Genomic DNA, 57,473 nt, shown 5'->3' with positions numbered 1-57,473 from the left:
ACCCCAACCCTCTCCCACAGGGAGAGGGAGCAAACCCTAAAAAAGTGCAATCATCAGGGATTGCCCGGCGGCGCTGCGCTTGCGCGGGCCTACAGATAACCGCATGACGGTTTGATCTTGCAGTCTTTTGTAGGCCGGGTAAGGCGAAAGCCGCCACCCGGCAGACATGCGAGCACAATTTTGCGTTTACCTTGTCCTCATCCCAGATACTCAATCACCGACAGCCCGCCGTTGTAATCGGTGCTGTAGATAATGCCCTGCGCATCGACAAACACATCGCAGGACTGGATCACCTGCGGGCGGCCGGGACGGGTATCCATCATCGTCTTCGGCGCCGCCGGCACCAGCGCCCCGGTCTCCAGCGGACGATACGGGTTGGAAATGTCGTAAGCCCGCACGCCGGCATTCTGATACGTGGCGAAGATAAGCGTGGAGCTGACAAAGCTGCCGGGACGATTCTCATGCAGGTTGTGCGGACCGAAATGCGCCCCTTTCGCCACATAATCCGCTTCGTCCGGCGGCGGGAACGTGGCGATGCTCACCGGATTTGACGGCTCGCGGATATCAAACAGCCAGATCAGCTTCTCGCCGTCCTCCTGATTGTCGAGCACCGCTTCGTCAAGCACCACCAGCAGGTCACGATCCGGCAGCGGCAGCGCGGTATGCGTCCCGCCGCCGAACGGCGGGCTCCAGTTGCGATGGCTAATCAGCGTCGGCTGGGTACGGTCTTTGACATCCAGCAGCGTCAGGCCGCCGTCGCGCCAGCTGCCGTAGGCGGTATCCCCGGCAATAATGGCGTGATGCAGCGCATAGCGTTTGCCCTGCGGCCAGTCCGGTGTTTCACCGCCCGCCTGGTGCATCCCCGGCAGCCACCAGCGCCCGGCCACTTCGGGCTTACGCGGATCGGCCAGATCGATGGTCAGGAAGATGTAGTCAGTAAAACCGTCGATCAACGCGGACACATACGCCCAGCGGCCGCCGACGTACCAGATGCGGTGAATACCGATGCCGTTAAGCGACAGGAAACTGATTTCCCGCGGCTGCGCGGGAGTGGAAATATCAAAGATGCGCAGCCCGGCGCTCCAGCCCTTGTCCTGCACATCGCTGACCGTGTCGCCCACCGAGCGGGTGTAGTAGACCTTCTCATCAGCAAAACGGGCGTCGGCAAACAGATCCCGGGCGTTGATCACCAGCAGCAGATCGTCATGCGCCTGCAGATGCACGTTCCAGGTGCCCGGCGGCGCGGCAATATAGTTGACGGTGGTGGGCCGGGTCGGATCGCGAACATCGACCACGGAAAAGCCCTGCGACACCATATGGCCGATATAGGCGAATCCGCGGTGCACCATCAGCTGCACGCCGTCCGGACGACCGCCCTGATCGCTATGGCCAATCAGCCGCATATTGCGGCTGTATTCGGGGGAAGGTAATGCTGACATAGGGGATCCCTCTCGCCCGGTGGCATGGTTTTTCCCCCTCTCCCTGCGGAAGAGGGCCGGGGTGAGGGCACCAGGCCGCCGCCCACCGCCACCCGGCTTGATTTTATTTGTTTTTCGCTTCCAGCGTCGCGAACCACGGCGCGATAAAGTCTTCGGTCTGGCCCCAGCCAGGGATAATTTTCCCCAGCGACGCCACGTTCACCGCCCCCGGCTGGGCCGCCAGCAGCGCCTGCGGGATCGCCGCCGCCTTGAAGTCGTAGGTGGCTGGCGTCGGCTCGCCGGCGATCTTATTGGCGATCAGCCGCACGTTGGTCGCGCCGATAAGCTTCGGATCCACCGCCACACTCACTTTCCATGGGCTGCCGGCTTCGCGCATCAGCTGCAGATCCTGGTTGGAAATATCAATGCTGTAGAGTTTGATCTCAGTGCGGCCATTCTCTTTCAGCGCTTTATAGGCCCCCTGGCTAAAGGCATCCCAGGTGCCCCAGATCGCGTCGATTTTCCCTTTCGGATACTTGGCGAGGATCGCCCCCACCTTGTTGGCAGTGTCGCCCTGCACATCGGATGACACGGCGCCGATCGACTCCAGCTCTTTAATCCCCGGATTTTGCTTCAGCAGCGTCTGGTAAGCCGCCTGACGGCGCTCCATCGGCGGGAAGCCCGCCACCCACAACTTGACGATGTTGGCCTTGCCGTTGAAGTCTTTCACCAGCTGGCCAAAAGAGAGCTCGGTCAGCGACGCGTCATCCTGCTGACTGACCGTCACCCCGGGGATCTCACCGCTCACCGCGGTATCGAACACCGCCACTTTGATCCCGGCATCCACCGCCTTCTTCACCAGGGCGGTGGAATACGGGTCACGCCCCTGGGAGAGAATAATGCCATCGTATTTCTGGCTGATGGCCTGGTTGACGAAGTCCTGGAATTTGGCGTCATCGCCGTTGCTCAGGAAGGTGCTGATTTTGAAACCGAGCTTTTTGCCTTCCTGCAGCGCCCCGGAGACAAACTGGGTGGTGTTATCGTCAGACCCCAGGTTGCGGATCACCGCAATACGGATCGGGCCGCTGTGCTCGGCAATCGCCGCCGGCACCGGCGTCGGGGCAGTGGCCAGCGCCGCCGTCGACTGCAGCAGACCCAGCGTCATCAGAGAGAGTGCGATCTTTTTCATGCTGTTTACCCTGTAAAATGTTAAGTACGGCGCTGAAAATAGGTCAGTGCCAGCGCGCCAGCCAGGACCAACCCTTTAATAATGTCCATCGCGTAATACGGCACCGAGAGCATCACCAGCCCGTTGGAGAGCACGCCGAGGATCACCGCCCCCACCAGCGTCCCCAGGGCGTTCGGTTTACCGGAGCCCGCCAGCGAAAAGCCGATCCAGGCCGCCGCCACCGCGTCCATCAGATAGCCGCCGCCGGCGTTGACCTGCGAGGATCCGATACGCGAGGCCAGCAGAATGCCGCCCAGCCCGGCCAGCAGCGAGGCAATCACGTATGCTGCGACTTTGTAACGCGTGATCCGCAGGCCGGAGAGCCGCGCGGCCTCCGGGTTGCCACCGATGGCGTACATCCGCCGTCCGTGGGTGGTGAACGACAGTGCCAGCTGGGCGACCAGCGTCACCACCAGCATGATGATGACGATGGTCGGCACCTGCCCCAGCGCGCCAAAGGCCGCCGGGATAGTGCCTTCCGCCATCTCGCCGCTCGGCAGCACCATGTTTTCAGTAATCGAACCGCCGTAGCTGTAGGTCATCGCCACGCCCTGAATCACAAACAGGCTGGCCAGGGTGGCGAGCATGTCAGGAATGCGCAGCACCACGATCAGAAAGGCGTTAAACAGCCCCACCAGGGTGCAGAGCGCGAGGGTGATCAGAATCGCTTCGGTGGTCCCCAGGCCATGCCAGACAAACAGGGAAATCACCAGCGCGTTAGCCAGCGATGCCGTCGATCCCACTGACAGATCAAAGCCGCCAATGGTGAGAGAAATCGACACCCCGATGGCAATCACCGTGACAATCGCGATCGAGCGCAGAATGTTGATGATGTTGAACGGATCAAGGAAGTTGTCCGAGGCGAGGCCAAAGACCGCCACCAGCAGCACCACGGTCAGCAACATGCCCCACTTATAGAGAAAATCAAAAAATCGCTGACGGCCCGATACCGTCGCGTTTACTGCCAGGGCCTTGCTCACGCTGCCGCTCCTCCGGTTGAATAATAAAGCAACGTCTCTTCCCGGGCTTCCGCGCCGGGGATCTCCGCCACAATCCGTCCGTCCCATAGCACGCAGATGCGGTCGCATAAACCGACCAGCTCGGCGAATTCACCCGAGGCATAAATCACCCCTTTGCCTTCCCGCGCCAGACCATCGATCAGCATGAACAGATCGGTTTTCGCTTTCACATCGACCCCTTTGGTCGGTTCGTCAAAAATCAAAACATTGGCATGACTGCGCAGCCATTTGCCAATGGCCACCTTCTGCTGGTTGCCGCCGGAAAGACGGCGCAGCATCTGCCCCGGGCCAGTGGCGCGCACGCCGAGGCGGGCAATCACCTCCTCCGCCCAGCGCCAGGCCTGCCGATGGCCAAACAGGCTCCAGCGCGAAAAGCTGTTATCGGCGCTGACCGCCAGGTTCATCGCGATCGGCTCTTCGATGAAAATGCCCTCTTTGCGCCGCTCCTCCGGGACCAGCGCCAGGCCGCGCCCCACCGAGTCGGCAGGATCGCGCGGTCGCCACGGCTGGCCGTTCAGCTCGCCACGCTGCACCCGGCTTTTGCTGGCGCCGAACAGCGCTTTGCACAGCTCGGTTTTGCCCGCGCCGGCCAGCCCGGCGATACCAAGAATTTCCCCCTTCCGCAGGCGCAGCGAAATATCCTGTAGCAACGCCTCATCATGCAGACCGTCAATCTGCAGCAGCACCTCTTCGCCGTGCGGCGGGCGCGGCGGTGGGAAGATATCGCTCAGCTCGTGGCCCAGCATCTTTTCGACGATCTGTTCGCCGCTCAGCGGCGCCATCGGGCCGCTCTCAATCAGCCGCCCGTCGCGCAGCACCGTCAGGGTGTCGCAGATTGCCTTCAGTTCATGGATACGATGCGAAATAAACACCACCCCGATCCCCTGCTGCTGCAGACGGCGTACTACCGCAAACAGTCGCTCACTTTCATGCTGATCCAGCGGCGCGGTGGGCTCATCGAGGATCAAAAAGCGGCAATGGTGCGACAGAGCGCGAGCCAGCAGGATTTGCTGTTTTTCGGCGAGCGTGCAGCTGTCAATGGAGCGCCTGACGTCCAGCGCCACGTCCAGCTGCGCCAGCGCCTCGCGCGCCAGCTGCCGAACCCGCGACCAGCGAAACGCCATGCCCGGCTCTGCCAGCCTGTCCAGCATGATGTTTTCCGCAATGCTCAGGCCAGGTACCAGCGCCACATCCACCTCCTGCTGCACCAGGTGGATCCCCAACTGTTTAGCATCCCGCGGCGAACGAATGGTGACCGGCTGATCGTTGATCGTCACCTCGCCCTGATAGTGAGCATGCGTCCCGCACAGCACGGCCATCAGCGTCGACTTACCCGCGCCGTTGGCCCCGGTCAGGGCATGCACCGACCCGCCATGAAGGGTAAAGTCCACCTTGTTCAGTGCCTGAAAGCCGGAAAAGGCCAGGCTAATGTTATGCATCTCAAGGCGGTTCGCGCTCATCACTGTTCCCGTGCGGTAATTAATCTTCTGATTTAACGAATTTTTCATAGCCGCCGCTGGCTGACAACTGCGTAAAAAGCATAAGATACAACGAAATAATATTAGCCATCTGGATGTCCAGACATAACATCAGTTTAGCCCAACACCTATAAGGACAGCTTCCATGAGCAACAGCGATATCCGCGTCGTACCCGGCCCGGCCAACTATTTCTCCCACCCTGGCAGCCTTGAGCGGCTGAGCGATTTTTTCAGCGCCGACCAGCTCTCGCGGGCGGTGTGGGTCTATGGCGAGCGCGCCCTGGCCGGCGCCGAACCTTTTCTGCCGGCGGCCTTCCACCTGCCGGAGGCAAAAAAGATCCGCTTTACCGGCCACTGCAGCGAACGCGACGTGGCGGAGCTGGTGCAGGCCTCCGGTGACGATCGGGCGGTAGTGATTGGCGTGGGCGGCGGCGCGCTGCTCGACAGCGCGAAAGTGTTGGCCCGCCGCCTGGGGGTTCCGCTGGTGGCCATCCCGACCATCGCCGCCACCTGCGCGGCGTGGACGCCGCTGTCGGTGTGGTATAGCGACGCCGGACAGGCCCTGAATTTTGAGATCTTCGATGACGCCAACTTCCTGGTGCTGGTCGAGCCGCGCATCATTCTCAACGCCCCGGCGGAGTACCTGCTGGCGGGCATTGGCGACACCTTAGCCAAATGGTATGAGGCAGTGGTGCTGGCGCCGCAACCGGAGGCGCTGCCGCTCACCGTGCGGCTGGGGATTAACGGCGCGCTGGCGATCCGCGACGTGCTGCTGGCCAGCAGCGAAACGGCGCTGGCGGACCAGCGCCGCGGCGATCTGACCCAGGCGTTTCGCGATGTGGTGGAGGCGATTATCGCCGGCGGCGGGATGGTTGGCGGGCTGGGGGAACGTTACACCCGGGTCGCCGCCGCCCATGCGGTGCACAACGGACTGACGGTGCTGCCGCAGACGGATAAATTCCTCCACGGTACCAAAGTCGCCTACGGCATTCTGGTACAGAGCGCCCTGCTTGCTCAGGACGATGTGCTGGCGCAGTTAGTGCAGGCGTATCAGCGCTTTAACCTGCCGACCACCCTGGCGGCACTGGAGGTCGATATCAATAACCGCACAGAGCTGGACCGGGTCATTGCCCATACCCTGCGCCCGGGCGAGTCGATTCACTATTTACCAGTGACGTTAACCCCTGAGGTTCTGCGCGCGGCGTTTGAGAAGGTGGAATACTTCAGCCGTTAATCGCCCCGACCGTCTATACCTAATGATGATGCTCACCACTCTCGCAACGAGGTCATCATGCAGATCGATTTAACAGGTAAAAAGGCGCTGGTTACCGGCGCCAGCCGTGGGTTGGGTCGCGCAATCGCGCTGTCGCTGGCACGCGCCGGTGCCGATGTGGTTATTACGTATGAAAAATCGGCCGATAAAGCCCAGGCGGTCGCCGATGAAATAAAGGCCCTGGGTCGGCACGGCGAGGCGGTGCAGGCCGACAGCGCCAGCGCGCAGGCTATTCAGGAGGCGGTAACCCATGCGGCCCGGTCCCTCGGCGGGCTGGACATTCTGGTCAACAACGCCGGGATCGCCCGCGGCGGTCCACTGGAATCCATGACGCTGGCGGACATTGACGCGCTTATCAACGTCAATATTCGTGGGGTGGTCATCGCCACCCAGGAAGCGCTGGTGCATATGGCCGATGGCGGACGGATCATCAACATCGGCAGCTGTCTGGCTAATCGCGTGGCCATGCCGGGCATCGCGGTTTACGCCATGACCAAGTCCGCCCTCAACGCCCTGACCCGTGGCCTGGCGCGTGATTTAGGCCCTCGCGGGATCACCGTTAACCTTGTCCATCCAGGGCCGACCAACAGCGATATGAACCCGGAAGACGGAGAACAGGCGGAAGCCCAGCGCCAGATGATTGCGGTCGGTCACTACGGCCAGCCGGAAGACATCGCCGCGGCGGTCACCTTCCTCGCCAGCCCGGCAGCCGGGCAGATCTCCGGTACGGGGCTGGACGTGGATGGCGGATTGAACGCCTGATCGCACATTTTCTGCAAGCCTCTGTCGCCCGACAGAGGCCTTCCCGCGCCGCCTCGACGGGTTGCGTTTTGCCTCTTACCTGCGTTTTTTCTCCGCTCTACAGTACCCCATAAGAAATTCGGAATTTATCTAATAGTCTTATTATTTCCTTATATTTTGTGTGGGCGTACAGTGGAGGTACGGATGAAGATTGTCTGGTCAAAAACGGCAGATAAGCCATTTTCTAAAATCGATAATCGGTATAAGAGCCGCATTAAATCCAGGCTGGAAAAGATGGATGATAAAGCTTCATCTATCTCGGATATCAAAAAATTGTCCTCTCCCGAAAACCACTACCGGCTGCGATTAGGTGATTACAGAGTCATCTACACCTTTGGGGATCCGCCGGGCGATACCTGCTACGTCGTGGCGGTTAAACGCCGAACCACCACCACCTACCTTCATGAGGAAGATACCGAATATGACTATTCAGTACATCAAGGATGAAGAAGGAAAAGACCAGTATGTCGTCATTCCTTACAGCGATTACTTTCGTATGCGCCTGGCTCTGCTGGAGTACGACGACGAGGATGAAAGCGACTGGGAAGATATTCCTTATGAATCAGACATCTATGATAATGTCATGCTACCAGGCGAAGTATGCGACGTGATGCATAAAGAAAACGTCAGTCTGCAGGCCGCGTGGCGCATCCTGCGCGGGCTATCCCAGCAGGAGGTCGCGGCTAAACTCGGCATCAGCCAGTCCGCCGTGTCGCAGCTGGAAGCGCTGGACTCCCGTCCGCAGAAGCGCACCCGCGAGAAGCTGGCGGCGATTTACGGCTGTACCCAGGAGCAGATCAGCCTCTATCTGCCGAAAGAGGGTTAACAACACTTCGCCCCGCCCTTGCCGCCGTAGCGCGCGTCCTGGCGCTCGCGAAAGAATTCTTCATAGGTCATCGGCGTCTGATCCGGGTGGGTTATTCGCATGTGCTCGACGTAGTTATCGTAATCCGGCACGCCGATCATCATCTTCGCCGCCTGGCCTAAATATTTTCCCGCTTTGGAGAGGGTGTCGAACATAAGTCATTTCTCTTTTGTTTCCCTCTCCCAAAGGGAGAAGGAGGATCAGAAATGTGGGCCGGGTAAGGCGAAGCCGCCACCCGGCACACCGGTTAATGCGCGCGCTTCGCCTGCGCGGTTATAGTTTGCGCATCGGCGGGCATCGCCTGGTACGGCGTCTCTTTCGCCGTCGGTTTATCCTCTTTCAGCGCCGCCAGCGCGGTTTTAATCGAGAACAGCGCCAGCACCACCACCACAATCATAAAGAAGATGGTCAGCCCGGCATCGAGACGGTTGTTAAACACCAGCTGCGCCAGCTGTGATTCGGTATATTGCGGCGGAATGTTGCCGCTGTCGATCATCGCCTGGAATTTATTGGCGATGGCCAGGAAACCGACTTTGGTATCCGGGCTAAACGACTTCTGCCAGCCGGCGGTCAGGGTACAAATCAGCAGCCAGCTTGTCGGCAGCAGCGCCACCCACGCGTAGCGCTGGCGTTTCATCTTGAACAGGACCACCGCGCAGAGCATCAGCGCCATCCCCGCCAGCATCTGGTTGGCGATACCGAACAGCGGCCACAGGGTGTTAATCCCGCCCAGCGGATCCACTACCCCCTGATGCAGGAAGTAGCCCCACGCCAGGACGCACAGCGCGGTCGCCAGCAGGTTGGCCGGCAGCGAACTGGTTTTTTTCAGCCCCGGGCTAATCACGCCCAGCAGATCCTGCAGCATAAAGCGCGCCGCACGGGTGCCGGCATCAACCGCCGTCAGGATAAACAGCGCCTCAAACAGAATGGCGAAGTGGTACCAGAACGAGACATCCATCAGCCCGCCCAGCGAGCCGTGCAGGATGTAGGCCATCCCCACCGCCAGGGTTGGCGCGCCGCCGGCGCGGGAGATAATCGACTGTTCACCCACCTCGCTGGCGATTTGATGCAGCGTATCCGGGGTAATGCTAAAGCCCCAGCCGCTCACCACCTGCGCCGCCGAGGCGACCACATCGGTGGTTCCCGCCGGCGCCAGCACCGCCATCGGGCTGTTCATCGCGAAGTAGACGCCCGGGTCGATAATACAGGCCGCCACCAGCGCCATAATGGCGACGAAGGATTCCATCAACATACCACCGTAGCCGATAAAGCAGGCCTGGCCTTCGTTGGCCAACATTTTCGGCGTGGTGCCGGAGGAGATCAGCGCGTGGAAGCCGGAGACCGCGCCGCAGGCGATGGTGATAAACAGGAACGGGAACAGGTTGCCGCTCCACACCGGGCCGGTACCGTCGACGAATTTGGTCAGCGCCGGCATGGTCAGGGTCGGGCGCATAATCAGAATGCCAATCGCCAGCCCCACGATGGTGCCGATTTTCAGGAAGGTGGAGAGGTAGTCGCGCGGGGCCAGCAGCAGCCAGACCGGCAGTACCGCGGCGACAAAGCCGTAGCCCACCAGGATCCAGGTCAGCTGTACGCCGGTGTAATCAAACCACGGCGCCCAGGTCGGGCTTTCCGCCACCCAACCGCCGGAGATGATGGCGAACACCAGCATCACCAGGCCGATCACCGACACCTCGCCGATGCGCCCCGGGCGCAGGTAGCGAATATAGATACCCATAAAGATCGCCAGCGGGATGGTAAAGGCGACGGTGTATGTCCCCCACGGACTGTGGGTCAACGCTTTCACCACGATCATCGCCAGGACCGCGAGGATGATGACCATGATCATAAAGCAGGCCACCAGCGCCAGGACGCCAGCGGTTGGCCCCATCTCCTCTTTAACCAGTTCGCCAAGCGAGCGGCCATCGCGACGGGTCGAAACAAACAGCACCATAAAGTCCTGTACGGCGCCGGCCAGCACCACGCCGGCGAGGATCCAGATCATCCCCGGCAGGTAGCCCATCTGCGCGGCAAGCACCGGGCCCACCAGCGGCCCCGCGCCGGCAATGGCGGCAAAATGGTGACCGAACAGCACTTTTTTGTCGGTCGGAACATAATCGAGGCCGTCATTATGTCGTACCGCCGGCGTCATCCGCGTCGGGTCAACGCCGAGAACGGTTTTGGCGATATACAGACCGTAGAAACGATATGCGATCAGATAAACGCAGACCGCCGCGACGACAATCCACAGCGCATTTATCTGCTCACCCCGGTTTAAGGCGATATAGCCGAGGGCAAAGGCTCCGATCACGGAGAGCAGTGTCCAGATAAGGTATTTCCCTGAATTATTCATTGTTGTGGTCCACCGGTAGGGTAATCAGGATGTTACATTTTGTTTCTAGATCACAACGCAGAATTTAACAACATCGAAACAGCGCAGATGCCGTACACCCACAGAGATTTGTCTCACATTGCTAGCGAGATCACTTAAGGCAGGAAAATGAATGAAAGGATTACCGTGAACGGTGCCGTTTGTTTGTCGGGTGGCGGCTAACGCCTTACCCGACCTACAGATCCGTAGCCCGGCCAAGCGCAGCGCAAGCCGGGGAAATAGCGGCTCCTCAGCCCAGAAACCGTAGCCCTGCTAAGTACAGCGCGAGCAGGGAAATTCCCGGATGGCAGCGCGCTGCGCCTTATCCCGGCTACCCATTGCGCCGATACGTAGTCCGGCTAAGCGTAGCGCAAGCCGGGGAAACAGCGGCTTCCTGGCCCAGAAACCGTAGCCCTGCTAAGCGCAGCGCGAGCAGGGAAATTCCCGGATGGCGGCGCGCTGCGCCTTATCCCGGCTACCCATTGCGCCGATACGTAGCCCGGCTAAGCGTAGCGCAAGCCGGGGAAATAGCAGCTTCCTGGCCCAGAAACCGTAGCCCTGCTAAGTACAGCGCGAGCAGGGAAATTCCCGGATGGCGGCGCGCTGCGCCTTATCCCGGCTACCCATTGCGCCGATACGTAGCCCGGCTAAGCGTCGCGCAAGCCGGGGAAACAGCGGCTTCTTAGCCCAGCACCGCGGTGCCCAGACGACAGGTGCAGCAGCGCCGCCCCTTCTCGTCATACACCACTATCTCCCAGCTCTGGCTCTGGCGGCCAAGATGCAGCGGTCGGCATTCGCCGCGCACTTTCCCGCTGGAGACCGGACGATGGTGGGTAGCGTTAAGCTCGGTGCCCACCACGCACTGCCCTTCTTCGGTCATCAGCCAACCGGCCATCGAGCCCAGCGTCTCCGCCAGCGCCGCGGAGGCGCCGCCGTGCAGCAGACCAAACGGCTGATGGGTGCGCGCATCCACCGGCATCTCCGCCTCCAGCAGCCCCGCTTCCAGTCGGGTGTAGATGATGCCAAGATGCGCCACCATGGTGTTTTCGCTGCTGGCGTTCAGCGCCGCCAGCGTGAGCTCTCGCTTCCAGGCCATTTACGCCCCCAGCGTCGAGCCGCCATCGACCACAATATCCTGCAGCGTAATATGGCTGGCGTGAGAAGAGGCGAGGAACAGAATGGTATTGGCGATCTCCTGCGGGCGGGCGATTTTGCCCAGCGGGATGCCCAGCTTAAACTGCTCGCCGAAGCCGCGGATCCGCTGCTGCTCGGCATCGTCGCTGACCCACAGGGTGCGCTGCATATCGGTGTCGGTGGAGCCCGGCGACACGAGGTTGCAGCGCACGCCGCTGCCTGCCAGCTCAAGGCCAACGGTTAACGCCAGGCTTTTCAGCGCCGCTTTCGAGGCGCCATAGGCGCTCATGCCGATACGCGGCGTATGCGCGGCATCGGAGGCGACGGTGACGATCGCCCCGCCCCGCTGACGGCGGAACTGGGCCATCGTCTGCTGAAACAGATTAAACGCGCCGCCAACGTTGACCGCGAAGGTTTGCTGCCAGTCTTCCGCGCTCAGCTGGTCGGTGGCGCCCATGCGCAGGATCCCGGCGGCGTTCACCAGCACGTCCAGTCGTTCGATGTTGTTGAGCAGCCGCGCGCACACGTCGCGTACCTGACCGGCATCGGCGACGTCCAGCGTTTCGGTGGCAAACGGATAACCTTCGCCGTCAAAGGCAAGGTCGAAACCGGTGACGTTAGCCCCGGCCTCGACGAAAGCCAGCGCGGTGGCATAGCCAATCCCTTTACCTGCGCCGGTCACCCACACGGTCTGGCCGTGGAAATCCAGCGCCGCCATTATTTCACCTCACGGGAGAGCAGCGCCCACCAGGCGTCGATGGTCGGGTTCTTCGCCAGCATCACGAAGTCGATATCGCCGTGCACTTTGCGCCAGCGGGCGGCCAGGGCCATCATCCGCACCGAATCCAGACCGTAGTCGATCAGATTTTCATCATCCAGCGGTTCGTCGGATTCGTCGAGCAGCGGCAGGATCAGCGCGCGCAGCGCCGCTTTGGAGGCCGGCAGCGGCAGCAGCTCTTCGGTCATCACCACGCGGCCGGAGCGGCCGGCGACGTATTTCAGCGCCATCAGGTGCTCTTCACGGCTGAAGTCCGCCAGGGCGTCGGCGACAAAGAACGGTTTGATATCGCGCATGAAAGCATCGGTGGCGGTGGTCATGCAGCCGATATGAGCATAAACGCCGGTGATGATCAGCTGGTCGCGGCCGGCCTCTTTCAACATCTCCTCCAGCGGCGAGCGATGAAATGCGCTGTAACGCCATTTCACCAGCACGGTATCGTCTTCATCCGGCGCCAGCGCGGCAATCACCTGCTGCTGCTCCGGCGAGCGGGTCAGGCCCGGCCCCCACATATCATTCAGCAACGCCCGATCTTCATCACTCTGCTCTTTCGGCTGGGCGGTGTAGTACACCGGAATGCCGTTCTGTTTGCAGAAGTCGCGCAGGGCGGCGATATTGGCCACCACTTTCTCCATCATCGCGCTGTTTTCGCCCCAGAAGTTGAGGAAATACTCCTGCATATCGTGGATCAGCAGCGCGGCGCGCGACGGCTCAAAGGCCCAGTTGACTTTGTTCGCCGGGATATCGCTGGCTTCCGGCAGCGCATATGCCTGTAATTTAGGGATTGCCATTCTCTGTTCTCCTTCAGCCCAGCTTGCCTTCGGCCAGCCACTGACGTAATTGTTTTTTATCGACTTTGCCCACCGGCGTCAGCGGCAGCGCGGCAACGCACTCCACGCGATCCGGCAGTTTAAATTCAGCCACCCCCTGCTCGCGCAGGAAGCGGCGCACCGCGACGGCGCGCAGCGGCGAGGTCACCACCAGATAAGCGCAGCTTTTCTCGCCCAGCAGGTTGTCTTCGATGCTGACCAGCGCGGCGTGGATCACCGCCTCATGGCGCAGCAGCAGGTTTTCGATCTCTTCAGCGGCGATCTTCTCGCCGCCGCGGTTGATCTGATCTTTTTCCCGGCCCTGGACGGTGATATACCCGTCTTCGTCGATCGAAATCAGATCGCCGGAGCAGTAAAACCCGTCAGCGTCAAAGGCTTCCGCGTTATGCTGCGGGCTGTTGTAGTAGCCGCGGAAGGTATACGGCCCGCGGGTCATCAGGCGACCCACTTCGCCGCGCGGCAGCGGGTTGCCGTCGGCATCCGCTACCCACACTTCATCGTCCGGGCACATCGGGCAGCCCTGGGTATGGATGATCCGCTCCGGGCTGTCGTTAAGGCGGGTGTAATTCACCAGCCCTTCCGCCATGCCGAACACCTGCTGCAGCTGGCAGCCGATTTCCGCCGGAATGCGCGCGGCGAGGGTCGCCGACAGGCGCGCGCCGCCGACCTGCAGCAGCTCCAGCGATTGCAGTTGCGCATTGCTGCCCCATTCATGGATCGCCTGCAGCCACAGGCTGACCGCCGGCGGCACCAGCGAGGCAACGTTGATCTGATGTTGTTCAATCAGCGGGAAACAGAGGGTGGCGCTCGGGTCGGCGGCGAGGATCACCCGCCCGCCGGCGAGGAAGACGCCGAGCGAACCCGGGGAACTCATCGCATAGTTATGCGCCGCCGGCAGCGCGTTGAGGTAGCGCGTCTCCGCGTTGATCCCGCAGATCTCATTGCTGCGGCGGATGCTGTAGTCGTAATCGTTATGGGTGCGCGGGATCAGCTTCGGCGTCCCGGTGCTGCCGCCGGAGAGCTGGAAAAAGGCCACTTCGTCGGCAGGGGTTGGATTGGCGACAAAGTTATCCGCCGGGCGATTAATCTCCGTCGCCAGATCGCGCTCGCCGCCGTCGTTACGCAACAGTGCGACGCGCAGGGAAGGATGCTCAGCGATAAACGCATGGAGGAAGCTATCGTCAGCAAACAGCGCGTGCTCGCGATCGGCAATCAGCAGCGCCGGTTTAATCTGCGCGGCGTAGGCGTTAAGCTCGCTGCGCTGATGGCTGAACAGCGCGTTCACTGGCGCGACGCCGATGCGCAGCAGCGCAAAGAAGGTGATGTAAAACTCGGCGACGTTGCCCAACTGCACCAGCGCGGTTTCCCCGCGCTTCAGTCCCTGGCGCTGCAGCGAGCAGGCAAGGTTGTCCACCAGCTGATTAAACTGGCGGTAGCTAATCTGCCGTTCGCCATCGATAATCGCCACGGCGTCGTTTTCCGCGTGACGGGTGATCAGATTGGTTAACGGCAGATCCTGCCAGTAGCCTTTTTGACGATAGCGGGCCGCGAACGCATCCGGCCAACGGGTAAATGCAATCATCTTTGCCTCTTAATTCAAGCCAAATACGTTAAGCATGGTGGTCAGTTTGACGCCGGTTTCGCGCCATTCGCCCAGCGGCGAGGAGGCCGGAACGATTCCCGCGCCGGCAAACAGGCGCAGCGTACGCTGCTGCAGACGCGCGCAGCGGATGGTCACCACCCATTCGCCGTTGCCTTCATCGTCACACCAGCCGACGATGCCGCCGAACAGCTGACGGTCGAAGGGTTCCAGTTCGGCAATCAGGCGCTTCGCCGCCTGGTGTGGGAAGCCGCTCAGCGCCGGGGTCGGGTGCAGCAGACAGGCCAGCGACATGGCGTTTTCTTGCGCCAGCGCGGTGCCTTCGATTGGTGTTGCCAGGTGCCAGAGCGTTGGGGTGGTAATCAACTGCGGCGATGCCGGCAGCGACAGCTGGCTGCTGCGCGGGCCCAGCACGCTCTTCATCGCCTGGGTCACCAGCTCGTGCTCGTGGCGATCTTTGCCGGATGCCAGCAGCCTGTTGCCCGCTTCCCGGTCCAGCACATCGTCCGGTTGACGACGGGCGGAGCCAGCCAGCGGCAATGAGCTGAAGCGCGGCCCGTCTTTACGCAGCAGCAGCTCCGGGCTGGCGCCCAGCAGCACGCCGCCGTCGGAGAGCGGCACGTGGAAGTTAAAGCTCGCCGGGTTCTGGGCGATCAGTCGCTCCATCAGCGCGCCGCTATCGACGCGGTCGCGGGTGGTAATATCGATAAGCCTTGAGAGCACCACCTTGTCCACTTCCGGGGTGGCGGTCAGCGCGGCAGCGCGTTCCACCATGGCTAAAAACGCGTCCTGCTCCGGGATCTCCCGGCGCTCCACCACTTCCATTGTCTCCAGCGGCGCGGCGTAGCGGGCGGAACGCTGTTTTTCCGGGCGAGAGAACGCTTCCCAGCGCTCGGGGATATAGAGCTCGGAAGGCTGACAGGTGTCGAACGGGATAGCCCCCACCATCACCGGCTTGCGGATCCCCGCCGCGCGGGCCTCGGCAAAAGCGGCGGCCATCTGCTGCTGGAACTCGCCGTTCAGCGCATCGCCGCCGACAGCGGGCTGTGAGAAGCGGCGGAAGCAGCCGGAGGTGCTAAAACTGCGGTACGGCGACATAAAGAAGAAGCTGTCCGGAGACAGGGTCTGGGTGTGTTTCTGTACATCCTCAGCCAGTGACGTTTCCATATCATCCTCCAAAAACGATAAATATATTACGAATAATTATCATTTGTATTTTGGTCGGCTAACCTAAAAGGTATTGCCCGCCATGTCAACCGCGTTACGTCATTGCGCGCCACTTTGGCTTGCATCCTGCTGACGCAAAGTTGAAAATGAGACGCATTTATTACCTTTCGAATCAGGATGCGATGACGTGAACTTCTTTTCTTTCTGCCGCCGCGGTGCGCTGACCGGCATGCTGTTGCTTTTAGGAATTACCTCAGCCCAGGCGGCGGACTGGCCGCGCCAGGTCACAGACAGCTACGGGACACACACCCTGCCGAGCCAGCCGCTGCGCATTGTCTCCACCAGCGTAACGCTTACCGGTTCGCTGCTGGCGATTGACGCTCCGGTGGCCGCCAGCGGCGCCACCACGCCGAACAACCGCGTCGCCGATAGTCAGGGCTTTCTGCGCCAGTGGAGCGAGGTCGCCAAAGCCCGTAAGCTGGCGCGGCTGTACATCGGCGAACCAAGCGCGGAAGCGGTGGCCGCCCAGATGCCGGACCTGATCCTGGTGAGCGCCACCGGCGGCGACTCTGCCCTGCCGCTGTACGATCAGCTCAAAACGATCGCCCCGACGCTGGTCATCAACTATGACGATAAAAGCTGGCAAACCTTGCTCACCCAACTGGGGCAGATCACCGGCCATGAGCAGCAGGCCAGCGCGCGCATCGCCGACTTCAATAAACAGCTCGTTTCGTTAAAAGAAAAAATGAAGCTGCCGCCGCAGCCGGTGACCGCCCTGGTCTATACCGCCGCCGCGCACAGCGCCAATATCTGGACGCCGGCATCGGCCCAGGGGCAGATGCTCGAACAGCTGGGCTTTAGCCTGGCGACGCTGCCGGGCGGCCTGCCCGCCAGCCATAGCCAGGGTAAACGCCACGATATCGTGCAGCTGGGCGGGGAGAACCTCGCGGCCGGTCTGAACGGCCAGAGCCTGTTCCTGTTCGCCGGCGACCAGAAAGATGCGGATGCCATCTACGCCAACCCGCTGCTGGCGCATCTCCCGGCGGTCGCAGGCAAACGCGTCTACCCGCTGGGCACCGAGACCTTCCGTCTTGACTACTACAGCGCCCTGCTGGTGCTCCAGCGTCTCTCCAGCCTGTTCGGCTAACGCGGGCCGTGCCATCAGGACGAGTACGCGGCCTGAACTCTTTTGCCGGGCGGCGCTGCGCTTGCCCGGCCTACAATGCCAGAGTCCCCCAGGCCAGACCGTAGGCCCGGTAAGGCGCAGCCGCCACCGGGCATCAGGACGGGTACGTGGCCTGAACATCTTGCCGGGCGGCGCTCCGCTTGCCCGGCCTACAATGCCAGCGTCCCCCAGGCCAGACCGTAGGCCCGGTAAGGCGTAGCCGCCACCGGGCAAGTGCACCCTACTTAACTTTCGTTTACGATTTCCGGGCGCTGGAAACGGCGCAGCTCGCGTAGCAGCCCCACCAACAGCACGCCGACGAGCGCCAGCGCCCAGCCGCTGGCGCTGGCGGATGCCGCCGGGGTCATCACCGCCCCTAATCCGCCGAGCAGCGCCGCGCCGATGGCGTCGCCGGTGACGTTTTGCGCGGTCCACAGACCATTAATCCGCCCGAGCATATTTTCCGGCGTCTGGGTCTGGATCAGGGTGTACTGCAGCAGCGAGCTAATAGCGCTCAGCCAGCCAAACAGCGCCAGGCACAGCGCGCCCAACGCCCAGTGCGGCATCAGGCTGAACAGCGCAATGGCGACAAACGATCCCACCGTGGTCGCCAGCATCAGCGCACCCGGCCGCACCGTCTGGGCCAGTTGGCCGCTGGTCAACGCCCCCAGCGCCGCACCGAGCGGAATAGCGGCGTACAGCAGGCCAATCTGTCCGGCCGACATCTGCCAGCTCCCGGCCAGCGCCGGATAGAGCACCCGCACCGCGCTGGCCATGGTCAGCAGACCGCCAAGCAGCGCAATCCCGCCGATAAGCGGGCTCTGACAGAGGAAGGTCAGCCCCGCCAGCAGAGATCGCAGCGGATGCTCGCGCGGCTGCGGAGGCGGCGGCAGCTGCGGCAGACGCAGCAGGGTTAAGGTGGTGATAAAGGTCCCCGCCGCCGCCAGGCCGAAGTTCCAGGCCACGCCGCCGGTGGCCAGCAGCAGGCCACCGATCATCGGCGAAATCACCGAGCCAAGGCGCACCGTCAACATGGTGATGGCCCCGGCCTGCATCAGGTTTTCCCGCCCCACCAGCGCCGGGGTCGCCGCCAGCAGCGCGGTCACCCCCAACGAGGCGAAGAACCCGTCCCAGATCCCCAGCAGGTAGATCGCCGCCAGCGACGGCTCCGGCAGCAGGGCGTTCAGACACAGACCGACAAAGCCCACGCCGCAGGTGCCGCGCGCCAGCAGGATCAGGCGTTTACGTTCATAGCGGTCAGCCAGCACGCCCCCCACCATCAGACCAACAAACATCGACGCACCGGTCAGCGTCACCGACAGCCCGACCTGCCAGGTCGAATGGGTCATCATCTGGATCTGGACCGGAATGGCCACGCCCAGCAGGCCAAGCGACAGAATAGAGATAAAGCGAGCGATAAAAACGGCGCGAAACGCCGGGTGAGTTTTCAGCAGGCTGAGATTGAGCAGCCAGGATTGTCGGTTCATTACAGCGCCTTGTCGTTATTTTTAATACCCTTTTTACTGTGGGTCATGCTACCATAGCTGAATAAAATCGATAACGATAATTACTATCATTATCATATCAGGGATGTCAGTTATGTCGTTTTCTACGACCGCGGTACGCTCTGTCGCCGTGCCCGGATTGTTGCTATTACTCGCCTTAGCCGCCGCGCTTAGCCTGACCATCGGCGCCAAATCGTTGCCGATCGGCACGGTATTCACCGCCTTCAGCGGAACCTGTCAAAGCGCCGACTGCACCATCGTGCTGGACGCGCGCCTGCCGCGTACCCTGGCCGGTCTGCTGGCCGGCGTCGCCCTCGGTCTCGCCGGCGCGCTGATGCAGACGCTCACCCGCAACCCGCTGGCCGACCCCGGCCTGCTGGGGGTCAACTCCGGCGCCAGCTTCGCCATCGTCCTCGGCGCGGCGCTGTTCGGGATCACCTCCCCGCAGGAGCAACTGCTGCTGGCGTTTTGCGGCGCGCTCTGCGCCTCGCTGCTGGTGGCCTTTACCGGCAGTCAGGGCGGCGGCCAGCTGAGCCCGGTGCGCCTCACCCTCGCCGGGGTCGCCCTTGCGGCGGTGCTGGAGGGGCTGTCCAACGGCATCGCCCTGCTCAACCCGGACGTCTACGATCAGCTGCGCTTCTGGCAGGCCGGTTCGCTGGATATCCGCACCCTGCAGACGCTGAAAATTGTCCTGCTGCCGGTGGTGATAGCGGGGATCGCCGCCCTGCTGCTGAGCCGGGCGCTTAACAGCCTGAGCCTCGGCAACGATACCGCCACCGCCCTCGGCAGCCGCGTCGCCCGCACCCAGCTGATCGGCCTGATCGTCATCACCGTCCTGTGCGGCAGCGCCACCGCCGTCGTCGGCCCCATCGCCTTTATCGGCCTGATGATGCCGCATATGGCGCGCTGGCTGGTGGGGGCCGATCATCGCTGGTCGCTGCCGGTCACCCTGCTCGCCACCCCGGCCCTGCTGCTGTTTGCCGACGTGATTGGCCGCCTGCTGGTGCCCGGCGAACTGCGGGTATCGGTGGTGAGCGCCTTTCTCGGCGCGCCGGTGCTGATCTGGCTGGTGCGCCGCCAGCCGCGGGGAGGTGGCCTGTGATTGCCCCGTCCCGCCGCCTGATAGCCAGTTGCCTGGTGCTGATGGCCGCCAGCCTGCTGATTTCCCTGCTCGGGCTGGCGCAAGGCCCGGTGCCCCTGACGATTGACCAGGTGTTCTCGGCGCTGTTCGGCGATGCGCCGCGCAACGTCGCGATGGTGGTGAACGAATGGCGGCTGCCGCGGGTGTTAATGGCGCTGCTCATCGGCGCCGCGCTCGGCGTCAGCGGCGCCATTTTCCAGTCGCTGACCCGCAACCCGCTCGGCAGCCCGGACGTGATGGGCTTTAACACCGGCGCCTGGAGCGGCGTGCTGGTGGCGATGGTCCTCTTCGGCCAGAACCTGACGGCGATTGCCCTGGCGGCGATGGCCGGCGGGGTGTTGACCTCGCTGGTGGTCTGGCTGCTGGCCTGGCGCAACGGGATCGAGACCTTCCGCCTGATCATTATCGGCATCGGCGTGCGCGCCATGCTGGTGGCATTCAACACCTGGCTGCTGCTGCGCGCCTCGCTGGAGACCGCCCTTTCTGCGGGCCTGTGGAACGCCGGATCGCTTAACGGCCTGACCTGGGGTAAAACCTGGCCGTCGGCGCCGCTGATCCTGTTGATGCTGGTGGGCAGCGCCCTGCTGGTTCGCCGGATGCGACTGCTGGAGATGGGCGACGATACCGCCTGCGCGCTGGGTGTGCAGGTCGAGCGTTCGCGCCTGCTGCTGATGCTGGTGGCGGTGGTGCTCACCGCCGCCTCGACGGCGCTGGCCGGGCCGATCTCATTTATTGCGCTGGTGGCGCCGCATATCGCCCGCCGCCTGAGCGGCACGGCCCGCTGGGGACTGACCCAATCGGCCCTGTGCGGCGCGCTGCTGCTGGCGCTGGCCGATTACGGCGCCCAGCGGCTGTTTATGCCGTGGCAGCTGCCGGTTGGCGTGTTAACCGTCAGCCTCGGCGGTATTTACCTTATTGCATTGTTGATTCAGGAGTCCCGCAAAAAATGAGTGCTGTCCCCTCCCGTTTGCGCGGCGAGCAGTTAACCCTGGCCTACGGTAACAAGACCATCGCCGAGTCGCTGAACGTGACCATCCCTGACGGCCACTTCACCGCCATTATCGGCCCCAACGGCTGCGGCAAGTCGACGCTGTTGCGCACCCTCAGTCGCCTGATGACGCCCGCCAGCGGCCACGTCTGGCTCGACGGCGCGCAGATCCAGCAGTACGCCAGTAAAGAGGTTGCCCGCCGTATCGGGCTGCTGGCGCAGAATGCCACCACTCCTGGCGATATCACGGTGCAGGAGCTGGTGGCCCGCGGGCGCTATCCGCACCAGCCGCTGTTTACCCGCTGGCGCAAAGAAGATGAAGAAGCGGTGAACAAGGCGATGCGGGCGACCGGGATCAGCGATCTGGCGCTGCAGAGCGTCGACACGCTTTCCGGCGGCCAGCGGCAGCGGGCGTGGATTGCGATGGTGCTGGCCCAGGAGACGGCGATTATGCTGCTGGATGAGCCAACCACCTGGCTGGACATCAGCCATCAGATCGATCTGCTGGAGCTATTGAGTGAGCTGAATCGCGAGAAGGGCTATACCCTGGCGGCGGTGCTGCACGATCTTAACCAGGCCTGCCGCTACGCCACCCACCTGATCGCCCTGCGCGACGGCAAGATCGTCGCCGAGGGGGCGCCGAAGGAGATCGTCACCGCCGATCTGATTGAACGGATTTACGGTCTGCGCTGCACGATCATTGAAGATCCGGTGGCGCATACGCCGCTGGTGGTCCCGCTGGGCCGCCGGTAATCTCCTCTTTCGCCGGCTTGCGCTACGCTGAGCCGGGCTACCTGCTGTAGCCCGAACTCAACCGTTACCCCAGAATCTCCCTGACCACCGGGCCGATGGCTTCAAAGGCCTGCGGGGAGATAATGTCGACGTGGGCGCAGTTCTGGCTGAACACCTCCAGTTCCGCCACCCACGGGCCCCATACGACCTGCGGATCCATCCCCGCCTGCCGCGTCTTCTCCGCCACGAAAAGCGTCGCCTTGCCGTCAAACTTCGCGCTGTGGGCGGTGGTTAACAGCCGCACCGCATCGGCATAGTTACCTTCGATAGCGCTGAACAGCTCGCCGGAGGCTTTCCCTTGCTGGGCGGCGAGGAACGCTTCGCGCTCGCGGTCGATCTCCGCCAGTACCTCGGGATCCAGCCCGTTGGCCTCTTTCTCTGCCCAGTTTTGCGTCTCCGGCGGCCAGGTATCCAGCAGGCCGAGGAAGGCCACCGCTTCGCCGCGCTGGCGCAAGCGGGCGGCAATCCCCTGGGCTAAGGTGCCGCCCAGCGAATACCCAAACAGGTAATAAGGGCCGTGCGGCTGCTGCGCCAGCAGCGTGCGCAGATGGTGCTCGCACACCTCGTCGAGGCTGGCGGCGCTGGCCATCGGCCCCTGCGGGCGCGGCGACTGAATACCGGTTATTGACCAGCGCGGGCTGAGATAGCGCGCCAGCACGCTGAACTGCCAGGCGAAGCCGGAGGCCGGATGGAAGCAGAACAGCGTCGGGCCGTCGCTCTCGCGCAGCGGCAGAAGCGTATCCAGCCCCAGGCGCCGGGCCTGCTCATCGCTGAGATCGGCAGCCAGCAGCGCGCTCAGTTTGCCCACCGTCGAGGCCACCATCACCTGCCCCGGGGTCACCTGCCGCGCCAGCTGGCGGCTGAGCTGTGCCGCCAGACGCATCGCCAGCAGAGAATGACCGCCGAGGGCGAAGAAATCGGCGTCGATATCGTTCACCTCGCAGCCCAGCAGCTGGCTGAAGGCCGTGGCGACAAGGGTTTCCATCCCGGGCTCCGGCGGCCGGCCGCTGCGCTCCCCGCCGAGGGCCGGCAGCGGCAGCGCTTTGCGGTCCAGTTTGCCGTTGGCGCTAAGCGGCAGCTCAGCGAGCTGCATCAGCACCACCGGCACCATATGCGGCGGCAGCTGTTCCGCCAGCCGCGCTTTCAGCGCCGCGGTATCCAGCGGCAGGCCGGAGTCAGAGACCAGATAGCCCACCAGCTGTCGGGCATCGCCGCCGGTCGCCGCCGCCTGATTGAAGACGCAGGCGTGACTCACCGCCTGCGCCACGTCCGGCAGGGCCGACATCACCCGGTCAATCTCGCCAAGCTCGATGCGCTGCCCGCGGATCTTCAGCTGGTCGTCGCTGCGGCCAAGATACTCCACCGCGCCGTTCGTCAGCCAGCGTGCCACGTCGCCGGTGCGATACATCCGCTCACCGGGGGCAAACGGGTCGGCGATAAAGCGGCTGGCGGTGAGGTCCGGACGTCCCAGATAGCCCTGCGCCAGCTGGATGCCGGTGAGATAAAGATCCCCCGCCACCCCCGGCGGCACCGGGCGCATCGCGGCATCGAGAATGCGCAGCCCGGTGTTCCACACCGGCCAGCCAATCGGCACGCTGCTGCCGGTCACCGCCGCCAGCTCAGGCCCGCAGGCCGGATACCAGCTGACGTCCACCGCCGCCTCCGTCGGGCCGTACAGGTTATGCAGCGGCGCGCCGGTTAAGCGCTCCCACTCGCGGCACAATTCCGTCGGCAGCGCTTCGCCGCTGCAGAATACCCGCCGCAGCGTGCGGCAGGCAGCGACGCTGTCGGCATCCAGCGAGGCGACAAACGCCGCCAGCATCGACGGCACAAAGTGGGTGGTGGTCACGCCGTAGCGGGCGAAGAACTGCTGCATCGCCTGCGGGTCGCGGTGCGCCTCCGGCTCGGCCATCACCAGCTGCGCGCCGGCGATAAACGGCCACCAGAACTCCCACACCGACACGTCGAAACTGCACGGCGTTTTCTGCGCCACCACGTCCTGGGCAGATAACGGATAGCGATCCTGCATCCACAGCAGGCGGTTGACGATGGCGGTCTGGCCGACCATCACCCCTTTAGGCCGCCCGGTGGAGCCAGAGGTAAAGATGATGTAGGCGGTATGGTCCGGTTTTGACAGCGCCAGCGGCGCGTCATCCCCGGCGGCCAGCGGCTGCTGATAGCAGAGGCTTTCCAGCCCCGGAATATCGCTGAAGCGGGCCAGTTGATCCTCCGAGGTGATCAGCAGCGACGGCCGGGCGTCTTCCAGCATCATCCGCAGGCGGTCGTCCGGGTAGCCGGTGTCCAGCGGCAGCCAGGCGGCCCCCGCTTCGACAATGCCATGCAGCGCCAGGGTCAGGAACACCGAGCGCGGCAGGGCCACCGCCACGCTGTCGCCCGGCTTCACGCCGCGCTGACGCAGCAGCTGCGCGAGCGCCACCACCTGCTGACGCATCTCGCGATAGCTGAACTGCCAGTGGGCGTCCGCCAGCGCCGGGGCATCCGGGGTCTTCCGCGCCTGGTCGGCCACCAGCGCGCTGAGGGTGGTGGCAGGCAGCGGCACAGCGGTATCGTTGACCGCCGCCAGCCGGGCCTGCTCATCGGCGGAGAGCATCTCTGCTTCGCCGCAGCGCAGCGCCGGATCGGCGGCGAACTGCGCCAGCAGCGCGGTCAGTCTCGCCACATGGCGACGGAGCTCGGCTTCGTCGTACCGGGCCTTGTTGGCGAGGATCTCCAGCGACAGCCCGCCGGTTTCATCCGGGAACAGCGCCAGCTCGAGATCGTTGACCGGGCCGGTGGCGAGGGTGTGGGTCAGTGCCTGCACACCATCGATATCCAGCTGGTAATCAAAGACTTTGACGTTCAGCACCGGGCCGAACAGCGGTTCGTCCCCTGCCGCTTTACCGCTGTCGCGAACGATCTGTTCGGCGTCATAGCGCTGATGGCGGCGCATCTTTTTCAACTGAGCGGCGAGGCGCATCGCCAGGTCTGCCAGCGTCTCCTGGGCGTCAATATGCACCGCCAGAGGCAGGACATTGAGCACCGGCCCCGTCGAGGTCAGCGCGGCTGAACCCATCCGGCGCATAAAGATAAAGCCCGCCGCGTAGTCCATCCGGTTGCACAGGCGGCCCAGCCACAGCGTGGTGAGCGCCAGCGCCAGGTCAGCGGGCTGACACTGCGGCGCATGGCCAGCCAGACGGCGGAAGGCGTCGGCGTTCATCTCCAGCTTCATCCGCCAGATATCGCTCCCGGCGGCGCGTCCGCCCAGCGGCGCGGCAGAGAGTGAGGCAGGCGACGGTAACGCCTGGCGCTGAGCCTGCCAGAAGGCTTTATCCCGCTGCCAGGCCTCGCTGCCGGCGTAGCGCTGGTACTCGTCCACCACCTCGGCGAAGGGGGTGAAAGGCGACTCAGGAGTGGCTTCCCCCCGCTGCCAGGCGCGGTAAATGGCGGCGATCTGCCGGGTTATCGCCGGGAAGCTGAAGCCATCCACCAGCAAGTGGTGATAACGCTGATACCAGTACCAGCGGTCGTCGCCGACGCGCAGCAGCTGATGGCACACCAGCGGGTTGCCGCCGTCGACACGCAGATCCTGCGCCAGGTCCGCCTGCATCCGCTCCGTGGCGGCGCGATGCGGATCCGGCGCCGTACGCAGGTCAATGATCGACGGTTCGCCAAAGGTGCGGTCGGCCGCCACCCACTGCCAGACTTCCCCCTCCTCTTCCTCAAAGCGCAGGCTGAGGGTGTCCGCCTGCTGCAGACCGGCGACAATCGCTTTTCCCAGCAGCGTTGGGTCGAGCGCGCCGCGCAGTTCAACATAGTGGGCCACGCTCCAGGCGCCTGGCAGAGTGGAGAGGCGCTCGGCCATCCAGATCCCCGGCTGCGCGGCAACCAGCGGTAAACGAGTGGTCATTGTCAGCTCCTTATGACGCATGATGGGCGGGGGTCAGGGTTGACCAGTTGGCCGCCAGCCAGGCGTTGCAGGCCTCGGCCGACTGCGGGGGGCACACCACCGCCCAGCCGGCAGGCAGGTCGCAGTGCGCCGGCCACAGGCTGTACTGCTGCTGATCATTGCGCAGAATGTAAAACTGCCCTTGCGGATTGTCGAAGGGGTTACTGAATTGCATATCAAACTCCTGTCGTAAAGCGCGGTGCTAAGGGTGCGACAGCAGAGGCTGCCAGAGCTGGATAAGCCCTGCCGTCAGCCCGCCGCGCCAGCAAAGCGCATCATGCCCGCCGTCAACCTGACGCCAGAAAATCGTCTGCTGTGTCGTAGTGAGTTGCGCCAACAGCGCCTGGTTGGCGCGAAAAATAATCGGTTCACGCTGGCCCGCTTCCAGCCAGATGCGCAGCCCGGCCGCGGACACCTCACCCTGGCGAAGCTGTTCGCCGATAAAGCCCGTCCCGCGGCCATCACGGTGCGGCCACCAGTAGGAGCCTGACTGGCTGAGTACGCAGCCAAAGCGCTGCGGCCAGTTGAGGGCGGCGAACATCGCCGCCAGGCCGCCGAAGCTTTGCCCGGCCACCACTGTCCGCTCCGGGCGGTCGCTGAACGGGGCATGGCCGCGGATCAGCGGCAGGAGCTCCTCCTGCACCGCCAGCCAGAAATCGCGGTGACAGGGCAGCTCAACCCCGCGGCGCTGGTTGTCGATCGCGTCGATCAGCAGGTAGACCGCCGGCGGCAGTCTCTCTTCGCGGGTCAGTGCGGCCAGCGGCGACCACACCGGCATGCTCTCGGCCCAGAACTGGCCGTCGAGCAGGATCGCCAGGGGCCGCGTTTGCGGGTCGACGGCCTCGCCGGTGGTGTAGATCCAGACCCGGCGATGGTTGCCCAGACGCGCGCTGCGCCACTCAAGGCATCGGGCGGGAGGATGCGCCTCATTAAACTGGTCCCAGCCGGGCTGCGCGGGCGCCTGCGGCATCTCCAGGGCCGACACGCCATGGCCGCGTCCGCCCTGCCAGCTGTGCGGGTTCAGCGGATCGGCTATCGCCCGCGGCAGCAGTTTGCGCCAGCCTTCGCGCAGCAGCGCGCGGTCGGGCGCGTCAGCGCTGAACACCTCAGGGGAAAAATCATCGTCACGGTCGGAGGGAATAAAACAGTAGCTACCGCGCCAGGTCGGCGACAGGGTGGTTCGCCAGGACCAGGCGTCGGTCCCGGGCAGACGCGTCAGCGATTGCGGCCGCGCATTCTGATGGTGGTCGGTCACGCCGGTGATATAGAGCCATACCCGACGGCGCGGAGAGTGCGTTTCATCCCCCGCCGGATCCCGCCACCAGAACGTCACCTCGATGGCGTCATCCACTGCGCGGCACTGCGGCCCCTGCAGGGTTTGCCACCACTCCTCGCTTCCTGTCCTTAACATTCTGTCATTAACCCTATGTATATCGTGACTTTTTTAATTAATTGTAATTCTTTATTGATAATATTATTGATAACTATTTGCATTTGCAATAGCGTATTAGCGCGCCGTGGGAAGCGCGTCTTTCACAAAACATGTCGAAGAGAGCTTATTCAGCTAGCGACGGAGTGCCTTTGCCCTCTTCCGGCAACATTTATGCCGCCTCCCCTCCCGGTGGGAAGGGGCGTTTGGGGAACGTGGCGACTAAAGAGCAGGAATAACAATGAATAACAGGATCAAATCCCTGGCCTTGCTGGTCAATCTGGGAATTTACGGGGTTGCTTTTCCGTTAAGCGCAGCGGAAACCGCCACCGACGATAAAAACAGCGCTGCTGAAGAGACCATGGTGGTCACCGCCGCCGAGCAGAATCTGCAGGCGCCGGGCGTCTCCACCATCACCGCCGATGAGATCCGCAAACGCCCGCCAGCGCGCGACGTCTCGGAGATCATTCGCACCATGCCGGGGGTCAACCTGACCGGCAACTCCACCAGCGGCCAGCGCGGCAATAACCGCCAGATTGATATCCGCGGCATGGGTCCGGAAAACACCCTGATCCTGATCGATGGCAAGCCGGTCACCAGCCGCAATTCCGTGCGCCTTGGCTGGCGCGGCGAGCGCGACACCCGCGGCGACACCAGCTGGGTGCCGCCGGAGATGATCGAACGCATCGAAGTGATCCGCGGCCCGGCCGCCGCCCGCTACGGCAACGGCGCCGCCGGCGGGGTGGTGAATATCATCACCAAAAAAACCGGCGATGAGTGGCACGGCTCATGGAACACCTATATGAACGCCCCGGAGCACAAGGATGAAGGCTCCACCAAACGCACTAACTTCAGCCTCAGCGGCCCGCTGGGCGGCGATTTCAGCTTCCGTCTGTTCGGTAACCTCGACAAAACGCAGGCCGACGCCTGGGATATCAACCAGGGCCATCAGTCCGAACGTACCGGGATCTATGCCGACACCCTGCCTGCCGGGCGCGAAGGGGTACAAAATAAAAACATCGATGGTCTGGTGCGCTGGGAATTCGCCCCGATGCAGTCGCTGGAGTTTGAGGCGGGCTACAGCCGCCAGGGCAACCTCTACGCCGGCGACACCCAGAACACCAACTCCAACGACCTGGTGAAAGAGAACTACGGTAAAGAGACCAACCGTCTGTACCGTAACACCTACTCGGTCACCTGGAACGGCGCCTGGGACAACGGGGTGACCACCAGCAACTGGGCGCAGTACGAGCGCACCCGCAACTCGCGCAAAGGCGAAGGCCTGGCCGGGGGCACCGAGGGGATCTTTAACAGCAACCAGTTCACGGATATCGATCTGGCGGATGTGATGCTGCACAGCGAAGTCAGCATCCCGTTCGACTATCTGGTTAATCAGAACCTGACGCTGGGCAGCGAGTGGAACCAGCAGCGGATGAAGGATAACGCCTCCAACACCCAGGCGCTGTCGGGCGGCACCATCCCGGGCTACGACAGCACTGGCCGCAGCCCGTACTCGCAGGCGGAAATCTTCTCGCTGTTCGCTGAGAACAACATGGAGCTGACCGACACCACCATGCTGACCCCGGCGCTGCGTTTCGATCACCACAGCATCGTCGGCAATAACTGGAGCCCGTCCCTCAACCTGTCGCAGGGCCTGTGGGACGACTTCACACTGAAGATGGGCATCGCCCGCGCCTATAAAGCGCCGAGCCTGTATCAGACCAACCCGAACTACATTCTCTACAGTAAAGGCCAGGGCTGCTACGCCAGTAAAGACGGCTGCTATCTGCAGGGGAATGAAGATTTAAAAGCCGAGACCAGCATCAACAAAGAGATTGGCCTCGAGTTTAAACGCGACGGCTGGCTGGCGGGCGTCACCTGGTTCCGCAACGACTACCGCAACAAAATTGAAGCGGGCTATGCCCCGGTCTATCAAAACAATAAAGGTACCGATCTCTACCAGTGGGAAAACGTGCCGAAAGCGGTGGTGGAAGGCCTGGAGGGGACGTTGAACGTGCCGGTGAGCGAGACCGTGAACTGGACCAACAACATCACCTATATGCTGCAGAGTAAGAACAAAGAGACCGGCGATCGTCTGTCGATTATCCCGGAATACACGCTGAACTCCACCCTGAGCTGGCAGGTTCGCGATGACGTTTCGCTGCAGTCGACCTTCACCTGGTACGGCAAGCAGGAGCCGAAGAAGTACAACTACAAGGGTCAACCGGTTACCGGCAGCGAGAAGAACGAGGTCAGCCCTTACAGCATCCTCGGCCTGAGCGCGACCTGGGACGTCACCAAATATGTCAGTCTGACCGGCGGCGTGGATAACGTCTTCGACAAGCGCCACTGGCGCGCGGGCAACGCCCAGACCACCGGGGGCGCCACCGGTACGATGTACGGTGCCGGCGCCGAGACCTATAACGAATCGGGCCGCACTTGGTATATGAGCGTCAACACCCACTTCTGATAGCGGCTTCTCCCTCCCCCGCCCTTGCTGGACAAAGGGCGGGGCCAACCGCGGTAACCTTACCCTATGCGCCACCATCACACCGCTTTGCCGCTGGCCGGCTATACCATCCAGCAGGTCGAATTCGACCCGGCGACTTTCCAGCCTGAAGATCTGTTCTGGCTGCCCTATCACGCCAGCCTGACCGGCTGGGGCCGCAAGCGGCAGGCGGAGCACCTGGCAGGACGCATCGCCGCGGTATACGCCCTGCGCGAGGTGGGGGAGAAACAGCCTCCCGCCATCAGCGACCAGCGCCAGCCGCTGTGGCCCACGCCCTGGTTCGGTAGCATCAGCCACTGCGCCCAGCGCGCGCTGGCGGTGATCGCCGATCGGCCGGTGGGCGTCGATATTGAGCGCCGGTTTACCCCCCAGATGGCGGCGGAGCTGGAGGACAGCATTATCAGTCCGGCGGAAAAAACAGCGCTGCTGCGCAGCGGCCTGCCCTTCCCGCTGGCGCTGACGCTGGCGTTTTCGGCAAAAGAGAGTGGGTTTAAGGCGACGCCTGCGGCAAATCAGCGCGCGCTGGGGTTCGCCGATTTTCAGATCGTGGACATAACGGCAAGCACCTTAGCGCTTGAGTTTGCGGAGCAACGCTATCCCTTGCACTGGATAGCGTCGGAGGAGCAGGTCATCACGCTTTGCGCATTGCAGCAGTAAACGCCCGCGCTTCACGCGACAGGCGTTCAGGCCATCAGTCTCTTTTTTGCACCAGGGCAACGATGGCGGCGGCATCAAACCCGTGGTACTGGCGCATCCAGCCGCGATCGGCGGCGGCGGCGTACTCCCCGTCCGGGATCCCCAACCGCTGCAGGGCAATGCCCACCCCCGCTTCCGCCAGCACCTCCGCCACCAGGCTACCCAACCCGCCGTTGACGTTATGCTCTTCGACGGTGATCACCGAACCACACGGCCGGAGCGCCGCCAGCAGCGCCGCGGTATCGCAGGGGCGGATCGACGGTACGCTGACCACTTTCGCCTGGATACCGAGGTCGGCAAGCTGCTGCGCCGCCTCCACCACTTCATGCACCGTCGAACCGGTGGCCACCAGCGCGACGTCCTCGCCTTCGCGCAGGGTCAACACGGCGCCGGGAACAAAGCGATACGACTCGTCAAGCAGCTCCGGCAGCGCCTTGCCATCGAGACGAATATAGACCGGGCCCTGATAAGCAAGAGCATAGTCGATGATCTGCCGACATTCGCGCGGCGTGGAGGGGGCGAAGATCTGGATATTGCCAAAGCCGCGCATCACCGCCAGATCCTCAATGGCATGGTGGGTGCTGGCCAGCGGGCCGTAGCTGGCTCCGGCGTTAAGGCCGAACAGCTTGACGTTGGTGTTGTTGTAGCAGACATCCACTTTGATTTGCTCATTGGCCCGCGAGATAAGAAACGGCGCGGCGTTACAGGTCACCGCCACTTTGCCGCCCAGCGCCAGACCGGCGGCGGTGCCGACCATGCTCTGCTCAGCGATGCCGACGTTCACCAGCCGACCGGGAAACTGCTTAATAAAGGGGGCGATTTTAGCCGTCGACGTGGAGTCGGCCACCACCGGCACCAGATCGACGCCGCTTTCCACGGCGGCGATAAAGGCCTCGACCATGACGTTAGCCAGGTGTTCTGTATTACTCATCTTTCAGTTCCTCCAGCGCCAGAGCGATCTCTTCGCCTTTCGGCACCCGGTGGTGCCACTCCGGGCGCCCCTGGATAAAGGAGATCCCCGCGCCTTTCGTGGTGTTGGCAATAATAACGTTCGGTTTACCGTTCTGCTGTAGCCCCTCGATGGCCGCGACCACCGAGGCCATGTCGTTACCCTGGCACTCGCTGACTTCCATACCGAAGGCGCGCCATTTATCGGCCAGCGGATCGGTATTCATGATTTCGCGCGTCGGCCCGGCCAGCTGGAGGTTGTTCTTATCATTAATAATGACCAGGTTATCCAGACCGTAGTGCGCCGCCGCCAGGGCGGCTTCCCAGTTACTGCCTTCCGCCAGTTCGCCGTCGCCGGTGATCAAAAAAATGCGGCGGGTGCTGTTGCTTTTCTTCGCGGCCAGCGCCAGCCCCACCGCAACAGGCAAACCGTGACCCAGCGCGCCGGTGTTCAGCTCGATGCCCGGCGTTTTCTGCCGCACCGGGTGGCCGGGGAGATGGGAGTTGGCATGCTGGTAGGTCTCCAGCCACTCGACCGGGAAGAATCCCGCTTCCGCCAGGACGCAGTAGTAGCAGCCCACCGCGTGGCCTTTCGACTGGATGTAGATATCGCGCTGCGGGTCGTCGAGCCGGTCCGGCGCGACGTTAAGGACGCGGAAATAGAGCGCGGTTAACAGTTCGACCTGCGAAAGGTCTGCTCCGGTGTGGCCGCCGGCCGGACTATTGGCGTTTAAGCGCACAATATGGCGCCGCACCGCGCGGGCTTTACGCTCCAGCGTCTGAATATCATATCTGTAGGGATTCATTTCACACCTCTGAATTTATTTTCAGCATGGAATATTTATTCCAGCAAGGACTAAAAAAACCAGATATCCCCATGCCGGGTGGTAAGCCTTCTGCCACAGCGCCCTACTCAGGAACATTCTGCCTCCCGCTCCAGGCGAAGCCCGGATAAACACATTGACTCGAAATCGCCTTGAATATATATTCAATAATGATTCTTTATTCGATTATGGCCTGGCTGTTTTGTTTTTGTCCATAGTCGATTTTGAGGATTGGCAAAAGTTAGACGCCTGTCACACTTAAGTCTGATTTTTTTTCGCGTATGATAAAAGTCACTACGATAATGGCTGCAGCTAACCGCCTGAAGAAAGGCGATAAATGATTTTCGAGGATTAATATGGCTAAGCAGGATGAACAACGGCTATTGGTTAAGATTGCCACGCTTTACTATCTGGAAGGACGAAAGCAGTCTGATATCGCCCAACTTCTCTCGCTGTCTCAGTCATTTGTCTCCCGCGCCATTACCCGCTGCCAGAAAGAAGGCGTCGTCAAGATCAGCGTCGTTCAGCCGTCCAACATCTTTCTGAAGCTCGAAAAAGGGCTTGAGGATCGCTACGGCCTTAAGCAGGCGGTGGTGGTGGATACCGAGGAAGAGGCCAGCGATCATACCATCAAGCGGGCGATTGGCTCCGCTGCCGCCCACTATCTGGAAACCCGGCTGCGGCCAAAAGATCTGATTGGCGTCTCCTCGTGGAGCTCAACCATTCGCGCGATGGTCGATGAAGTTCATGCGCAAAACCTGAAAGCCAGCGGCGTGATCCAGCTGCTGGGCGGCGTCGGGCCAAACGGTAACGTGCAGGCGACGATTCTTACCCAGACCCTCGCCCAGCGCCTGAATTGCGACGCCTGGCTGCTGCCGTCACAGAGCATCGAGGGATCCATGGAGGAGCGCAACCGGCTGCTGGCCAGCAAAGACGTCGCTGACGTGGTGTCGCGCTTTGATGAAGTGGATATCGCCATCGTCGGCATCGGCATTCTCGAACCCTCTCAACTGCTGAAAACCTCCGGTAACTACTATCACGAAGATATGCTGCAGGTGCTGGCGGCGCGCGGCGCGGTGGGTGATATCTGCCTGCACTACTACGACAAAAACGGCCATCCGGTGTTACGCGATGATGAAGATCCGGTGATCGGTATGGCGCTGGAGAAGGTCAAAAAATGCCCGAACGTGGTCGCGCTGGCCGGCGGTACCGATAAAGTCGCGGCCATCAAAGGCGCCCTCACCGGCGGCTACATTGATGTTTTAATCACCGATTATCCTACCGCTCGCATGCTGGTTAGCGACTAACCTGCCGCGCTGCTTTTCCTCACTGCCGCCCTGACGTGCTTTTTTAGCTTCAGGGCTGGCTCTGTTAATACATTTAAATTCAATCAGTTAATCAACCACTCCAGCCGCCAACTGCCGCTTTCACCGATCGGCGAAATGTGATTGCCAGCACAATTGATGATTTTTCCGGTAGCCCGTCACCGGGTTTGTGGCTTAAGGTATCAAATAAATAATCACTATCGAATATATATTCAGTGATTAAAAAGATGATAACGAAATGTCACAAAATGGCCTGCACAGACGCAGGAGACGGTGGGAGATATTCCTCGTCTTCGCGGTTCCAGGACACCGAGTGACCGAGGAGAGCACGATGCAGGCGACAGCAAAAGAGTTCATCATTGCCCTGGATGAAGGCACCACCAACGCCAAAGCGGTGGTGCTGGACAGCCGGGGCAAAGTTATCGTCAAATTCTCGCAGCCGCTGGCGATCCAAACGCCGCGCGACGGCTGGGTGGAGCAATCGGGCGAAGCGCTGGTTACCGCCTCGCTGGCGGTGATCGCCAGCGCGGTGGCTCACGTTGGCGCGGAAAACGTCGCCGCGCTGGCCATCAGCAACCAGCGGGAAACCGCCATCGGCTGGTATCGCGACAGCGGTGAACCGATTAACGCGGCGATCACCTGGCAATGCACCCGCAGCGCCGCGTTCTGCGACACACTGCGTCACGATCGCCAGGAACAGCACATTAAGCGTGCCACCGGCCTGCCAATCGCCCCGCTGTTCTCGGCCTCCAAAATGCGCTGGCTGCTGGATGCGACTGTCGATGGCCACCTGCGTGCCGAACGCGGTGAGATTTGCCTCGGCACCATCGACAGCTGGCTGCTGTGGAATCTGACCGCTGGAGAAGCCTTCTGCTGCGACTACTCCAATGCCGCCCGCACCCAGCTGCTGAACCTGCACCGCGGCGAGTGGGACGACGAGATGCTGACGCTGTTCGGCATTCCGCGCGCGGCGTTGCCGGACATTAAACCGTCGAGCGGCCTCTTCGGCCATACCAAAGGACTGGCCGCCATTCCGGACGGTATTCCGATCATGGCGATGATCGGCGACTCCCACGCGGCACTGTTCGGCCACGCGCTCGGCGAGGCAGGCTGCGTCAAAGCCACCTACGGCACCGGCTCTTCGGTCATGGCCCCGGTCAAATCGGCGAAGTGCGATATCGACGCGCTGGCGACCACTGTCGCCTGGCACGATGGCGACCAGCTGGTGTGGGGCCTGGAAGGGAATATTCCTCACACCGGCGATGCCGTCGCCTGGATGGCGGACAGCACCGGCCTGAGCGAACTCTCTGCCGCCGAGCTGGCCCATGAGCTGAATACCCTCCCCGCCTCCGTCGACTCAACCCTCGGGGTCTACTTCGTGCCGGCGCTGACCGGTCTTGGCGCCCCCTGGTGGGACGACAGCGCCCGCGGCGTGATTTGCGGCCTGAGTCGCGGGGTGAAACGCGCGCATCTGATCCGTGCGGCGCTGGAGTCCATCACCTATCAGATAGCCGACGTGGTGGTGGCGATGCGTCAGCATGAGGAGTTCACCCTGACGGCGTTGATGGTGGACGGCGGGCCGACCAACAATGACTGGCTGATGCAATACCAGGCCGATCTGCTCGGCTGCCCGGTGATGCGCAGCGACGTGCCGGAGCTGTCCGCCATCGGCGCGGCGTTGCTGGCGCGCAAAGCGCTCCATCCGGGGTCGACCGCCGATCTGCAGGCCTTCTTAACCGAACACAGCACCTTTCAGCCCGACATGGCCCGCCACCAGCGTTTACAAACGCGCTGGCAGGAGTGGCGCCATGCGGTCGACCGAACATTATGGAAACCGGACTCGCCAGCCTGACCGCCAGACTGCGCGACGACACGCATTCACTTATCACAGGAGAAACCCGGCCCATAACGATATCGCTATCCCCGAATACATCAGGGGAAATTTCAGACCGTAAAAGCCTGCCCGCTCAGGGGCTCATTTGTTCGAATATAAAAATACAGGAACAGAGTCATGAAATTACGTATAACCCTTTTAACCGCTGCTACCCTGACCGCCTTCTCCTTTGCCGCGCACGCCGCGGAGAAAGGCACCATTATGATCATGGTCAACTCGCTGGATAACCCGTATTACGCCTCGGAAGCCAAAGGCGCCAGCGAAAAAGCCCAGGCGCTCGGCTATAAAACTACCGTGCTGTCCCATGGCGAAGATGTCAAAAAGCAGAATGAGCTTATCGACACCGCGATTGGTAAAAAAGTGCAGGGCATTATTCTCGATAACGCTGATTCCACCGCCAGCGTCGCCGCCATTGAAAAAGCCAAAAAAGCCGGCATTCCGGTGGTCTTAATTAACCGCGAAATTCCGGTTGATGATGTGGCGCTGGAACAAATTACCCACAATAACTTCCAGGCCGGCTCTGAGGTCGCCAACGTCTTCGTGGAAAAAATGGCGGAGAAAGGCAAATACGCCGAGCTGACCTGCAACCTCGCCGATAATAACTGCGTCACCCGTTCTAAATCTTTCCATCAGGTCATTGACCAGTATCCGGATATGGTCAGCGTGGCGAAACAGGATGCCAAAGGCACCCTGATCGACGGCAAACGCATCATGGACAGCATCCTGCAGGCTCACCCCGACGTGAAAGGCGTCATCTGTGGCAACGGGCCGGTAGCCCTCGGCGCGATTGCGGCGCTGAAAGCAGCCAACCGTAGCGATGTGATCGTCGTCGGCATCGACGGCAGCAACGATGAGCGCGACGCCGTGAAAGCCGGCACCCTGCAGGCAACCGTGATGCTGCAGGCGCAGGCCATCGCCGCTCAGGGCGTCACCGATCTGGATAACTACCTGCAAAAAGGCGAGAAGCCGGCGAAGCAGCGCGTGATGTTCCGCGGCATTCTGATTACCCAGGATAACGCCGATAAAGTCCAGGATTTCAACATTAAGTCCTGAGTTCGGGTGGTTGCGCCCCTGCGGGGGCGCAGAGGAGAGCATTATGTTTAAGAAAACCTGTCTGACGCTGGCCGTACTGGCGCTAGGGGGCTGTCGCATCGTCTCGCAGCAGGAGCTGGCAGACCTGAAATCCCCGCCCAACCCGCATATGGCGAATATGGATAAAACCTGGCAGCAGAGCATCGTACCGCAGGTGGTGACGAAAGCGCGTCCGGCGGCGGAACTGATGAGCGCGCTCAAGGCGGCAAAAGACATTGATAGCGCCTGTAAAACCCTCGGCTACCGTGCGCAGGATGAAAACCCCTGCATCTTCTACGTCAAGGTTTCAGGCACCGTCAGCAAACTCGATACCGCCTCGCGCAGCGGCAAAATGACCCTGTCCGACGCCAGCGTCGGCAAGGTGACGGTGCAGATTGGCCCTACCCTGCGCGGCACCCAGCTGCGCGACGGCTACAGCGGCGCCAGCTATCAGGACTTTAATGACCAGGTGCTGTTCGGCGAGTACAGCAAGAATATCAACAGTCAGGCGGTCAAAATGATTCAGACAGCCAACGTCAAAACCGGCGATAGCGTGGAGGTGTACGGCGTCTTCTCGGCCTGGGATATTCCGCAAACTCTCCCGGAAATTACCCCGGCGAAAATCATTCATGCGGGGGGACAATAATATGGCGCCGCACGATCTCGTCGCTCCCCAGCCCGTTGAGTCCGAAGTGATTATCGAAACCCGCGGCCTGTCGCGCGTCTATCCCGGCGTGACCGCCCTGGATAATGTCAATTACCGGGTCTATCGAAATAAGGTCAACGTGCTGATCGGAGAAAATGGTGCGGGTAAATCCACCATGATGAAAATGCTTGCCGGTGTGGAAACGCCCTCTTCCGGGCAAATTATTCTCGATGGCGAAGCGGTTTCATTACAGTCGACGCATCAGGCAGAAAAACTGGGCATCAGTATTATTTTTCAGGAACTGAATTTATTCCCCAATATGAATGTGATGGACAACATCTTCATGGCGAATGAATTCTTTCAGAAAGGACGCATTAACGAAAAATACCAGTACGCGCTGGCCAAATCGCTGCTGGAACGGCTGGAGCTGGATGTCGATCCTTATGCTCCGCTGGGTGAACTCGGTATCGGCCACCAGCAGTTAGTCGAGATTGCCCGCGCCCTGTCGAAAGACACCCGGGTGCTGATCATGGACGAACCCACCTCGGCGCTGAGCCAGTCTGAGGTCAAAGTGCTGTTCAAGGTGATCGCGCAGCTTAAACGCCGCGGCGTGACCATCATCTATATCTCGCATCGCCTCGAAGAGCTGATGGAGATTGGCGACAACATCACCATTTTCCGCGACGGTCGTTTTATCAGCGAGCGTCACGTCAGCGACGCCAGCGTTCCGTGGATCATCGAGCAGATGGTCGGTGATAAGAAAAAACACTTTGATTATCAACCGGCGCCGAAAGGCGACGCAGTGCTTGACGTCAAAGGGCTGACCGCGCTGCATCCGAGCGGCGGCTACAAACTTAATGACGTCACCTTCACCCTCAGCAAAGGCGAAGTGATCGGTATTTACGGCCTGCTGGGCGCCGGGCGCACCGAGCTGTTTAAAGGTCTGGTCGGCTTGATGCCCTGCCAGCGCGGCGAGGTGCATCTTAACGGCGAAAGCATCGGCAAATCTCGCTTTCAACAGCGCCTGAAAAAGGGGCTGGCGCTGGTGCCGGAGGACCGTCAGGGCGAAGGCGTGGTGCAGATGATGTCGATTCAGGCCAACATGACGCTCTCTGATTTCAGCCTGCAGGGGTTCCGCCGCGCCTGGCGCTGGTTGAATCCGCAGAAAGAAGAGTCCTGCGTGAAAGAGATGATCCAGCAGCTGGCGATCAAGGTCAGCGACGCCACATTGCCCATCACCTCGCTGAGCGGCGGCAATCAACAAAAAGTGGTGCTGGGTAAAGCGCTGATGACCCAGCCGCAGGTGGTGTTCCTCGACGAACCGACGCGCGGCATCGACGTCGGCGCGAAAACCGACGTCTATCACCTGATCGGCAAAATGGCCCAGCAGGGGCTGGCGGTGATGTTCTCATCTTCGGAGCTGGATGAGGTGATGGCCCTTGCCGACCGCATCCTGGTGATGGCCGATGGCCGCATTACCGCCGATCTACCGCGTCACGCGGTGACCCGCGAACAGTTAATCGCGGCTTCAACACCTCAAGATTAATCAGGCTGGAATCCATCATGAACCAGAAATATATGATTTATATGTACCTGCTGAAGGCCCGCACCTTTATCGCCCTCCTGCTGGTGATCGCGTTCTTCAGCGTGATGGTACCCAACTTCCTGACCGCCTCTAACCTGCTGATCATGACCCAGCACGTGGCGATCACCGGCCTGCTGGCCATCGGCATGACGCTGGTCATTCTCACCGGCGGCATTGATTTGTCCGTCGGCGCGGTGGCGGGGATCTGCGGCATGGTGGCGGGTGCGCTGCTGACCAACGGCCTGCCGCTGTGGAACGGCGATATCCTCTTCTTTAATGTCCCGGAGGTGATCCTCTGCGTGGCGATCTTCGGCGTGCTGGTCGGTCTGGTCAACGGCGCGGTGATCACCCGCTTCGGCGTGGCGCCGTTTATCTGCACCTTAGGCATGATGTACGTCGCCCGCGGCTCCGCGCTGCTGTTTAACGACGGGAGCACCTACCCGAATCTCAATGGCATGGAAGCGCTGGGCAACACCGGTTTCGCCACCCTCGGCTCCGGCACCCTGCTCGGCGTCTATCTGCCGATCTGGCTGATGATCGGCTTCCTCGTGCTGGGCTACTGGCTGACCACCAAAACGCCGCTTGGCCGCTACATCTACGCCATCGGCGGCAATGAGTCTGCCGCCCGCCTCGCCGGCGTGCCGATCGTGAAAGCGAAAATATTCGTCTATGCCTTCTCCGGCCTGTGCGCGGCGTTTGTCGGCCTGATCGTCGCATCGCAGCTGCAAACCGCGCACCCGATGACCGGCAACATGTTTGAGATGGACGCCATCGGCGCCACCGTGCTCGGCGGCACTGCGCTGGCCGGCGGCCGCGGCCGGGTAACCGGGTCAATTATCGGCGCCTTCGTCATCGTCTTCCTTGCCGACGGCATGGTGATGATGGGCGTTAGCGACTTCTGGCAGATGGTGATTAAAGGCGTGGTGATCGTCACCGCTGTGGTCGTCGACCAGTTCCAGCAGAAGCTGCAGAGCAAGGTCATCCTGATGCGCCGCCACGAGGAGAAACTGGCCGCCATCCCCCCCAACGGCGCCACCTCCAGCTAACCGGCAACGATTCACATCTTCCGCCGGGCCTGGTGCCCGGCTCAGCGAAAGGGAAAAAATATGCAACGAGATTTCCAGAACAAAACGGTGGTGATCACCGGCGCCTGCCGCGGCATCGGCGCAGGTATTGCGGAGCGCTTTGCCCGCGACGGCGCGAATCTGGTGATGGTCTCCAACGCCGAGCGCGTTCACGAGACCGCCGAAACCCTGCGTCAGCGCTATCAGGCGGATATTTTATCGCTGCAGGTCGATGTCACCGACGAAGCGCAGGTGCAGTCGCTGTATGAGCAGGCCGCCGCGCGCTTCGGCACAATTGACGTCTCCATTCAGAACGCCGGGGTGATCACCATCGATTACTACGACCGGATGCCAAAAGCCGATTTCGAAAAAGTGCTGGCGGTCAACACCACCGGCGTGTGGCTGTGCTGCCGCGAGGCGGCCAAATATATGGTGAAACAGAATCACGGCAGCCTGATCAATACCTCTTCCGGCCAGGGGCGACAGGGCTTTATCTACACGCCGCATTATGCCGCCAGCAAAATGGGCGTGATCGGCATTACCCAAAGCCTGGCTCACGAGCTGGCGCCGTGGAATATCACCGTCAACGCCTTCTGCCCGGGCATTATTGAAAGCGAAATGTGGGATTACAACGATCGCGTGTGGGGCGAAATTCTCAGCACCGAGCAGAAGCGCTACGGCAAGGGCGAACTGATGGCCGAGTGGGTCGAGGGCATTCCGATGAAACGCGCCGGTAAACCGGAAGACGTGGCCGGGCTGGTGGCCTTCCTCGCCTCCGACGACGCGCGCTATCTCACCGGGCAGACCATCAATATCGATGGCGGTTTGATTATGTCGTAATCCCCCGCGGGTTAGCGGGCCCCATCGCCCGAATAAGGCGTCCCGCATTGGCGCCACCACGCCGGGACGGCCCCCCGGTGGCGCTTCGCTTACCGGGGCTACGTAACACCGCCGAAAGGTTGCCCGGATAAGGCGCTTCGCGCCGCCATTCGGGAAACAGGGGCTCCCGACGTTCGACACTATATTGAAGAGAGTAAACATTATGATCGGTAAAGATTTTGCACAGCAGCTGTTTAACCTGCAGGGGCGCGTCGCCTTCGTCACCGGCGCCGGCAGCGGTATCGGCCAGACCATCGCCTGCAGTCTCGCCAGCGCGGGTGCGCGGGTAGTCTGTTTTGATCTTCGCGACGACGGCGGGCTGGCGGAAACGGTCAGCCATATTGAATCCATCGACGGTCAGGCTTGTTCTTATACCGGCGATGTCCGCCAGATTGCCGACCTGCGCGCCGCCGTCGCGCTGGCCAAAAACCGCTTTGGCCGCCTCGACATCGCCGTCAACGCCGCCGGGATCGCCAACGCCAATCCGGCGCTGGAGATGGAGAGCGAGCAATGGCAGCGGGTGATCGATATCAATCTCACCGGCGTATGGAACTCCTGCAAAGCGGAAGCGGAACTGATGCTGGAGTCCGGCGGCGGGTCGATTATCAATATCGCCTCGATGTCGGGGATTATCGTTAACCGCGGCCTCGACCAGGCACATTACAACTGCTCTAAAGCCGGCGTGATCCATCTGTCGAAAAGCCTGGCGATGGAGTGGGTGGGCAAAGGGATCCGCGTCAATTCCATCAGCCCGGGATATACCGCCACGCCGATGAATACCCGTCCGGAGATGGTGCACCAGACCCGCGAGTTTGAAAGCCAGACGCCGATGCAGCGAATGGCGAAGGTGGAAGAGATGGCCGGCCCGGCGCTGTTCCTCGCCAGCGACGCCGCCTCGTTCTGCACCGGCGTAGACCTGGTGGTCGACGGCGGGTTTGTCTGCTGGTGATCCTCTCCTGCTTCAGGGCGCCACGCTGCGGCGCTCCTCTCCATCCCTACCGTTAAACCAGCGGATACTGTTGAAATACCGGCAGCGCCTCCCCCTTCTCCGCCAGCGCGCGGATATGAGGAAACGCCGCTGCCGACACCACCGCCGGGATCATCAACTGGATAAAGGACCAGACCACCGTGCTGGTGACCAGCACCTGATCCGGCTGCGCGGCGGCGGCGCGGTCTGCCAGCCGGGCGTCCCATTCCCGACAGGCGGCGAGCAGTTGGCCGGTCACCCGGGCTATCCACGGCTGATGCTGCTTCTCTTCCGGCCGCAGACGGTGCTCATAAACATGCTGGACCGCTTTTTCACTGGCGGCGAGGATCACCCCCAGCAGGTGCAGATCGCGGGCCAGCGCCTCGGGATGCGCGGGAAGCAGCCGGCGCCCGGTGGGATTGGTCGTTTCGAAATAGTGGAGGATCAGGGTGGAGTCCATCAGCTGCGTCCCGTTATCGAGCACCACCGTCGGCGCCTTGACCACCGGATTAATACGGGAAAATTCGTCAAAGCCGCTAAAGACCGAGAGCGGCAGGCTCTCGAATTCCACGCCATAGAGCGCCAGAGAAACCGCCACGCGTCTTACATAAGGTGAATCCATCATACCAATGAGTTTCATCGTCACTCCTGCCTGCGATAAAGGGGTTGCGGCTTTACCTTACTGGAAAACCGAGGCCGCGAATATCACGGGATACTTACCGCAATGGTTAGTCAAACTAACAGATTGGCGATTCGCGGTAGCCCTCCAGTTCCCCTTGTGCTATACCGACTGAGGCAGCATTTGGCTCCTTTTCAGCCTGTTTGCAGCGGCTTTAAAAGCCGCTAACCCGGTAGTAACGTTAACGTATCGACTCACTGACAGAGAAACCACCATGGCAGATTTTCCCCCTGTCGCCAGCCTGCGCAGCTTTGAGGCGGTGGCGCGCCTCGGCAGCGTGACGCAGGCCGCCCACGAGTTGAGCGTGACCCATTCGGCGGTCAGCCAGCACATCAAACAGCTGGAAGCGCTGGTCGGCGTCACGCTCTTTATCCGCCACGGCCGCGGGGTGCGCATCACAGAAGAAGGCCGGCTCTATGCCCTGCAAATCCGCGAGGCGTTACAGCACATCGCCGACGCCACGCGCATGGTGCAGATCAAACCCCGCACCCTGGAAGTGACCCTGGCGACGCTCCCCTCCTTTGGCTGCCACTGGCTGCTGCCGCGGCTGGCGCGCTTTCAGGCGCGGCATCCGCAGATCGCGGTGCGCCTGCTGACCAGCCTGGCGGTGGTTAACCTGCAACAGGAGGGTATCGATCTGGCCATTCGCATGGGGCAAGGCGACTGGGAGGGGATGGAAAGCCGGCATCTGTTTGCCGATGAACAACTGGTGGTGGCCGCGCCGCACTATCGCAGCGGCGACCTGCCGACCACCCCGCAGGCGATCGCCGCCAGCGATATTATTTTTTCCATGGAGTCCTGGCATGCCTGGTGCAGCCAGGCGGGACTGGAAAAGCCGATCGTCCCCGCGGGCCTGCGTCTGAACGACTCCAATCTGGTGCTGGAGGCGGTCCGCCTGGGGGCCGGCGTAGCGCTGGAGCGGCGCTCGCTGGTGGCGGGGGCGATAGCCCGCGGCGAGCTGGTGCAGCTCACCGCCGTCACCGTCCCCTACCCCTGGCACTACTGGCTAACCGTCTCCCCGCAGGCGGAGAACCGGCCGGAAGTCGCCCGGTTCATCGCCTGGCTGGGGGAGGAGATCGCCCTCTGGCGCCAGCAAATCAGCGCTTAGCCTTCGGCCGAAGGCGGCAGGCCCGTCCGGGCGGCGTGCTCCTGGGAGAGACGCCAGAAATCGTGCCCGGCGGGATACTGATAAAGTCGCAGGGAAAACTGTCCGGCCACCGCGGTAATGTACTCAAATATCGCCGACTGGGTGTTTTCGTAGTCTTTCCACAGCGTCGAGGAGGTGAAGCAGTAAATCTCCAGCGGGATGCCCGACGGCGACGGTTTCAGCGTTCTCGCCACAATGTACATCTCCTTAATAATATCCGGTCGCTCGGCGAGATAGTGCATCAGATAGTGGCGAAACAGGGTCAGGTTGGTCAGCCCGTTATCGACAAACCAGCGGTCGGCCACGCCGCCGGGATCCCGGCCATCAAGTAGCGTGCCCAAAGGCTCACTCACCCCGCGGATGGTCAGCATCGAGGAGAGCATCTCCTGGTCGAGAAAACGCACCGAGTGCTGATCGATGGCGATACTGCGCATGATCCGCCGCGCCCCGGAGGAGAACATCGCCTGCCAGTTGGTATAGGTCTCGGTGAGGAAATTCTTCGTCGGGATGCGGGAGATCGTATTGTCCCAGTTGCGGATGGTAATGGTGTGCAGCGCGATGTCCGTCACTTCACCGCTGAGGTTCTTGTCAGGCATTTCAATCCAGTCCCCCAGCTGGAGAACGTCGTTAGACGACAACTGAACGTTCGCCACCAGCGACAGCAGGGTATGCTGGAACACGATCATCAGCACCGCCGCCACGGCCCCCAGACTGGAGATAATAATGATCGGCGATTTGTTCGACATCACGGCGAGGATCATAATCGCCGCCAGGATGTGAACTAAGATTTTGCCTATCTGGATATAGCCCTTAATGGAATGATTTTTACGTTTGGTCTTTCGCAGATAAGAGCTGTTGACAATATCCAGCATCTCGTTGAAAAACACCGACATAAAAATAAAAAACAAGATCCCGCAGATGGTATTAATCGCCGTCACCAGCGATGCCGGCATCGCCGGCATAAACTGCAGGACGTAATAGACGATAATAACCGGAATGAAATTGGACAGTTTTTCGGCGATGCGTCGATCCTTCTCCAGCGGCACATCCTGTTTGTGGCTACTAAAGAAGACCTTACGCACCACTTTAATCAGCAAGAACTTGCATAAAAGATGGGCAAATATGCCGGAGACCAGCAGCAGAATAAGATTAAACCCCACCGCCAGCGCCGGATTACTCTCAATAAACGTCAGTAGATGATTCACATACGCCATGCTATATCGCCTGAATAACTATGCCATTTCGCTGACTGCTTTATCACAAGGGCATATATTTGGAAAATAAATCAATCCGCATCATGGCATATCGCTTAGCGTAACGTCCATGCGCGCACCGCTTCTAATCATTCACAGAAAATATGTCAGAGTTTGCATTAATCATTCCCTACGCTCACTATAAAGAGGCTTGTTATGAGGACGGAATAAGTCCAGGAGGAAACATGTTTAAAGCGCTTACCGCTATCATCACCTTAGCCGCCTCCGCCAGCGTCATGGCGCAAGGCGATGTCACGTTGAACAGTCTGGCCCACGATGCCGCCACCCGGGCGTCGTTTAACCAGATGGTCAAAGGCCATCAGCTGCCCGCCTGGGTAACCACCGGCGGCACCGGTTCACCGGCGCAGACGGTGAAACTGGGTAGCGAATCCTGGCAGGTGTTAAGCGCCTGCAAACCCCACGACTGCGGCCATGAACGTATCGCGGTGATCTGGTCGGAGAAAAGCAAACAGATGTCCGGCGTTTACTCGGTGGTCGATGAAAAAACCGACCAGGAGAAGCTGACCTGGCTTAACGTCAGCGATGCCCTGTCCATCGATGGCAAAACCGTGCTGTTTGCCGCCCTCAGCGGTAGCCTCGACAACCATCCGGACGCCTTTAACTACCCGTAACCGCCCGTCGCCCCCGTCAGCCTTTTCCCGACGGGGGTTCCCCTGATTAGCCATCCGGGAACATCACGCTGTTCCCCGGCGCTTCCCGATGCAGATGGATAAAGTTCAGGTGCCGCTCGTACTGGTCGAGAATATCGGTGATCACCTGCTCTTTGCTGTAGTCCATCAGGTCGTTACCCTGACTGCCCTCCAGCAGGAAGGTCTCCAGCCGGTAATAAGTGGATTTCCCGCTGCGCGCCCGATAGGTAAAGCCCGGAACCGAGTACTGCTGCGGCCAGATCTTGTAGATGAAGTTCTGCTCGTCGCCCATGTGCACCAGCAGATCGAGGTGGCCAAGGTTCTCGCCCTCTTCCGGCGGCAGGCTCTTCAGTTCCACCGCGGCGCCGCGCAGCCGCAGCTCCTGGGCTACCTCTTCCATCGCCGGGTAGCACACCGTCTCCATCATCTGTTTGGTATAGCGCGTGCCCGGGTAATTCATCAGCCGCGACAGGCGCTTCTTCCAGCTCAGACGATCCTGGAGGCCCATCGGGCGCGGGGCGGTGTCGCGACTGGCGCTGACCCGGCGGTAATCTTCCACTTTCAGGGATTTATACAGTCCGGCCATCACAAAGAAAATCACAAAGCTGAACGGCAGACCCATGATCACCGTGGTGTTCTGCAGCGCCGAGATGCCGTTGGTCATCAGCATCCCGAGGGTCAACAGACCGATGGCCACCGACCAGAAGATGCGCAGCCAGTTCGGGGCGTCGCTGTTGATGTCCTTCAGCTTCGAGGTGAAGTTCCCCAGCACCAGCGCGCCGGAGTCGGCGGAGGTGACGTAGAACAGCAGACCGGTAATGGTCGCCACCGACGCGCTAAAGGTAAACGCCGGGTACTGCGCCAGCAGGCTGTAGAATCCGCGTTCCGGGTGGAGCATCGCCTCCTCGGCAAAGGCCGCGTCGCCGTGAATAATCTCATACAGCGCGCTGTTGCCGAACACCGATAGCCACAGCAGGGTAAAGGTGAACGGAATAATCAGGGTGCCCATCACAAACTGGCGGATGGTGCGTCCGCGCGAAATGCGCGCCAGGAACAGGCCCACAAACGGCGACCAGGCCACCCACCACGCCCAGAAAAAGAGCGTCCAGTTATTCATCCACTCCACAGGGCGGTCGAAGGCGAAGCTGTTCAGCGTCATCCCCATAAAGCGATTGACGTAGTCGCCGACGTTCAGCACTAACGCATTGAGCAGGAAGGAGGTATCGCCCATGAACAGCACGAACAGGATCAGCCCCAGCGCGAGGGCGACGTTCAGCTCGGAGAGCACGCGGATGCCCTTGTCCACCCCGGAGGTGACGGAGATGGTGGCGATGATCACCGACAGCGCAATCAGCGCCGCTTTCGCCGCCAGCGAGTCCGGAATATCGAACAGCACGCTCAGACCGTAGTTGAGCTGCACGACGCCGATACCGAGGGTGGTGGCGATGCCGAAGATGGTGCCGATCACCGCCGCAATATCGACGCTGTGGCCGATGGGCCCATTGATCCGTTTGCCAAAAATTGGGTACAGCGCCGAGCGGATGGTGAGCGGCAAATTATAACGATAGCTAAAGTATCCCAGCGCCATGCCCATCAGGGCATACATTGACCAACCGGTTAAGCCATAGTGAAACAGCGTCCAGACCATCGCCTGGCGCGCCGCCTCGATGGTCTGCCCCGCCCCTTCCGGCGGCTGCATATATTGCGTCACCGGCTCGGCGACCGAGAAGAACATCAGGTCGATACCGATCCCGGCGGCAAACAGCATCGCCGCCCAGCTCAGCAAGCTGAACTCGGGCTTGGACTGCTCCGGGCCGAGCTTCACCGAGCCGAAGCGCGAGCAGGCAATGCAGACGACAAAGACGATATACAGCGTCGCCGCCAGCAGATAGTACCAGCCGAAGGTTTTCGACACCCAGTTGAGGGTGCGCCCAATCCACTCGGCAGAAAAATTGCGAAAAAAGATCGTCATCAGGGAAAACAACAAAATCAGTCCGGCCGAGGTATAAAAAACCACCGGATTGATTTTGTCCTTTTCTCTGTTTTGCGAAAGATCTGTCATCCAGTATCCCCACTGTTTTTGTAACTATTAAAATTCAATAACGTAACAATTAAGACACATTTTATATTGAACGTCCAATCAAAAACCGCTTTAATAGTTAACCAACGCTGATGAATGGAGTGGCAAAAATGCCCAAACTGGGGATGCAGCCAATCCGGCGCAGGCAACTGATCGACGCCACGCTGGACGCAATAAATGAAGTCGGAATGCATGATGCGACCATCGCGCAGATCGCCCGACGGGCGGGCGTATCGACGGGGATCATCAGTCACTATTTCAAAGATAAAAATGGTCTGCTGGAGGCGACCATGCGCGACATCACCAGCCAGCTGCGCGACGCGGTGCTCAACCGTCTGCACGCCCTGCCGGACGGCAGCGCCAGCCAGCGCCTGCAGGCGATTGTCGGCGGCAACTTTGATGAGACGCAGATCAGCAGCGCGGCGATGAAGGCCTGGCTGGCCTTCTGGGCCAGCAGCATGCACCAGCCGATGCTTTATAGGTTACAGCAGGTCAGCAGCCGTCGGCTGCTGTCGAACCTGGTGTACGAATTCCGCCGCGAGCTGCCGCGCGAGCAGGCGCAGGAGGCCGGCTACGGGCTGGCGGCGCTGATAGACGGCCTGTGGCTGCGGGCGGCGCTCAGCGGCAAACCGCTGGATAAGACGCTGGCGCAGTCGCTGACCAGCCACTTTATTCGTCAGCATTTACCGAACCCATAACCGAGGAGGCGTTATGTCCCGAATGGCAGAACAGCAGCTTTATATTAATGGTGGTTATACATCGGCCACCAGCGGTCGCACCTTCGAGACCATCAACCCTGCCACTGGCGAGGTGCTGGCGACCGTTCAGGCTGCCGGACGCGAGGATGTCGACCGCGCCGTTGAAAGCGCGCAGCGTGGGCAAAAAATCTGGGCGGCGATGACCGCCATGGAACGCTCGCGCATCCTGCGTCGCGCCGTCGACCTTCTGCGCCAGCGCAACGATGAGCTGGCGCGGCTGGAGACGCTGGATACCGGGAAACCCCTCAGCGAAACCGCCGCCGTCGATATCGTCACCGGCGCCGACGTGCTGGAGTATTACGCTGGCTTGATCCCGGCGCTGGAAGGTAGCCAGATCCCGCTGCGCGACAGTTCCTTCGTCTATACCCGTCGCGAACCGCTGGGGGTGGTAGCCGGGATCGGCGCGTGGAACTACCCGATCCAGATCGCCCTGTGGAAATCGGCGCCAGCGCTGGCCGCCGGCAATGCGATGATTTTCAAACCGAGCGAGGTCACCCCGCTCACCGCCCTCAAGCTGGCGGAAATTTACAGCCAAGCGGGCCTGCCGGACGGGGTGTTTAACGTCCTGCCAGGGATCGGCGCGGAGACCGGCCAGTACCTGACTGAACATCCGGGTATCGCCAAAATCTCCTTCACCGGCGGCGTCGCCAGCGGCAAAAAAGTGATGGCCAACTCCGCGGCATCGTCGCTGAAAGAGGTCACCATGGAGCTGGGCGGTAAATCGCCGCTGATTATCGCAGACGATGCCGACCTCGACCTCGCCGCCGATATCGCCATGATGGCCAACTTCTACAGCTCCGGTCAGGTGTGCACCAACGGCACCCGGGTGTTTGTCCCGGCGAAACAGAAGGCGGAATTCGAGCACAAGATCCTCGAACGCGTGGGCCGCATCCGCCCCGGCGATCTGTTTGCCGATGACACCAACTTCGGCCCGCTGGTCAGCTTCCCCCATCGCGACAACGTTCTGCGCTATATCGAGAGCGGCAAACGCGAAGGCGCGCGCCTGCTGTGCGGCGGCGAGGCGCTGAAAGGCGACGGTTTCGATAACGGCGCGTGGGTCGCCCCGACGGTGTTTACCGACTGTAACGACGAGATGACCATCGTGCGCGAAGAGATCTTCGGCCCGGTGATGTCGATCCTCAGCTATACCGACGAAGCAGAGGTCATTCGCCGCGCCAACGCCACCGAATACGGCCTCGCCGCCGGCGTGGTGACGCCCAACCTCAACCGTGCCCACCGTCTTATCCACCAGCTGGAAGCCGGCATCTGCTGGATCAACAGCTGGGGTGAATCCCCGGCGGAGATGCCGGTTGGCGGCTATAAGCACTCCGGCATTGGCCGCGAGAATGGCGTCATGACGCTGCAGAGTTACACCCAGGTGAAGTCCATCCAGGTTGAGATGGGTAAATTCCAGTCCATATTTTAACCGGGAGGTTTTTTTGCAATTTGACTACATCATTATTGGCGCCGGCTCCGCCGGCAACGTTCTGGCAACACGACTGACTGAAGATCCAAACACCACCGTCCTGCTGCTGGAAGCCGGCGGCCCGGACTACCGGTTCGACTTCCGCACCCAGATGCCCGCCGCGCTGGCTTACCCGCTGCAGGGCAAACGCTACAACTGGGCCTACGAAACCGAACCTGAGCCGTACATGAACCATCGCCGCATGGAGTGCGGACGCGGCAAAGGACTGGGCGGCTCGTCGCTGATCAACGGCATGTGCTACATCCGCGGCAACGCGATGGATCTGGACAACTGGGCCAAAGAGCCGGGTCTGGAGCACTGGAGCTATCTCAACTGCCTGCCCTACTACCGGAAAGCGGAAACCCGCGATATCGGGCCTAACGACTATCACGGCGGCGATGGCCCGGTGAGCGTGACGACGCCGAAGCCGGGTAATAATCCCCTCTTCGAGGCGATGGTCACCGCCGGGGTGCAGGCGGGTTATCCGCGTACCGACGATCTCAACGGCTACCAGCAGGAAGGCTTTGGCCCGATGGACCGCACCGTGACGCCGCAGGGCCGTCGCGCCAGCACCGCCCGCGGCTATCTCGACCAGGCGCGCGGTCGCCCGAACCTGACCATCCGCACCCATGCGCTGACCGATCACATTATTTTTGCCGGCAAGCGCGCGGTGGGCGTCGAGTGGCTGGAGGGAGAAAGCACGATCCCGTCAAAAGCGACGGCCAACAAAGAGGTGCTGCTGTGCGCCGGGGCGATTGCCTCGCCGCAGATCCTGCAGCGCTCCGGCGTGGGTAACCCGGAGCTGCTCAGGCAGTTCGATATCCCGGTGGTGCACGATCTCCCCGGCGTGGGTGAGAACCTGCAGGACCATCTGGAGATGTATCTGCAATATGAATGCAAAGAGCCGGTGTCGCTCTACCCGGCGCTACAGTGGTGGAACCAGCCGAAGATCGGCGCCGAGTGGCTGTTCGGCGGCACCGGCATCGGCGCCAGCAACCAGTTCGAAGCGGGCGGTTTTATCCGCAGCCGCGCAGAGTTCGCCTGGCCGAACATTCAGTACCACTTCCTGCCGGTGGCGATTAACTACAATGGCTCCAACGCGGTGAAAGAGCACGGCTTCCAGTGCCACGTCGGTTCAATGCGTTCGCCCAGCCGCGGCCACGTGCGCCTGAAGTCGCGCGACCCGCACGCCCATCCGGCGATCCTGTTTAACTATATGTCCCATGAGCAGGACTGGCAGGAGTTCCGCGACGCCATCCGCATTACCCGCGAAATCATGAACCAGCCGGCGCTGGATAAGTATCGCGGCCGCGAAATCAGTCCGGGAACAGAATGCCAGAGCGATGCCGAGCTGGATGAGTTTGTGCGCAACCACGCCGAGACCGCGTTCCACCCGTGCGGGACCTGTAAGATGGGTTACGACGAGATGGCGGTGGTCGATGGCGAGGGCCGCGTCCACGGTCTGGAAGGCGTGCGGGTGGTCGATGCCTCGATTATGCCGCAGATCATCACCGGCAACCTCAACGCCACCACCATTATGATCGGCGAGAAGATGGCTGACGCCATTCGCGGCCGCCAGCCGCTGCCGCGCAGCACCGCGGCGTATTATGTCGCTGGCGACGCGCCGGTTCGCCGCTAATCGTCTATGCCGCACTTGTCCTTTCCCGTGCGGAAAGGACACTCCTCACCTTTCCAGCATCCCTTAGTAACGTAGCCCCGGTAAGCGCAGCGCGACCGGGGTGCCGTTCCGGGGTTTGACCACATAGGTTGATGTTAGCGAAATGCCTCAAGGCGTTTGATCTGCTGCCCGTCGGCAGTAAAGTTCTCCGCCGCCAGCCACGCCCGCAGCGCCGCATCGCGCGCAGGCCACTCGCCGTCGATGATGGACAGCATATCGCTGTCGCGCGTCCGCCCTTTACGCACCAGCCTCTGCCGCAGACGTCCTTCCCAGCTAAAGCCCAGCCGCTCGGCGGCCCGGCGCGAGGCGACATTCATCGAATCGCATTTCCACTCCAGCCGACGATAGCCGTGGTCAAAGCCGTTCTTCAGCAACAACCAGACCGCTTCGGTACCCAGCGGGGTGTTTTTCATCCGTCGCGACCAGGTGACATGGCCGATCTCAACCGTGCCCATTTCCCGCTCGATCGCCATATAGCTGACGATGCCCACCGCCTGCTCGCTACGCAGGTCAACCACCGCATACGGCACCAGAGCATCATCATTCACCTTGCCCGCGATCCAGTGGGCGGTCGCCGCCACGCTCTCCGGCCGCGTAGACGCCAGCCACGTCCAGTCGCTGTTGTCGCCGAGCGCATAGGCGGCAAACAGATCCGCCGCATGACGGTCAACGTCCAGCGGCTCCAGTCGACAAAAACGGCCATTTAACGCCGTCCGCCGCAGGACTTGCGCCCCCTGCCAGCCAGGAACAAGGTCGTTCACCTGCTGGCCAAACTCATTGATTTCCGGCACACCCACCTCCTTGCAATAGACGATTTGTTATAGCAAGAAGCCAGAAGCGGAGAAAGACGCTTCTGCGCGGTCGGCAATAACCTGTCGTTCTTGAATATGCATTTTTAGCATAAGGATATCCTTATTTTGACTTTACGCCTTTTGGCAAGCGGCCTAACGTAGCGAGGCATAAAAAATTAAAACAACCATTTTTCAGGGATTGCACATGACCAAAAAACTGTTGCCTTTACTGGTATTGACGGCGCTCACCGCCGCCGCGCATGCCGCTACGCCGCCCAACACGCTGGTGGTCGCCCAGGGTCTCGACGATATCGTCAGCCTCGACCCGGCGGAAGCGAATGAACTCTCCAGCATTCAGACGGTCCCCAGCCTCTATCAGCGTCTGGTGCAGCCAGACCGCAACAACCCTGAAAAAATCGTACCGATCCTCGCCGAAAGCTGGCAGGCCGATCCGGCGGCGAAAACCCTGACCATCAAACTGAAGCCGGATGCCACATTCGCCTCCGGTAATCCGCTGCGCCCGGAAGATGTGATTTTCTCTTACACCCGTGCGGTGACGCTGAATAAATCGCCGGCGTTTATTCTCAACGTGCTCGGCTGGCAGCCGGACAACATCGCCAGCCAGCTGAAAAAGATTGATGACCATACCCTGACGCTGCACTGGACCGCCGACGTCAGCCCGGCGGTGGCGCTGAATATTCTCTCCACCCCTATCGCCTCCATCGTTGATGAAAAACAGGTGGCGCCGAACGCGAAAAATAATGACTTCGGCAACGACTGGCTGAAGATGCACTCGGCGGGCAGCGGGGCCTATAAAATGCGCGTCTACCAGCCGCATCAGGCCATCGTGCTGGAAGCCAACGCCAGCTCCCCCACCGGCGCGCCGAAGATCAAGAGCATCATTATTAAAAACGTCCCCGACCCAGCTTCCCGCCGCCTGCTGATCCAGCAGGGGGATGCCGACGTGGCGCGCGATCTCGGCGCTGACCAGATTGCCGCCCTGCAGGATAAACCCGGCGTGAAGGTGCTGAGCATCCCGTCCGCCGAGCAGAACTATCTGGTGTTTAATACCGCCAACAGCGCCAACCCGCTGCTGAATAATCCGGCCTTCTGGGAGGCGGCGCGCTGGCTGGTCGATTATGAGGGCATCACCAAAAACCTGCTGAAAGGCCAGTACTTTATTCACCAAAGCTTCCTGCCGGCCGGCCTGCCGGGGGCGCTGGAGACCAATCCGTTCACCTTCGACCCGCAAAAAGCTAAGGCTATCCTCGATAAAGCGGGCATTAAGGATGCCCACTTCACCCTCGACGTGGAGAACAAACCGCCGTTTATCACCATCGCCCAGTCGCTGCAGGCCAGCTTTGCTCAGGGCGGGGTGAAAGTGGATCTGCTGCCGGCCGCCGGCAGTCAGGTTTATGCCCGGGTACGCGCGAAGCAGCATCAGGCGGCGATCCGCCTGTGGATCCCGGACTACTTTGATGCGCATTCCAACGCCAGCGCCTTTGCCTGGAACGATGGTAAGTCCAGCACCGTGGCCGGGCTCAACGGCTGGCAGAGCCCTGAGCTGAATAAAGCCACCCTCGCCGCGGTGGCGGAGCCGGACCCGGCGAAACGCCTCGATCTGTACAAAACGATGCAGGAATCCCTGCTGCAGCATTCGCCATACGTCTTTATTGACCAGGGGAAAACCCAGATCGTGGTGCGCGATAACGTGAACGGCTATCAGCAGGGGCTGAACGCCGATATGGTCTGGTACGATAACGTCACCAAGTAAGCGGGTTTTGGTCACCGGGTCCGGCGGCCTCGCCTGCCCGGATGACCGTTTCGCCACCCGGGCCCGGCGGGCGTCGCGCCGCCGGGAATCATGTTGATATACCAGGAATTTCCATTTTCCATGCCATCGTTTTCCACTCACCTTACCCGCCTGCTGCAGGGGCTGTTGACGCTGCTGCTCACGCTGTTCGGGCTGTTGCTGGTCACCTTCTCGCTCTCCGCGCTGTCGCCCGTCGACCGCGTACTGCAGATCGTCGGCGACCATGCCAGCCAGTCGACCTATGACCAGGTTCGCCATCAGCTGGGTCTCGACCAGCCGCTGCCGGTGCAGTTCTGGCACTACCTGGTCAACCTGGCCCATGGCGATCTCGGTATCGCCAGCGCCACCGGCCAGCCGGTGCTCCACGATCTGCTGGCGGTCTTCCCGGCGACCCTTGAGCTGGCGACCCTGGCGCTGATCGTCGGCGCGGTACTGGGCATCGTCGCCGGGGTGCTGTGCGCGCGTTACGCCGGTTCGCCGTGGGATCTTGCGGTGCGCACCTTTACCCTGTTGGGCAACTCGGTGCCCATTTTCTGGCTCGGCCTGCTGATGCTGGCCCTGTTTTACGCCCGGCTGCAGTGGGCGCCGGGCCCGGGTCGACTCGACGATATTTATCAGTATACCGTCGAGCCGCGCAGCGGTTTTGCGCTGATCGACACCTGGCTCTCCGGCGATACCGCCGCATTTAAAAATGCCATCGGCCATCTGGCGCTGCCGGTGCTGGTGCTGGCCTATTACTCGCTGGCGAGCATCACCCGCCTGACCCGCTCCGCCTGCCTGAGCGAGATGAACAAAGAGTACATTCTGCTGGCGCGGGCCAAAGGGGCCGGAGAGATGACGATTTTGCTGCGCCACGTCCTGCCCAATATCCGCGGCACTCTGCTGACGGTGACCGCTCTCGCCTGGACCTCCATGCTCGAAGGGGCGGTGCTCACCGAAACCGTCTTCTCGTGGCCGGGGATCGGCCGCTATCTCACCACCGCGCTGTTCGCCGGAGATACCACGGCGATCATGGGCGGCACGCTGCTGATTGGCGTGAGTTTTGTGCTGATCAATAACCTGACCGACCTGCTGGTGCGGTTAACCGATCCGAGGGTGCGCTGATGCCGACTTATTTGTTTTTACGCCGTCTGCGCCGCTCCCCCGCCGCCTTCAGCGGCCTGACCCTGGTGATCCTGCTGGTACTGACCGCGCTGTTCGCCCCGTGGCTGGCGCCGCACGATCCCAACTGGCAGGATGCCGCCGCTCGTCTGCAGGGGCCCGGGACGGGACACTGGCTCGGCACCGACAGCTACGGCCGCGACCTGCTGTCGCGCCTGCTCTACGGCGCCCGCCCGGCGCTGGGTCTGGTGGCGCTGGTGACCGCCATTACCCTGCCCGTCGGGCTGCTGGTAGGTATCCTCTCCGGTTACTATGGCGGGTGGCTGGAGCGGATACTGATGCGGTTTACCGACGTGGTGATGTCGATGCCGCGCCTGATCCTCGCCTTCGCGTTCGTGGCGATGCTCGGCCCGGGGCTGGTCAACGGCGCGCTGGCGTTAGCCCTGACCACCTGGCCGGCCTACGCCCGTCAGGCGCGCAGCGAAATTCAGCGCCTGCGCCATAGCGATTACCTCGCCGCGGCGGAGATGCTGGGCATTCGCGGCTGGCGGCTGCTGATCGGCCATATTCTGCCGCTGTGTCTGCCGTCGGCGATTGTCCGGCTGGCGCTCGATCTGGCGGGCATTATCCTCGCCGCCGCCGGGCTCGGCTTTCTCGGCCTGGGCGCCCGCCCGCCGATGGCGGAGTGGGGAGCGATGATTGCCGACGGGATGCAGGTGATTTTCGACCAGTGGTGGATCGCTGCCATCCCCGGCGCGGCGATCCTGCTCGCCAGCCTGGCGTTTAACCTGCTGGGCGATGGCCTGCGCGATATTCTGGAGCCGCAACATGACTGACATCCGACTGACCGTGCAGGGACTCGCCGTCGACTACCCCACCGCCCGGGTGGTGGACAACGTCAGCTTCACCCTCGGCAACGAACGGCTGGCGCTGGTGGGCGAATCCGGCTCCGGCAAATCGATGACCGCCCGGGCGCTGATGGGCCTGGTGCGCAAGCCCGGGGTGGTGAGCGCCGAACGGCTGGAAGTGCTGGGGCGCGATGTGCTAACCCTCAGCGCCCGCGGCTGGCGCGCGCTGCGCGGCAACGATATCGCTATGGTGCTGCAGGATCCGCGCTATGCGCTGAATCCGGTGCAGTCCATTCAGACGCAGCTGGAAGAGGCGTTAACCCTGCATCAGCGTCTCAGCCGCCGCGCGCGCGCCGAGGCGGTAAAAGACGCCATCGCCGCCGTCGGTCTGGATCTGCCGGTCCTCAGCCGCTATCCCGGCGAGCTCTCCGGCGGGATGGGGCAGCGGGTGATGATCGCCCTCGCGCTGCTTAATAACCCGAAAGTGCTGATTGCCGACGAGCCGACCTCAGCCCTCGACGCCCGTCTGCGTAACCAGATCCTCGAGCTGCTGGTGGAGCAGTGCGCGCAGCGGCAGATGGCCATGCTACTGATCAGCCACGATCTGCCGCTGGTGGCCGCGCATTGCGATCGCGTGCTGGTGATGTACCAGGGGAGACAGGTCGATGAGATGCCGGCGCGGGCGCTACCGAGCGCGACGCACCCTTATACCCGCACCCTGTGGACCTGCCGGCCAAATGCGCACACCTACGGCCAGATGCTGCCGACCCTCGACAGAACCCAGGACTTTACGGAGACGGCCCATGGCGATCGTTAATCTTCAGGATTTGCAGGTAACATTCGGCGCGAAGACGGCGGTCTCTGCCGCCAGTTTCTGTGTCGACGCCGGGGAAACCTTCAGTCTGATCGGCGCCTCGGGCTGCGGTAAATCGACGATTTTGCGCGTGCTCGCCGGATTACAGCGCGAATGGCGCGGCAGCGTGGAACTGCTGGGCCAGGGCATCGCGCCGGGCGCCCGCTTTCAGGGCGAGCTGCGGCGCAACGTGCAGATGGTGTTTCAGGATCCGTACGCCTCGCTGCATCCCAACCATACTCTGTGGCGCACCCTGGCGGAGCCGCTGCAGATCCACGGCATCCGCGACGTTGCCCCGCGGGTGACCACCGCCCTTGAGCAGGTGGGTCTGGCCGCCGACGCCGTGCGCCGCTATCCACACCAGCTCTCCGGCGGGCAACGGCAGCGCGTGGCCATTGCCCGCGCCCTGCTGCTGCGCCCGCAGATCCTGCTGCTGGATGAGCCGACCTCGGCGCTGGATATGTCAGTGCAGGCGGAAATTCTCAATCTGCTTAACCGCCTGAAACAGGAGCACGGCATGACCTATCTGCTGGTGAGCCACGATGCCGACGTCATCGCCCATATGTCCGATCGGGCGGCGTTTATGGCGGAAGGTGTGATCCAGCGCTTTTTCGATCGCGAAGCGCTGGTCAACGGAGAACACCGGATGAGGTGAGGCCAGCGGATGCCCGCTGTTTTGTCGGGTGGCGCTTCGCTTACCCGACCTGGGGTCCGTGCGACCTGTCGTTAATTTACCCACTTGCGGCGACTGAAACTGCCGGTTTCCCCCCTCTCCCTGTGTATGAAGAGCCGGAGTGAGGCTCGGTTTTCCCCCTCTCCCTGTGGGAGAGGGCCGGGGTGAGGGCAACAGAGCGCACCCTGTCCCCGCTGCCCGGCGCCATAGCCCAATCAGCCGTTGTTTTGTCGGGTGGCGCTTCGCTTACCCGACCTGGGATTGATTCGTGCGGCCTGCCGTTAATTTATTCACCATTGTTGCTGAAACTGCCGATGCTGGCGGCCTCAACATCGCTGAGACGTTCCC

The 57,473-nt window shown here is 61.7% G+C and carries 49 protein-coding genes; 28 read left to right on the top strand and 21 right to left on the bottom strand.

All coding sequences use genetic code 11. The annotated features are described in order from the left end of the window. Window positions 1–197: 197 nt before the first annotated feature. From AS136_RS03805 to AS136_RS03790, 4 genes are all read right to left on the bottom strand, one after another. Complete coding sequence (locus AS136_RS03805; RefSeq protein ID WP_008805597.1) at window positions 198–1,439, bottom strand: LVIVD repeat-containing protein; 1,242 nt, start codon at window positions 1,437–1,439, stop codon at window positions 198–200. A gap of 103 nt (window positions 1,440–1,542) precedes the next feature. Further along, complete coding sequence (locus AS136_RS03800) at window positions 1,543–2,607, bottom strand: sugar ABC transporter substrate-binding protein (protein WP_008805596.1); 1,065 nt, start codon at window positions 2,605–2,607, stop codon at window positions 1,543–1,545. Window positions 2,608–2,627: 20 nt separating this feature from the next. Further along, a complete protein-coding gene (locus tag AS136_RS03795; RefSeq protein WP_002894035.1) occupies window positions 2,628–3,626 on the bottom strand; it encodes an ABC transporter permease in 999 nt (332 codons plus the stop codon). Beyond that, the gene (locus tag AS136_RS03790; protein WP_012542480.1) at window positions 3,623–5,125 is read right to left on the bottom strand and encodes a sugar ABC transporter ATP-binding protein; all 1,503 of its coding nucleotides are present in this window, start codon (window positions 5,123–5,125) and stop codon (window positions 3,623–3,625) included. Before AS136_RS03790 ends, AS136_RS03795 begins: the two co-directional genes overlap by 4 nt. A gap of 163 nt (window positions 5,126–5,288) precedes the next feature. On the opposite strand from AS136_RS03790, the gene AS136_RS03785 reads away from it, so the two are divergent. The 4 genes from AS136_RS03785 to AS136_RS03770 all read left to right on the top strand — a co-directional run bounded on the left by AS136_RS03785 (window position 5,289) and on the right by AS136_RS03770 (window position 8,043). Continuing rightward, window positions 5,289–6,377, top strand: a complete 1,089-nt coding sequence (locus AS136_RS03785; RefSeq protein ID WP_008805594.1) for an oxidoreductase — start codon at window positions 5,289–5,291, stop codon at window positions 6,375–6,377. A gap of 57 nt (window positions 6,378–6,434) precedes the next feature. Continuing rightward, window positions 6,435–7,178 carry an SDR family NAD(P)-dependent oxidoreductase gene (locus tag AS136_RS03780; protein WP_012068432.1) on the top strand — a complete coding sequence of 248 codons (744 nt, stop codon included), beginning with the start codon at window positions 6,435–6,437 and terminating at the stop codon, window positions 7,176–7,178. A gap of 183 nt (window positions 7,179–7,361) precedes the next feature. After that, entirely contained in the window at window positions 7,362–7,664 is a 303-nt protein-coding gene (locus tag AS136_RS03775) for a type II toxin-antitoxin system RelE family toxin (RefSeq protein WP_012068431.1), read from the top strand. Continuing rightward, a complete protein-coding gene (locus AS136_RS03770) occupies window positions 7,639–8,043 on the top strand; it encodes a helix-turn-helix domain-containing protein (RefSeq protein WP_008805591.1) in 405 nt (134 codons plus the stop codon). Before AS136_RS03775 ends, AS136_RS03770 begins: the two co-directional genes overlap by 26 nt. Here AS136_RS03770 and AS136_RS03765 read toward each other — a convergent pair. The 7 genes from AS136_RS03765 to entC form a co-directional block, all read right to left on the bottom strand. After that, on the bottom strand, window positions 8,040–8,237 hold the full coding sequence (locus AS136_RS03765) for a YbdD/YjiX family protein (RefSeq protein WP_002893903.1): 198 nt from the start codon (window positions 8,235–8,237) through the stop codon (window positions 8,040–8,042). The two genes, AS136_RS03770 and AS136_RS03765, sit on opposite strands and share 4 nt — an antisense overlap. A 92-nt stretch (window positions 8,238–8,329) precedes the next feature. Beyond that, window positions 8,330–10,435, bottom strand: a complete 2,106-nt coding sequence (cstA, locus tag AS136_RS03760) for a pyruvate/proton symporter CstA (RefSeq protein ID WP_008805590.1) — start codon at window positions 10,433–10,435, stop codon at window positions 8,330–8,332. A gap of 700 nt (window positions 10,436–11,135) precedes the next feature. Then, entirely contained in the window at window positions 11,136–11,549 is a 414-nt protein-coding gene (gene entH, locus AS136_RS03755) for a proofreading thioesterase EntH (RefSeq protein WP_008805589.1), read from the bottom strand. Next, the gene (entA, locus tag AS136_RS03750; protein ID WP_012068428.1) at window positions 11,550–12,305 is read right to left on the bottom strand and encodes a 2,3-dihydro-2,3-dihydroxybenzoate dehydrogenase EntA; all 756 of its coding nucleotides are present in this window, start codon (window positions 12,303–12,305) and stop codon (window positions 11,550–11,552) included. Continuing rightward, window positions 12,305–13,156 (bottom strand): enterobactin biosynthesis bifunctional isochorismatase/aryl carrier protein EntB, encoded by an 852-nt coding sequence (gene entB, locus AS136_RS03745; RefSeq protein ID WP_012968725.1) that lies wholly within the window; start codon window positions 13,154–13,156, stop codon window positions 12,305–12,307. Before entB ends, entA begins: the two co-directional genes overlap by 1 nt. Window positions 13,157–13,169: 13 nt before the next feature. Further along, window positions 13,170–14,777, bottom strand: coding sequence for a (2,3-dihydroxybenzoyl)adenylate synthase EntE (entE, locus tag AS136_RS03740; RefSeq protein ID WP_023322215.1), 1,608 nt, complete (start codon window positions 14,775–14,777; stop codon window positions 13,170–13,172). A gap of 9 nt (window positions 14,778–14,786) precedes the next feature. After that, window positions 14,787–15,962 (bottom strand): isochorismate synthase EntC, encoded by a 1,176-nt coding sequence (gene entC / locus AS136_RS03735; RefSeq protein WP_023322214.1) that lies wholly within the window; start codon window positions 15,960–15,962, stop codon window positions 14,787–14,789. Window positions 15,963–16,149: 187 nt separating this feature from the next. Here entC and fepB point away from each other — a divergent pair, with 187 nt between their 5' ends. Beyond that, window positions 16,150–17,109 (top strand): Fe2+-enterobactin ABC transporter substrate-binding protein, encoded by a 960-nt coding sequence (gene fepB, locus AS136_RS03730; RefSeq protein WP_023322213.1) that lies wholly within the window; start codon window positions 16,150–16,152, stop codon window positions 17,107–17,109. A gap of 263 nt (window positions 17,110–17,372) precedes the next feature. On the opposite strand, the gene entS is transcribed toward fepB, so the two are convergent. Beyond that, entirely contained in the window at window positions 17,373–18,614 is a 1,242-nt protein-coding gene (gene entS, locus AS136_RS03725) for an enterobactin transporter EntS (protein WP_008805583.1), read from the bottom strand. A 112-nt stretch (window positions 18,615–18,726) separates the two neighbouring features. Between entS and fepD the strand changes: the two genes are divergently transcribed. Genes fepD through fepC form a run of 3 tightly spaced genes read left to right on the top strand, consistent with a single transcriptional unit; the run spans window position 18,727 to window position 21,514 of the window. Next, the gene (fepD, locus tag AS136_RS03720; RefSeq protein ID WP_023297205.1) at window positions 18,727–19,734 is read left to right on the top strand and encodes a Fe(3+)-siderophore ABC transporter permease; all 1,008 of its coding nucleotides are present in this window, start codon (window positions 18,727–18,729) and stop codon (window positions 19,732–19,734) included. Then, window positions 19,731–20,723 carry an iron-enterobactin ABC transporter permease gene (fepG, locus tag AS136_RS03715; RefSeq protein ID WP_012968727.1) on the top strand — a complete coding sequence of 331 codons (993 nt, stop codon included), beginning with the start codon at window positions 19,731–19,733 and terminating at the stop codon, window positions 20,721–20,723. Before fepD ends, fepG begins: the two co-directional genes overlap by 4 nt. Further along, the gene (gene fepC, locus AS136_RS03710) at window positions 20,720–21,514 is read left to right on the top strand and encodes an iron-enterobactin ABC transporter ATP-binding protein (protein WP_012542491.1); all 795 of its coding nucleotides are present in this window, start codon (window positions 20,720–20,722) and stop codon (window positions 21,512–21,514) included. Before fepG ends, fepC begins: the two co-directional genes overlap by 4 nt. 64 nt (window positions 21,515–21,578) lie before the next feature. Here fepC and entF read toward each other — a convergent pair whose 3' ends face one another. Genes entF through fes form a run of 3 tightly spaced genes read right to left on the bottom strand, consistent with a single transcriptional unit; the run spans window position 21,579 to window position 26,910 of the window. Then, entirely contained in the window at window positions 21,579–25,460 is a 3,882-nt protein-coding gene (entF, locus tag AS136_RS03705; RefSeq protein WP_063266668.1) for an enterobactin non-ribosomal peptide synthetase EntF, read from the bottom strand. A 10-nt stretch (window positions 25,461–25,470) separates the two neighbouring features. Next, a complete protein-coding gene (locus AS136_RS03700; protein WP_004178967.1) occupies window positions 25,471–25,674 on the bottom strand; it encodes an MbtH family protein in 204 nt (67 codons plus the stop codon). Between the two features lie 27 nt (window positions 25,675–25,701). Then, window positions 25,702–26,910 (bottom strand): enterochelin esterase, encoded by a 1,209-nt coding sequence (fes, locus tag AS136_RS03695; protein WP_023322211.1) that lies wholly within the window; start codon window positions 26,908–26,910, stop codon window positions 25,702–25,704. A 259-nt stretch (window positions 26,911–27,169) separates the two neighbouring features. Between fes and fepA the strand changes: the two genes are divergently transcribed. Continuing rightward, window positions 27,170–29,398, top strand: coding sequence for a siderophore enterobactin receptor FepA (gene fepA, locus AS136_RS03690; protein ID WP_022065110.1), 2,229 nt, complete (start codon window positions 27,170–27,172; stop codon window positions 29,396–29,398). A 66-nt stretch (window positions 29,399–29,464) separates the two neighbouring features. After that, window positions 29,465–30,094 (top strand): enterobactin synthase subunit EntD, encoded by a 630-nt coding sequence (gene entD, locus AS136_RS03685; RefSeq protein ID WP_023322210.1) that lies wholly within the window; start codon window positions 29,465–29,467, stop codon window positions 30,092–30,094. A 34-nt stretch (window positions 30,095–30,128) separates the two neighbouring features. Here the strand turns inward: entD and AS136_RS03680 are convergent, their stop codons facing one another. After that, window positions 30,129–31,064, bottom strand: coding sequence for a transketolase family protein (locus AS136_RS03680; protein WP_023322209.1), 936 nt, complete (start codon window positions 31,062–31,064; stop codon window positions 30,129–30,131). After that, window positions 31,057–31,887 (bottom strand): transketolase, encoded by an 831-nt coding sequence (locus tag AS136_RS03675; protein ID WP_008805574.1) that lies wholly within the window; start codon window positions 31,885–31,887, stop codon window positions 31,057–31,059. Before AS136_RS03675 ends, AS136_RS03680 begins: the two co-directional genes overlap by 8 nt. 374 nt (window positions 31,888–32,261) lie before the next feature. Here AS136_RS03675 and AS136_RS03670 point away from each other — a divergent pair, with 374 nt between their 5' ends. From AS136_RS03670 to AS136_RS03635, 8 genes are all read left to right on the top strand, one after another. After that, window positions 32,262–33,212, top strand: a complete 951-nt coding sequence (locus AS136_RS03670) for a sugar-binding transcriptional regulator (protein ID WP_002893602.1) — start codon at window positions 32,262–32,264, stop codon at window positions 33,210–33,212. Window positions 33,213–33,561: 349 nt separating this feature from the next. Beyond that, window positions 33,562–35,082 (top strand): FGGY family carbohydrate kinase, encoded by a 1,521-nt coding sequence (locus AS136_RS03665; protein WP_023322208.1) that lies wholly within the window; start codon window positions 33,562–33,564, stop codon window positions 35,080–35,082. A 159-nt stretch (window positions 35,083–35,241) separates the two neighbouring features. Continuing rightward, a complete protein-coding gene (locus AS136_RS03660; protein WP_004176926.1) occupies window positions 35,242–36,177 on the top strand; it encodes a D-ribose ABC transporter substrate-binding protein in 936 nt (311 codons plus the stop codon). A gap of 43 nt (window positions 36,178–36,220) precedes the next feature. Continuing rightward, window positions 36,221–36,841: a DUF2291 family protein gene (locus tag AS136_RS03655; RefSeq protein ID WP_004176927.1), complete on the top strand. Its 621-nt coding sequence runs from the start codon at window positions 36,221–36,223 to the stop codon at window positions 36,839–36,841. Between the two features lies 1 nt (window position 36,842). After that, window positions 36,843–38,387 (top strand): sugar ABC transporter ATP-binding protein, encoded by a 1,545-nt coding sequence (locus tag AS136_RS03650; RefSeq protein WP_002893593.1) that lies wholly within the window; start codon window positions 36,843–36,845, stop codon window positions 38,385–38,387. Between the two features lie 17 nt (window positions 38,388–38,404). Beyond that, complete coding sequence (locus AS136_RS03645; protein ID WP_002893591.1) at window positions 38,405–39,472, top strand: ABC transporter permease; 1,068 nt, start codon at window positions 38,405–38,407, stop codon at window positions 39,470–39,472. Between the two features lie 60 nt (window positions 39,473–39,532). Then, on the top strand, window positions 39,533–40,330 hold the full coding sequence (locus AS136_RS03640; protein WP_004191416.1) for an SDR family oxidoreductase: 798 nt from the start codon (window positions 39,533–39,535) through the stop codon (window positions 40,328–40,330). 202 nt (window positions 40,331–40,532) lie between these two features. Further along, entirely contained in the window at window positions 40,533–41,318 is a 786-nt protein-coding gene (locus tag AS136_RS03635; RefSeq protein WP_023322207.1) for an SDR family oxidoreductase, read from the top strand. A gap of 52 nt (window positions 41,319–41,370) precedes the next feature. Here the strand turns inward: AS136_RS03635 and AS136_RS03630 are convergent, their stop codons facing one another. Continuing rightward, window positions 41,371–41,976 (bottom strand): glutathione S-transferase, encoded by a 606-nt coding sequence (locus tag AS136_RS03630; protein WP_023287352.1) that lies wholly within the window; start codon window positions 41,974–41,976, stop codon window positions 41,371–41,373. 253 nt (window positions 41,977–42,229) lie between these two features. Between AS136_RS03630 and AS136_RS03625 the strand changes: the two genes are divergently transcribed. Beyond that, a complete protein-coding gene (locus AS136_RS03625; RefSeq protein ID WP_023322206.1) occupies window positions 42,230–43,123 on the top strand; it encodes a LysR substrate-binding domain-containing protein in 894 nt (297 codons plus the stop codon). Here the strand turns inward: AS136_RS03625 and AS136_RS29305 are convergent. After that, on the bottom strand, window positions 43,120–44,376 hold the full coding sequence (locus AS136_RS29305) for a mechanosensitive ion channel family protein (protein ID WP_008805566.1): 1,257 nt from the start codon (window positions 44,374–44,376) through the stop codon (window positions 43,120–43,122). The two genes, AS136_RS03625 and AS136_RS29305, sit on opposite strands and share 4 nt — an antisense overlap. A 224-nt stretch (window positions 44,377–44,600) precedes the next feature. Between AS136_RS29305 and ivy the strand changes: the two genes are divergently transcribed. Next, window positions 44,601–45,047, top strand: a complete 447-nt coding sequence (ivy, locus tag AS136_RS03615) for an Ivy family C-type lysozyme inhibitor (protein WP_023322205.1) — start codon at window positions 44,601–44,603, stop codon at window positions 45,045–45,047. A 46-nt stretch (window positions 45,048–45,093) separates the two neighbouring features. Here ivy and betT read toward each other — a convergent pair whose 3' ends face one another. Then, window positions 45,094–47,127 carry a choline BCCT transporter BetT gene (gene betT, locus AS136_RS03610; RefSeq protein ID WP_023322204.1) on the bottom strand — a complete coding sequence of 678 codons (2,034 nt, stop codon included), beginning with the start codon at window positions 47,125–47,127 and terminating at the stop codon, window positions 45,094–45,096. Between the two features lie 128 nt (window positions 47,128–47,255). Between betT and betI the strand changes: the two genes are divergently transcribed. From betI to betA, 3 genes are read left to right on the top strand one after another with little or no spacing between them, the layout of a single operon-like run. Continuing rightward, the gene (gene betI, locus AS136_RS03605) at window positions 47,256–47,843 is read left to right on the top strand and encodes a transcriptional regulator BetI (RefSeq protein ID WP_004151671.1); all 588 of its coding nucleotides are present in this window, start codon (window positions 47,256–47,258) and stop codon (window positions 47,841–47,843) included. Between the two features lie 13 nt (window positions 47,844–47,856). Next, window positions 47,857–49,329 carry a betaine-aldehyde dehydrogenase gene (gene betB, locus AS136_RS03600; RefSeq protein WP_023322203.1) on the top strand — a complete coding sequence of 491 codons (1,473 nt, stop codon included), beginning with the start codon at window positions 47,857–47,859 and terminating at the stop codon, window positions 49,327–49,329. A gap of 13 nt (window positions 49,330–49,342) precedes the next feature. Further along, window positions 49,343–51,007: a choline dehydrogenase gene (gene betA / locus AS136_RS03595; protein ID WP_023322202.1), complete on the top strand. Its 1,665-nt coding sequence runs from the start codon at window positions 49,343–49,345 to the stop codon at window positions 51,005–51,007. Window positions 51,008–51,141: 134 nt separating this feature from the next. On the opposite strand, the gene AS136_RS03590 is transcribed toward betA, so the two are convergent. Next, entirely contained in the window at window positions 51,142–51,837 is a 696-nt protein-coding gene (locus tag AS136_RS03590; RefSeq protein ID WP_008805561.1) for a GNAT family N-acetyltransferase, read from the bottom strand. A 205-nt stretch (window positions 51,838–52,042) separates the two neighbouring features. Between AS136_RS03590 and AS136_RS03585 the strand changes: the two genes are divergently transcribed. From AS136_RS03585 to AS136_RS03565, 5 genes are all read left to right on the top strand, one after another. Beyond that, window positions 52,043–53,611, top strand: a complete 1,569-nt coding sequence (locus AS136_RS03585) for an ABC transporter substrate-binding protein (protein WP_023322201.1) — start codon at window positions 52,043–52,045, stop codon at window positions 53,609–53,611. Window positions 53,612–53,731: 120 nt separating this feature from the next. Continuing rightward, window positions 53,732–54,754, top strand: coding sequence for an ABC transporter permease (locus AS136_RS03580; RefSeq protein ID WP_008805559.1), 1,023 nt, complete (start codon window positions 53,732–53,734; stop codon window positions 54,752–54,754). Next, window positions 54,754–55,587, top strand: a complete 834-nt coding sequence (locus AS136_RS03575) for an ABC transporter permease (RefSeq protein WP_012542509.1) — start codon at window positions 54,754–54,756, stop codon at window positions 55,585–55,587. The genes AS136_RS03580 and AS136_RS03575 overlap by 1 nt, the downstream gene beginning before the upstream one ends. Further along, entirely contained in the window at window positions 55,580–56,416 is an 837-nt protein-coding gene (locus tag AS136_RS03570; protein ID WP_004147499.1) for an ABC transporter ATP-binding protein, read from the top strand. The genes AS136_RS03575 and AS136_RS03570 overlap by 8 nt, the downstream gene beginning before the upstream one ends. After that, complete coding sequence (locus AS136_RS03565; RefSeq protein ID WP_022064788.1) at window positions 56,403–57,107, top strand: ABC transporter ATP-binding protein; 705 nt, start codon at window positions 56,403–56,405, stop codon at window positions 57,105–57,107. Before AS136_RS03570 ends, AS136_RS03565 begins: the two co-directional genes overlap by 14 nt. Window positions 57,108–57,473: the final 366 nt, after the last annotated feature.

This window comes from Klebsiella sp. D5A (assembly GCF_001620885.1).
GTDB lineage: Bacteria > Pseudomonadota > Gammaproteobacteria > Enterobacterales > Enterobacteriaceae > Klebsiella > Klebsiella variicola.
The sequence above is the reverse complement of the archived record's forward strand: the minus strand, read 5'-3'. Positions and strand labels throughout refer to the sequence as shown.

What these genes read in the sequence shown, in the direction of transcription:
- AS136_RS03805 (WP_008805597.1), bottom strand. Translation starts at nt 1,439, where the DNA reads ATGTCAGCATTACCTTCCCCCGAATACAGCCGCAATATGCGGCTGATT.
- AS136_RS03800 (WP_008805596.1), bottom strand. Translation starts at nt 2,607, where the DNA reads ATGAAAAAGATCGCACTCTCTCTGATGACGCTGGGTCTGCTGCAGTCG.
- AS136_RS03790 (WP_012542480.1), bottom strand. Translation starts at nt 5,125, where the DNA reads ATGAGCGCGAACCGCCTTGAGATGCATAACATTAGCCTGGCCTTTTCC.
- AS136_RS03785 (WP_008805594.1), top strand. Translation starts at nt 5,289, where the DNA reads ATGAGCAACAGCGATATCCGCGTCGTACCCGGCCCGGCCAACTATTTC.
- AS136_RS03780 (WP_012068432.1), top strand. Translation starts at nt 6,435, where the DNA reads ATGCAGATCGATTTAACAGGTAAAAAGGCGCTGGTTACCGGCGCCAGC.
- AS136_RS03775 (WP_012068431.1), top strand. Translation starts at nt 7,362, where the DNA reads ATGAAGATTGTCTGGTCAAAAACGGCAGATAAGCCATTTTCTAAAATC.
- AS136_RS03770 (WP_008805591.1), top strand. Translation starts at nt 7,639, where the DNA reads ATGACTATTCAGTACATCAAGGATGAAGAAGGAAAAGACCAGTATGTC.
- AS136_RS03765 (WP_002893903.1), bottom strand. Translation starts at nt 8,237, where the DNA reads ATGTTCGACACCCTCTCCAAAGCGGGAAAATATTTAGGCCAGGCGGCG.
- cstA (WP_008805590.1), bottom strand. Translation starts at nt 10,435, where the DNA reads ATGAATAATTCAGGGAAATACCTTATCTGGACACTGCTCTCCGTGATC.
- entH (WP_008805589.1), bottom strand. Translation starts at nt 11,549, where the DNA reads ATGGCCTGGAAGCGAGAGCTCACGCTGGCGGCGCTGAACGCCAGCAGC.
- entA (WP_012068428.1), bottom strand. Translation starts at nt 12,305, where the DNA reads ATGGCGGCGCTGGATTTCCACGGCCAGACCGTGTGGGTGACCGGCGCA.
- entB (WP_012968725.1), bottom strand. Translation starts at nt 13,156, where the DNA reads ATGGCAATCCCTAAATTACAGGCATATGCGCTGCCGGAAGCCAGCGAT.
- entE (WP_023322215.1), bottom strand. Translation starts at nt 14,777, where the DNA reads ATGATTGCATTTACCCGTTGGCCGGATGCGTTCGCGGCCCGCTATCGT.
- entC (WP_023322214.1), bottom strand. Translation starts at nt 15,962, where the DNA reads ATGGAAACGTCACTGGCTGAGGATGTACAGAAACACACCCAGACCCTG.
- entS (WP_008805583.1), bottom strand. Translation starts at nt 18,614, where the DNA reads ATGAACCGACAATCCTGGCTGCTCAATCTCAGCCTGCTGAAAACTCAC.
- fepD (WP_023297205.1), top strand. Translation starts at nt 18,727, where the DNA reads ATGTCGTTTTCTACGACCGCGGTACGCTCTGTCGCCGTGCCCGGATTG.
- fepC (WP_012542491.1), top strand. Translation starts at nt 20,720, where the DNA reads ATGAGTGCTGTCCCCTCCCGTTTGCGCGGCGAGCAGTTAACCCTGGCC.
- entF (WP_063266668.1), bottom strand. Translation starts at nt 25,460, where the DNA reads ATGACCACTCGTTTACCGCTGGTTGCCGCGCAGCCGGGGATCTGGATG.
- AS136_RS03700 (WP_004178967.1), bottom strand. Translation starts at nt 25,674, where the DNA reads ATGCAATTCAGTAACCCCTTCGACAATCCGCAAGGGCAGTTTTACATT.
- fes (WP_023322211.1), bottom strand. Translation starts at nt 26,910, where the DNA reads ATGTTAAGGACAGGAAGCGAGGAGTGGTGGCAAACCCTGCAGGGGCCG.
- fepA (WP_022065110.1), top strand. Translation starts at nt 27,170, where the DNA reads ATGAATAACAGGATCAAATCCCTGGCCTTGCTGGTCAATCTGGGAATT.
- entD (WP_023322210.1), top strand. Translation starts at nt 29,465, where the DNA reads ATGCGCCACCATCACACCGCTTTGCCGCTGGCCGGCTATACCATCCAG.
- AS136_RS03680 (WP_023322209.1), bottom strand. Translation starts at nt 31,064, where the DNA reads ATGAGTAATACAGAACACCTGGCTAACGTCATGGTCGAGGCCTTTATC.
- AS136_RS03675 (WP_008805574.1), bottom strand. Translation starts at nt 31,887, where the DNA reads ATGAATCCCTACAGATATGATATTCAGACGCTGGAGCGTAAAGCCCGC.
- AS136_RS03670 (WP_002893602.1), top strand. Translation starts at nt 32,262, where the DNA reads ATGGCTAAGCAGGATGAACAACGGCTATTGGTTAAGATTGCCACGCTT.
- AS136_RS03665 (WP_023322208.1), top strand. Translation starts at nt 33,562, where the DNA reads ATGCAGGCGACAGCAAAAGAGTTCATCATTGCCCTGGATGAAGGCACC.
- AS136_RS03660 (WP_004176926.1), top strand. Translation starts at nt 35,242, where the DNA reads ATGAAATTACGTATAACCCTTTTAACCGCTGCTACCCTGACCGCCTTC.
- AS136_RS03655 (WP_004176927.1), top strand. Translation starts at nt 36,221, where the DNA reads ATGTTTAAGAAAACCTGTCTGACGCTGGCCGTACTGGCGCTAGGGGGC.
- AS136_RS03650 (WP_002893593.1), top strand. Translation starts at nt 36,843, where the DNA reads ATGGCGCCGCACGATCTCGTCGCTCCCCAGCCCGTTGAGTCCGAAGTG.
- AS136_RS03645 (WP_002893591.1), top strand. Translation starts at nt 38,405, where the DNA reads ATGAACCAGAAATATATGATTTATATGTACCTGCTGAAGGCCCGCACC.
- AS136_RS03640 (WP_004191416.1), top strand. Translation starts at nt 39,533, where the DNA reads ATGCAACGAGATTTCCAGAACAAAACGGTGGTGATCACCGGCGCCTGC.
- AS136_RS03635 (WP_023322207.1), top strand. Translation starts at nt 40,533, where the DNA reads ATGATCGGTAAAGATTTTGCACAGCAGCTGTTTAACCTGCAGGGGCGC.
- AS136_RS03630 (WP_023287352.1), bottom strand. Translation starts at nt 41,976, where the DNA reads ATGAAACTCATTGGTATGATGGATTCACCTTATGTAAGACGCGTGGCG.
- AS136_RS03625 (WP_023322206.1), top strand. Translation starts at nt 42,230, where the DNA reads ATGGCAGATTTTCCCCCTGTCGCCAGCCTGCGCAGCTTTGAGGCGGTG.
- AS136_RS29305 (WP_008805566.1), bottom strand. Translation starts at nt 44,376, where the DNA reads ATGGCGTATGTGAATCATCTACTGACGTTTATTGAGAGTAATCCGGCG.
- ivy (WP_023322205.1), top strand. Translation starts at nt 44,601, where the DNA reads ATGTTTAAAGCGCTTACCGCTATCATCACCTTAGCCGCCTCCGCCAGC.
- betT (WP_023322204.1), bottom strand. Translation starts at nt 47,127, where the DNA reads ATGACAGATCTTTCGCAAAACAGAGAAAAGGACAAAATCAATCCGGTG.
- betI (WP_004151671.1), top strand. Translation starts at nt 47,256, where the DNA reads ATGCCCAAACTGGGGATGCAGCCAATCCGGCGCAGGCAACTGATCGAC.
- betB (WP_023322203.1), top strand. Translation starts at nt 47,857, where the DNA reads ATGTCCCGAATGGCAGAACAGCAGCTTTATATTAATGGTGGTTATACA.
- AS136_RS03585 (WP_023322201.1), top strand. Translation starts at nt 52,043, where the DNA reads ATGACCAAAAAACTGTTGCCTTTACTGGTATTGACGGCGCTCACCGCC.
- AS136_RS03580 (WP_008805559.1), top strand. Translation starts at nt 53,732, where the DNA reads ATGCCATCGTTTTCCACTCACCTTACCCGCCTGCTGCAGGGGCTGTTG.
- AS136_RS03575 (WP_012542509.1), top strand. Translation starts at nt 54,754, where the DNA reads ATGCCGACTTATTTGTTTTTACGCCGTCTGCGCCGCTCCCCCGCCGCC.
- AS136_RS03570 (WP_004147499.1), top strand. Translation starts at nt 55,580, where the DNA reads ATGACTGACATCCGACTGACCGTGCAGGGACTCGCCGTCGACTACCCC.
- AS136_RS03565 (WP_022064788.1), top strand. Translation starts at nt 56,403, where the DNA reads ATGGCGATCGTTAATCTTCAGGATTTGCAGGTAACATTCGGCGCGAAG.